A 57,671-nucleotide genomic window follows, 5' to 3' on the forward strand; every position below is an offset into this window, starting at 1 on the left:
CAGCCCCTTTATTTGGAATACATAGCAACCCGATTTCTTCCTGCCCGCTTTGCCCCGACGTAAAGCGCCCGGTCGGCATGGCGAATCAGCGCCAGGTAGTCTTCCGCGTCTTCAGGTGCTGTTGCAACACCAATCGAAGCGGTGATCTTGATTTGTAATTTCTCCTGATCAAACGATTGGGTAACCGTAAACGGCCAATTGGCAATCGATTGCCTGATGAGTTCCGCCATTTTAACAGCATCCGTTTTCGAAACATCAGGTAAAAGAATGACAAATTCCTCACCGCCGTAACGGGCAACTGTCCCCCCGTCCCCAGTTATGTTACTGATTCTATTTGCCAGTTCACACAAAATTTCATTACCACTTTGGTGCCCGTATGTATCATTCACGTTTTTAAAATGATCAATATCAAGGATGATTAAAGATAACACTTTTCGTTCCTGCTGACAAAGTTTTTCAAATTCATTTGTGAGTATATTCTCGAAAAAGCGGTAATTATACAGTTTCGTTAAAGCGCAGCGTTCACTTTGCATTTTGGCTAATTCATAATGTTTGGCATTTTCCATTGCGACTGCGAAATAAGAACAGAGAATATCAGCAATCATTAATTGGTATTTTTCATATGCCCGTTTGCGTTTCGAAGCAAGCAATAAGACTCCGATCACCTTATTATTCCGCATAATCGGTACGCATAATACGCTTTCGGCCCCATCCGGCATATAACCTTTGGAGTATTTCTCCCATTCTTTCCTGGATTTAAACAAATACGCTTTTTGGGAAGCCCAGACAAGCCCGCAAAGATCTTCATTTTTCTTTATCGCAGGTAAATCAACCGATATCACCCTTCCTGCTTCCATACCGCGGGATAATTTCAGGTGATCCTCAGCCGCTTCAAATATATAGGCAAAATCGACATGCATCATTCCATTGAATTTTTGAAAAAATAAGTCGATCACATCATTTACCCGGAGGCGTTCAGCCATCTGATGTCCGATTTCCGCCGCTTTTTGCAAATTTTCATTGATCTTTTCACTAGAATAATAAAGTTTAAAAACAATCGACAAACTTACAAACGGAATACCGACAAAAAGAATAGCTGAAGAACCTACTTGGTTATAGAGAATAAACAAAATAAAACCAATCGGGAAAGTAATCAATGTTGTGATTGTCTCAACAAAAAGACTTTTCCCAAAAAAGGATTCTTTCCTATTAAACACATAATATAAATGAATCGTAAAAATGATTTGATTGATGAAATAGTACAGAAATGCATATAGAGCCACGTGCCAAAAAGAATAATTGTTAGATGTCACCTTAGGTTGGGTCTGGCCGCCCAGCCAAAAATAAATCATGCCGCTAAAGAAAGAAACCAAAAAGAACATATTTGAATTCAGCAGCAGCCGGTACATCTGCCCCTTGTAAAGAACTCCCAGTCTAAACAAAAGAACAAGAACCGCTATTTGGGCCATGACGATTTCTGCAAATAAACCAAATTCCAAAAAGACGGCAAGTGCAACCCATTGAAGTAAAAAGATAAACATATCATTGATGACAATCGGCATCGAAGCAACAAGACAAGTTAATAGCAAAAATGCGAAAGCATCGAGCCAGCGTCCTGAAAGATGCGGTGGATATGATTGAAAAGCGTACCACATTCCGAAAGGAACAATTAGAATCCAGATCAGGAAAATAATCATTTTTACATGTGATTTTACCTCCATCATATCCACCTCCCATCAAAACTTTTAATTCAAGATAAAGTTATTTTAGCAAATACCAGAATAATTGTCACAAAGAAACTGTTATATTTTTCAAATATTTTATTAAAATTGGTTTTACCTGTGAAATAAAATAAAGGGAACCGGTTATAACCATCATACTATTTTCTTTTAGGGTTGGAATCTCTTCCAAAAGATAGGTCTGCCAATTACTTGCTGCACATTTGTTTTCTGATTTACTTTGTGCAAGTAGTTCTTCTGCCGTTGCTGCCCTTGGATAGTCGAAGCTGACAAATGTTATTTGATCTGCAATACCATCAAGTTTGGCAATCATTTTGGAATAGCTTTTATCTCGTAATGCAGCAAAGACAATATGAATATGTCGGTCAGCGTAACGTTTTGATAATTCTTGAACAAGTGCTGTGACGCCTTCATCATTATGAGCCCCATCTATGATCACCAACGGATTTTCTGATAATATTTCGAATCTCCCGGGCCAATATCCTTGCTGTAAACCGATGCGGATTGATTCTTTAGTGATGGTGAGACCTTGCCGATCTAAATATAACGATGCGGCGACAGCCAATGAAGCATTTTCTGTTTGATGCCGGCCCATCAGGCTAATTTCGAGCTTCTTAAAATGGTGTTCGCCAACTTTCAACGTAAATGCTTCGCCTTTCATAAGGGATTCATGTTCTGTAATGAAAAACTCATGGTCTAGTCGGAAAATGGGCGCATTTCTTTTTTCTGCCTGTTCTTCGATTACTTTTAATGCTCCAGGATGTTTGACAGCGGTAAAAATTGGTGTCCGCTCTTTAATGATTCCCGCTTTTTCATAGGCAATTTCTTCGTAGGTACACCCGAGAATGTTCGTATGATCAAGACCAATATTTGTAATGATCGAAGCTAATGGTTTTACCACATTTGTTGAGTCAAAACGGCCTCCTAAACCAACCTCATAAAGAACGATGTCTACATTTATCATCTCGGCAAAATAGTAGAACGCCATTGCCGTAATGACTTCAAATTCGGTCGGTCCGCCAAGCTCCGTTTTCTCCAACTCCTCTGCCAGCGGAACAATGACATTCGTCAGCTCCAAAATCTCCCTGTCGCTGATAGGCTTTCCATTTATGCTGATTCGTTCGTTAAACTGTTCAATATATGGGGAAGTAAAGGTCCCGACAGTGTAACCCGCTGTTTGAAGAATGGAACGCAGAAAGGTAACAGTCGAACCCTTTCCATTCGTGCCGCCAATATGGATGGCTTTCACTTTTATTTCCGGATGGCCTAGCTTATCCATCATCCACTCCATCCGTTTTAACCCTGGTTTAATGCCCAGTCTTAATCTTCCATGGATCCAGTCGAGGGCTTCTTGATAAGTAGTAAACATATAGACACCCCAATAGTTTCTGTTGTAAGAAAAGTGCAAGCGCCTTGGTCAGCCCCGACAGGGAAATGTTCTTCTGCAACTAAAAGTCCGCCTTTCGACTTTTAGTGCATCTTGTATTTGACCTAGAGGGGCTAGACAAAGGAAGACGAACCCGGCTAGCGGATTCGCCTCTTCTTATTATATACCTTTCAATTCTTTTAAACGAGTTTCAACCACTGCTCTTTTTTCCAGATAATCTTGTTCCTTTGCCCGTTCCTCACGAATGACATGTTCAGGTGCTTTTTTGATAAAGCCTTCATTGCTTAGTTTCTTTTGAACACGTTCCACTTCTTTATGAAGGCGTTCGTATTCTTTTTGAAGTCGGGCAATTTCTTCCTCTATATTAATCAGCCCTTCAATCGGCAGGATGATTTCCACACCTGTTACTACAGCTGTCATCGCTTTTTCCGGTGCTTCAATAAGGATACCGATTTGTAATTCCTCCGGATTACAGAAACGTTCGATATAGGCACGATTTTTCTCGATCACTTTAACAATCGTTTCATCTTTCGCTTTTACGAGCATTTTGATTTTCTTGCTTAATGGCGTATTGACTTCTGCGCGAATATTTCGTACTGAGCGGATGATTTCCATAAGCAGCTTCATTTCCTGGGCTGCTTCTTCGTCGGATAATTCGGGCTTTACTTTAGGCCATTTGGCGATGGTAATCGATTCTCCTTCATGAGGGAGGTTTTGCCAAATTTCTTCAGTGATAAATGGCATGAACGGATGTAAGAGTCGCATTGTTTGATCAAGGACATAAGCAAGAACAGAACGGGTCGTTCTCTTCGCCGCCTCCTCTTCACCATATAGCGGCAGTTTCGCCATTTCGATATACCAGTCACAGAAGTCATCCCAGATAAAGTTATACAGGGTACGGCCGACTTCACCAAATTCATAACGTTCGGAAAGCTTTGTCACATGGTCAATAGTTTCATTCAAGCGTGTTAAAATCCATTTGTCTGCCACGGATTTTTCGCCGCTGAAATCAATTTCTTCATACGTCAAGCCATTCATGTTCATCAAGGCAAACCGGGAAGCATTCCAAATTTTGTTAGCAAAATTCCATGTTGCTTCGACCTTTTCCGTACTGAAACGCAAATCCTGACCTGGAGAGGTCCCTGTTGATAAGAAATAACGTAAGGAGTCGGCGCCATATTGGTCGATGACATCCATTGGGTCAACCCCGTTGCCTAATGATTTGCTCATTTTGCGTCCTTGTTCATCACGGACAAGTCCGTGAATTAAGACATCTTTAAATGGACGCTCGCCGGTAAATTCAATCGATTGGAAGATCATTCGCGATACCCAGAAGAAGATAATATCGTAGCCTGTAACTAAAACATCTGTCGGGAAATAACGCTTGTAATCTGCCGCTTCCCTATCAGGCCAGCCCATTGTTGAGAACGGCCAAAGCGCTGAGCTGAACCATGTATCCAATACATCTTGATCCTGCTCCCAATTTTCAATATCTGCAGGCGGCTCATGATCCACATAGATTTCACCAGTTTCTTTATGATACCAGGCAGGAATCCGGTGTCCCCACCAAAGCTGACGAGAAATACACCAATCACGGATATTTTCCATCCAGTGCAAATACGTCTTTTCGAACCGATCTGGTACAAAGTTTACTTTATTTTCTTTGCTTTGAAGTTTGATTGCTTCCTCCGCAAGAGGCTTCATTTTGACAAACCATTGAGTGGAAAGATATGGTTCTACAACTGCGCCGCTACGTTCGGAGTGACCGACAGAATGGAGATGGTCTTCAATTTTAAACAGTACCCCTTGTTCCTGTAGGTCTTTAACTATTTGCTTACGGCACTCGAAGCGATCCAGCCCCTGATATTTCCCCGCCTTCTCATTCATCGTACCATCTTCATTCATCACGAGAATGCGTTCCAAGTTATGACGATTACCGACTTCAAAATCGTTCGGGTCGTGGGCAGGTGTGATTTTTACGGCACCAGAGCCAAATTCCATGTCAACATAATCATCCGCAATAATCGGAATTTCACGGCCGACAATTGGCAGGACCACAGTTTTGCCTATTAAATGTTTATAGCGCTCATCTTCAGGGTGAACCGCAACTGCTGTATCGCCAAGCATCGTTTCCGGCCGGGTTGTCGCGATTTCAATATAGCCCGATCCGTCCGAAAGCGGGTATTTCAAATGATAAAACGCCCCTTGAACATCCTTATAAATAACTTCTATATCCGATAAAGCTGTTTTCGTTGAAGGATCCCAGTTGATAATGTATTCGCCCCGGTAGATCAGACCTTTTTTATAAAGAGTAACAAATACTTCTCGGACAGCTTTAGATAAACCTTCATCAAGAGTGAACCGCTCGCGGGAGTAATCCAACCCGAGTCCCAATTTCGCCCACTGCTGGCGGATATGTGATGCATATTCTTCTTTCCACTTCCATGTTTCCTCAACAAACTTTTCTCTGCCCAAATCGTACCGGTTTTTGCCCTCACTGCGAAGCTTTGCTTCTACCTTTGCCTGAGTGGCAATCCCCGCATGGTCCATTCCCGGTAACCAGAGAACATCATACCCTTGCATCCGTTTCATCCGAGTAATAATATCCTGAAGGGTTGTATCCCAAGCATGGCCCAAATGCAGCTTTCCGGTTACATTTGGCGGCGGAATAACGATGGTGTATGGCTGTTTTCCTTGATCATCCTTCGCTTCAAAAAACTTTCCCTTTAACCACCAATCATAACGACCTTTTTCAATCTTTTGCGGATCATATTTGGTGGGCATTGTGATTTCCTTTTGTTCCAATTCATTAGCCTCCCTGATCAATTTGTCAAAATAAAAAACTCCATTCGTCATAAAAGGACGAATGGAGTGCTTCGCGGTACCACCTTTTTTCCAATCAAATATCTGATTGGCACTTCATCACATAACGGTTTTTTCTCCGTCTTCTGCTACTTCGATTGCGAAAATCTCGTTCACAGAAGAAGCTCGTGGGCGACCTTCTGATGCTCCTGTTAGGAAATCTTCCAGCAAAATGATTTCCCTCTCTTGAAACAAGGGCTGCATCATACTCTTCCCAGTCTCTGCTTTTCATTTTTAATTACATTGATATACTACCGAAAAAAGGGGATTGACGTCAATCAGGATGGCCAATTTTTTTATAATTTATACTCTATATAATTTTTAAGGGAACTTCCTCGTCTTTCAGAATATACATATAGAAAACTTGCTAAGATAGGTTGTTTATAATAGATCAACTTAGTAAAGGGGAGGTTTTCAGTGAGGGGAAGCTTCAAACGCTACAAATACCATCCCTGGGTTAGAGGTTTTAAGCAATTTTACGGCCGCTTTATGATCCCGCTTATCATTTTTCAAGGGATACGGACCATTTTATTGCCGACTGTTTTTGATGTTTTTTTGCTGGCACTTCTTGTGACTCTTGCATTGTCGATTTTTTTAGATATTATTTAGGAGCCCATATTGCAGTTTTGATTACTACTGCTATTGGGCTCCTTCTTTTGGTTGCTGCTGCTGTCGATCAATTTCTGACATCCGCATCACAACATATTCAGTATTTTTTAAATGCCAATAGCACTGCTGCAATCTCCGGACAAATTTCAGTTCATTTTTTGAGTGTTTCTTCCGGTAATATTTCTCCACTCCTTGAATCATTGGGATTGGGTAGGAAAGGTAGCTGTAAAATAATAATTTCTCGTCTGTCTTAAATGGGAAATATTTAAAATAATGGTGTACCCAATCAATTGCATCATCATTCCGTTTTGGATTGGTGTTTAAAGACCGTGACAAGTATGGCAGTAAATCATGAATGGGCGATCCGTAGCGGGCATTTTCGAAATTGATAAAATACCCGTATCCCCTGTCATCATATAAAAAATGCTCAGATGACAGCTTTCCGTGGTTAATCACCATCCGTGCCTTGTCTGTTTCTTTTGTATTCTCGTACCATTCTTCAAATTTTGCCTTTGAAAACTTAATTGCCTGTCTTGTTTCATTGTAATATAAGCAATATAATAATTCGAATGGTGACATATATGTTTTCTTTTCACATTCATCTATAAATCCTTCTAAAAATTCTTGATGTTTGTCATACTGCTGGATCGTTTTTTCATAATGTTCCAGCCGTTCCTCCTTGTTAACTGTAATTTCTTTGGTGGATAGGGTATGAAGTCTCGCCAACTCACGAAACAGTTGAAGATTTTTCTGCTCCCGTTCCTCGTTAACATTATTATTAAGCCATGGCATTAAGTAATAAAGATCGTTCCCATACAAAACGGCATATCTGCCATCCATCGTCGGATAGATTGGAACAATGCGATTATATCCGCTTTGATACAAAAGATGTACATGACGGACGAAATCCGTTCCGATAGAGGGTGCAATTTTTTTCAAGGCAAATGTTCCCTTGTTGGAATAGATTTTTTGTATATTTCCGATATTTTCCACAAAAAAAGGTTCGATTTGATAATCTTTTAATATTGGGGCAACGGCAGCTATCTGATTTAGCTCATTCATTTTTTCAACCCTCTTTTTTAGAAAACTCGCCGACTGGTAAGCCCAATAGGGCGTGCTCATGAGGCGTAGTTGCACTTATTCCTAATTTGGAAAGTAATTTTTCCTATCAGCCGAGAAAAGAAGCTGAGCAGGCCGCATGGAACCCGCTCATTTGTGTGACTATTTTTTTGCTAAAGCCGCTGGAATATATAATACTTGGCCTTCATAGACATCCTGATTAATATCCAGATTATTGACACGGAGCAGATGATGAGTTGTTACATCATAACGCTCAGCAAGACTTTCCACCGTGTCACCTTTTTGTACAATACACATTTTTAGTTTCGTTTGCGCCTGGCCCTCGTCCTTGCGGGCAAAAAATTCTGTTAAGGTCATGCTCTTTTTCTTGCCGAACAGTTTCTTCTTCAGCTTCAACCCTTCTTCCGGGGAAGAAGATGAACTTTCTTCTACGATGATATGATCTTCTTCTACATGAACATCCTCATGTATATCTGTTACGACAATTTCCTCTTCTTCAACTTTCACTTCTACATGTTTTTCTTCACTCCGGGCCTTCTGATCATTCCATGAGAAACTAGGAGCATCTTCCTCTTCTTTCTCCGTGGGCTGATAACTGAAGTTTGGATATTTCGGAAATACCGGGAGCTCATCCTCCTGCTGTTTCCTTGCTTCCGTTGTAAATAAAAAGTTGTCTTCATTTTGACTTTGGATGGCAGGTTGTTCTACGTGAATTTCCTCAAGCTCCTCTTCCTCGTCCGCACGGTAAACTGCTTCTAATTGTACATCTTCCTTTTCCTGCGCGGGTTCTGCACCATATAAACCACTGATCGTCAGTTCAGCCGAAAGCTTCAAACAACTGCGCTCTGGAAAAGAATAATCGAATGATTCCACAAGAACATCAATATCGTATATGCTTTGAATCCGATTAGTTGGAATGGTTATATCAACTGGAAATCGGTGGGAAAACTCACAATTTCCTTCCTCAAGCTCCGCTACTCTCTCGACGAATTTCTGCGAGGCATTGCTGTCCTCCCCGCTTTCATTGCTGACATTGATACGTTTATATTCACCGGATAATTCCAGCGAACCGCGTATTGTTACGTACTGATCACTTTCCTGGATCGTGATGTCAGGGTCTAGGGAAATGGATACAAGCTCTTCGACTTCCTGTCCTTTTCTAAACCATAACGTCTCTTCCAAGGAAAATCGCAGACACGATTGATTCTCTTGGGACAAAGCGACTCCTCCTTTCGTTTCCTTTACGCAAAAATCACTATGTCACTTACACTCTATGAAGCAATTTCTTTATTTATGATTAAAAAACATCCCCGGTGAATTTCAAAAGGCAATTTTCTGCAGCAAAAAAAGCACCCCGAAAATAAAAAGGTGCTTTTAGGAAGTTTCAATAGGGTTACCATCTTTCGGCAATATTTGAACCATTTCATGAATTTTTAACACCATATGGTCAAGATCTGTTAATGAAACCTTCTTCGTATTAGAAAATAGAACAATTGACGTCTTGTCATTAAAATAGGAGTGTGTCGTATAATAGCCCGGCAATACGCCATTGCTCCAGGCCCTTTGTCCATCGTAATATAATCCGAGTCCATATTTTGAAAAAGGTCCGTGTGTAAGCATTTGCTTAAGGCTATTCTCAGAAACAAGCTCCCCGCTCATTAAGGCATGGTCAAATAATGATAAATCATAAGGTGTTGTATAAATATCTCCACAGGAGTATAAGGCATAAACGTTAAAAGTTTGAGTCTCTTTCATCTGGTTATCTTTCATTACATAACCTGTGGCAGTGTACGGCGCAGGGTGCTCGGGTGTCATGAATCCCGTATTATTCATATGAACCTTGTCCAAGATATTTTGCTGAATAAATTGATGAAGCGGCTCCCTGCTTACTTTTTCCACAATATAGCCTAATACCATATAATTTGAATCTCGATAGTCCCATTTCGTTCCAGGTTGGAATTTCACCGGAAATTTGGCGATCTCCCGTACCAGCTTTAATGGAGTGGTGTCACCTTTATGCCAATTAAGGCCTTGAATCCCGGAAGTATGCGACATTAAGTTATATATCTTTATACGGCTACCGTTTGGAAAGCCTGCTATATATTTTGAAACTGGGTCTTGAATGCTTAATTTTTGCTGTTCTTGCAGCATCATCAAGCTGGTTGCCGTAAATAGTTTTGAAATCGAGCCAATCGGAAATGTCGTGGTAGGAGTATTCATCAATTCTTTTTCAATATTGGCATACCCAATACCTTGACGATACAAAATCTGGTTGTCTTGCATAACTGAAATACTGCCGCTGAAATCTTTGTATGAACGTAAATAATCTCTTATATTGAGCTGCAGTGTTTCAGACTTGTTTGGAATATAAGGCTTTCTCTTCTTAACCGGCTCTTGGGCTATTTTTTCCTCTTTTTTTGGTTTTGACGATTGATGTGCTTTATGAAAAAAGGGCAGATTACAGCCAGTTAGGCTGAAAATAACGGCTACTGCCATTATAAGAATCCCCAGTTTCTTATACTTCACATAAACACCCCTTCAAAATAATAGAATTACGGCACTAATTATAGCATGCAGACGTTACAAAAATAAAAATAATTTAATGAATAAATGATGAAAAAACACTCACAGTTTCCCATGAGTGTTTTACTATTTATTTCAATTTTGCAAAAGCATTCTCTGCCGCCTGAATCGTCTTTTCAATATCTTCATCTGTATGTTCTGTTGATAAGAATAAGCCTTCAAATTGTGATGGCGGCAAGAATATGCCTTGATTGGCCATTTCCCGGTAATAGGCGGAAAAGAACTCTAAATTCGATTGTTTTGCCTTTTCATAATTAATCACATCTTCATTGGTAAAGAAGAAGCCAATCATAGACCCTGCCCGGTTGAAAGTAATTGGAATATCATATTTTTCGGCAGCTGCTTTAAAGCCTTTTTCTAGCATGTCGCCTTTTCGGATGAATTCCTTGTAATGCTCTGGTGTTAATTGGCTTAATGTTTCATAGCCTGCCGTCATGGCCAGCGGGTTGCCGGATAATGTTCCAGCTTGATAGATAGGCCCGCTCGGTGCGATTTGCTTCATAATTTCCGCTTTGCCTCCATAAGCCCCGACTGGAAGTCCGCCGCCAATGACTTTGCCAAGGCAAGTTAAATCCGGTGTAATATGAAAATAACCTTGTGCACAGTTATAACCGACTCGGAACCCTGTCATGACTTCATCGAAAATTAATAAGGCACCATATTGGGTGGTAATTTCGCGCAAGCCTTCCAAGAAACCAGGCTTTGGAGGCACAACCCCCATATTGCCGGCGACCGGTTCGACAATGATACCGGCGATGTCGTCGCCAAATTGTTCAAAGGCATATTTTACCCCTTCAAGATCATTATATTGGACCGTCACCGTATTTTTCGCAATGCCTTCCGGTACTCCCGGGCTGTCGGGAAGACCAAGGGTCGCAACACCGGAGCCAGCTTTAATCAATAGGGAATCACCGTGTCCATGGTAACAGCCTTCGAATTTTAAAATCTTGCTGCGACCAGTATAGCCTCTTGCTAGCCTTAAAACGCTCATGGTTGCCTCTGTTCCAGAGTTAACCATTCTGACAATTTCAATTGACGGGACACGCTCTTGAACAAGCTTTGCCAGCTTGTTTTCAAGCAATGTCGGAGAGCCGAAGCTTGTTCCCATTTCCGCTTGTTTCTTTAGTGCCTCTACAACACGGTCATTGGAATGCCCCAAAATAAGCGGACCCCATGACAAGACATAGTCAATGTATTCATTGCCATCAATATCATAGATTTTCGATCCTTTCCCCCGCTCCATAAAAATTGGATTCATATCTACCGATTTGAAGGCACGGACCGGGCTATTGACGCCGCCGGGCATTAGTGTTTGGGCTTCTTTAAATGCTTCAATTGATTTAGTGTATGAACGCACCCTAGTTCCCTCTTTTCGAATTGGTTTATTGGTTTTCATTCAGCCAACGTATCGCATCTTTGGCATGATAGGTAATGATAAGATCCGCTCCGGCGCGCTTCATGCCGGTTAACAATTCCAAAACAGTCTGTTTCTCATCAATCCAGCCGTTTTGTGCCGCAGCTTTAATCATCGAATATTCACCGCTGACATTATAGACGACAACAGGTACATTAAAGTTATTTTTTATATCACGGACAATATCAAGGTATGGCATGCCAGGTTTTACGATGAGAAAGTCTGCGCCTTCAGCAACGTCAGATTCTGCTTCTCGGAATGCCTCCAAACGATTGGCCGGGTCCATTTGATAGGTTTTGCGATCGCCAAATTTCGGTGCGCCCTCTGCTGCTTCGCGAAATGGTCCGTAGAATGCAGAAGCATATTTAACAGCATAGGACATAATAGGTACATCTAAGAACCCAGCTTTATCCAACCCGGCACGAATCGCGGCCACAAACCCGTCCATCATGTTGGATGGGGCAATAATATCCGCTCCTGCTTCTGCCTGGCTTACCGCCGTTTGAACAAGCAGATCAAGCGATTCATCATTTAGAATTTTTTCACCGCTGATAACCCCGCAATGGCCGTGACTCGTATATTCACATAGACAAGTATCTGCTACAACAATGATTTCCGGAAATTTTTCTTTAATAAAGCGGGTAGCTTCCTGCACAATACCATGATGATGATAAGCTTGTGTGCCGCATTCATCCTTTTCTGCCGGTATACCGAATAACAATACGGATTTAATTCCGTGTGCCACGATCTCTTCCATTTCTGCTTGAAGATGATCCATCGAGACTTGGAACACTCCTAGCATGGATGGTACCTCATTGCGGATATTTTCTCCCTCATAAATAAACAGCGGGTAAATAAAATCTTCCGCTCGTAAATGGTTTTCTCTTACAAGTGCCCGCATATTGGCACTTGAACGCAGACGGCGGTGGCGTTTAAATTGCAAATCCATTGTAATCCCCCCATTTTTGATAAAAAAGTTTCGGTTACTCTGGAAAATAGATATTTTCTCGCGGATAACCTCGTTTTCATCTCGAATCACTTATGTTTCTCCAAATAATCAGCCATGCTCTTCATCATTCCCGCGACAGTATACTCTTTAGGATATACGTGAACCGGCAAATCATATTCCAGCAATCTCTGCATCGTTACCGGACCAATACAGCCGATTATACAGTCCGCCAGCTGATCCCTTAGCTCATACTCCTTTACTACTTCCATAAAATGGTCAACTGTAGAGGAACTTGTAAACAGCAGAATATCGAGCTGACGTCCTTGCAGGACATTGGCAAGTTTTTTCCGGCTTTCATCAGGCAGATAGTTTTCATAAATAATTGCTTCATCCACCACGGCACCTGTTTCAGTCAATTCTTGCTTAATACAATCCCTGGCCAGATTTCCTTTTGGGAGGAGGACTCGTTCCCCGCGATGAATATAAGCCGAAAATTCCTTGGTAAACACTTCTGCCACGAAAGCGGAAGGGACAAAATCAACTTCAAGTCCTCTTTTTCTTAACGCTTCTTCCGTCTTGCTGCCAATCGCTGCGATTTTTGGTACCTTCATTTCTTTTTTTACAAAAGAAAAAAAGATCTCAACAGCTGTCCCGCTTGTAAAAATAACCCAGTCATAGATATCGAGCATCGGAAAATGCACGCCATCGCGGATGGGCCGAAACGCAATAAGCGGTATTTCGACTGGTATTCCCCCATATTTTTCAACTAACAAGGAAAAAGATTTCGCCTGCTTTTCCCCTCGGGGAACAAGTACTTTTTTATACTGAAACGGAAAGGAATCTAGCATTGTCCCTCAAGCTCCCGGATCACGCGTTCGATCATTTGCTTTGCTCCCCGTTCAATTAACAGGTTGGCCGCCATGATGCCAAGTTCTTCGGGATTTTGTCCTCTAAGCTCTTCCTTGTAAACCTCCTGTCCTTCAGGAGTTGCCACTAGCACATTTAACACGATTTCATCGTTATCTTCCACACGAGCAAAGCCGGCAATTGGCACTTGGCAGCTGCCCTCCATTTTGGCAAGAAACGCACGTTCTGCCAGAACCGCACGTTCTGTTTTCTTGCAAGTGAGTTTTTCTAACAAGTCGAGAAGTTCTTGATCGTCTTCACGACATTCAATTGATAGTGCTCCTTGCCCGACTGCGGGAATACAGGTATCAACATCCAAAAACTCCGTCACAACCTCTCGGGTCCATCCTAAACGAGCAAGACCGGCTGCCGCTAGAATAATCGCGTCATATTCACCAGTCTCTAATTTCGCCAGTCTTGTATCGACATTGCCGCGGATCCATTTAATTTCTAAATCCGGGCGTTGGATGAGGAGCTGAGCGCTACGGCGAAGACTGCTTGTGCCGATGATCGCGCCTGGTGTTAAATCAGCCAGCTTTACACCCCCGCGGGAAATAAGCGCGTCACGATGATCTTCCCGGACCGGGATACAGCCAATGGTAAGTCCTTTCGGCAATACTGCCGGCATATCTTTCATACTATGTACGGCCATATCAATCTCTTTATTTAGCATAGCCTGTTCGATTTCTTTCACGAATAACCCTTTGCCGCCGACCTTTGCCAGAGTCACATCTAAAACTTGATCGCCTTTCGTGACGATTTCCTTTATTTCAAACTTAAAACGGGGATCCAATTTTTCAAGCTGATCAATGACCCAATTAGTTTGTGTTAACGCCAGCTTGCTGCGTCTGGAACCTACAATAATCTTTCGCATGATGCGCCTCCTAGGAATACCATAAGTGAAAGGATGATAATCTTCCAAATAAGAAGAAGTTAATTAAAACAATTAAAAACGAAGCAACATTCCATAATGCCAGTTTCTTTCCATACTGATTTTTAACGGATCGTAAATATAAATAAATGCTGTAGGCTATAAGCAATAAAAAGGACCCTATGATTTTTATATCATACCAGGGCATCCCCGGAAGTTTCAAAAACGCCCACTGCAACCCTAGTATCAAACCTAATAACAGCATCGGTACACCGATAATCGCAAATAGGTAAGACAATCGCTCCAGTTTTTCCAAATCTGCAATTCGAATCAGCCGTTTGCCCCATTGTTTTCTTTTCAGTAAATTATATTGAATCAAATATAACAGCGAAAACACAAACGATAATGAAAAGGCACCGTAAGAAAGTATCGCCATTGTAATATGAATAAGCAATAATTCCGAGACAAGCTGCTTAGCCATTACATGGGAATGATATTGCATCGGAGCAAAGGTGTGAATCGCCATTACCGTAAAGCCAAGAATATTGGTGAAAAAGACGATAAAATCAACCCGCAATAAATAATTAATCCCAATGGATAATGTGATTAATACCCATGCATAAAAATAGAGTCCCTCGAAAATTGTTAGTACAGGGAATCTGCCCGTTTTCACCATATAGAGAATCAGGAAAGCCGTTTGTGAAATCCATACAAATGCAAGTAACCAGAAGGCAATCTGGTTTGCCTTCCGGTTATGGTGAATAAAGTCGAAAAAATATAACAGCACACTGGAGGCATACAAAACAACCGTTAATTCGTGAAGTCTTGTAAAAAAAAGACTAGACATCAGATTAGGCTCCTAGACTTGAAAGGAAGCCCGCATGTCCGGAACTGGCTGTGTATTCTTCTCGGCAGTTGATACCTGCTGTTCCTTGTCAGGCTCTTCAAGATTAAATATTTTCTTAAATAAAGCCATCGCTTCATCGGCATTGGGCCTCGCAGCCAATTCTTTCGCTTGTAAAATCGGATCTTTTAACAGCTGATTAACAATGCTCTTCGTATGTTTATTTAATACTTTTCTATCATGTTCCGAAAGATTAGGAAGCTTGCGGACGAGACTTGCCATTGTCTCTGCCTGGATCGCGAGCGCCTTCTCCCTGAGAGCGGAAATAACAGGAACCACGCCAAGCATTCCGATCCATTGTTTGAATTCAATGATTTCTTGTTCAATCATCAGCATGATTGTTTCAGCGCACTTTTGACGTTCCTTTAAATTTGCCTCGACAATTCCTTCAAGATCGTCAATATCATACAAAAACACATTTTCAAGCTCGGCGATTCTGGGGTCAAGGTCACGCGGAACGGCGATGTCAACTAAGAATAACGGCTTTCCTTTCCGCATTTTCTCTACTTTTGCAATCATGTCTTTTGGAATTACTATGTCCTTTGCACCTGTTGAGCTGATAAGAATATCAGCATCAATCAATGATTGCTCAAGCTCCTCTATTGATTTTGCCTCTCCATTAAAACGCTGGGCAAGTATTTGTGCTTTTTCAAATGTCCGGTTAATGACTGTTACTTTTTTCACGCCATTGCCATGTAAATTCTGTGCAGCCAGTTCTCCCATTTTTCCGGCCCCAAAAATTAACACATGTTTATTAGCTAAGGAGCCAAAAATTTTCTTCGCCAATTCCACAGCTGCATAACTGACAGATACAGCATTTGCGCCAATCTCCGTTTCTGCATGGGCCCGTTTTGCCAGCGTAATCGCTTGCTTAAACAAATGATTAAAGATGGATCCGGTTGTTTTCTGTTCTTGGGCCAGCATAAAACTTGTCCGCACCTGGCCAAGTATTTGCGTTTCCCCCAAAACCATGGAATTAAGCCCGCATGTGACAGTAAATAAATGTTCTATTGCACCATCATCTTCAAAAATAGATAAATACGGAGAAAAGTCCTCCTGCTCCAGCTTAAACCATTCGGCAAGAAATTGTTTTATATAATAGCGACCTGTATGCAATTGATCTACGACCGCGTAAATTTCCGTACGATTACATGTAGATAAGATGACATTTTCCAAGATGCTTTTCTTAGCTGCCAATGTTTTAATGGCACAATCAAGTTCCGTCTCATTAAATGTCAGCCGCTCACGGATTTCTACAGGGGCAGTTTTATAGTTAAGACCGACCATTAAAATATGCATGATTAAAAAGACACCCCCCATACATAACTAGTACAATTATATCACGAAATTTTGTGCTAACAGCCGAAAATTGTGAACATAAAATGAAACTATATGCTATCATAAAAAAATAATTCTTTATTGTCCCATAAAGTACAGTATCAAAAAAATGGAATAGATTCAAGAGAACCTTACTGGAAGGTGTTATTCATGAAAAACCAACGTATTTTCCCCGGAATCATTCTAATCGGATTTGGATCCTACATTTTCTTACAGCAATCGGGAATCATCATTTTTCAGTCATTTTTCACCTGGCCTACGTTGCTGATCATTGTTGGACTGGCTTTTCTAGGTCAAGCTTATATGGCAGGCGATTATGAAGCCATCCTGCCGGGGGTCATCATGTCAGGATTTGGCGTCCATTTTCTTGTTGTCGGTCATATAGCGATCTGGCCTAAAAATACGATTGGGATGTTAATTTTCATCATTTCCATCGGATTTTTTCTTCGTTCTCAAAAAACGAAGAAAGGAATATCCCAAGCATTCTTGTTTCTTATTTTAGCAGTGCTTTTGCTGTTTTATGAAAAATTTTACAGATACTTTGGATTTTTAAAACTTGGAGTGACACAAATCTTCCAATATTGGCCTGCGCTCTTCATTTTAATTGGTATTTATTTTCTCTTAAAAAAGAAAAAATAACCGCCTGGAAGCGAGGGTCCAGGCGGCTCGTTATTTCCCTATAAAATGTTCCAGTATGGCCCATGCTTTGTCTTTCCCCTCACCTGTTTCCGATGAAAAAATGATCATTTGGTCATTTGGGTCCAGTTCCAGCGTTTCTTTCACCACTTTTAAATGTTTCTGCCATTTACCTTTTGGAATTTTGTCCGCTTTTGTTGCTACCACCAAACAAGGAATTTCATAATGTTTTAGAAAATCATACATCATACAATCGTCCTTTGACGGCGGATGTCTTAAGTCAACAATCAGCACACATGCCCGCAATTGCTTTCGGGTTGTAAAATAGGTTTCAATCATTTTTCCCCAGGAAGCACGCTCTGATTTGGAAACTTTCGCATAACCATAACCGGGAACATCGACAAAATAAAGCATTTCGTTAATTAGGAAAAAGTTCAATGTTTGGGTTTTTCCTGGTTTAGAGGAAATTCTCGCCAGACCCTTTCTGTTAAGCATCTTATTAATAAATGAAGATTTCCCGACATTGGAACGGCCTGCCAGAGCAAATTCTGGCAGGTCCGTTTCCGGATATTGTTCCGGTCTTACCGCACTTATTACAATCTCAGAGCTTATTACTTTCATCTAGCTCCCCCCTCTAATAGTGCATGCTTTAAGACTTCGTCCACATGGGATACTGGTACAAATTCCAATTCATTGCGGACACTTTCCGGAATGTCATCAATATCCTTTTCATTTTCCTTTGGCAGAATCACTTTGGTCAGTCCGGCACGATGGGCGCTTAATGTTTTTTCCTTTAAGCCGCCAATTGGCAGGACACGACCGCGGAGAGTGATTTCTCCTGTCATCCCGACTTCACGTCGGATCGGTTTACCAGTCAGAGCTGAAACAAGAGCAGTGGCAATGGTAATTCCAGCAGATGGGCCGTCCTTTGGAACTGCTCCTTCAGGCACATGGATATGGATATCATATTTTTCATGAAAGTCTTCTTCAATACCAAGTTCCTTTGTTTTGGAACGGACATAGCTGAAAGCTGCCTGAGCCGATTCCTTCATGACATCGCCAAGCTTTCCTGTCAAAACAAGCTTTCCTTTGCCAGGTGCAATGGATACTTCAATTTGCAGTGTATCACCCCCAACGGTTGTATACGCCAGACCGGTTGCAACACCTACCTGGTCTTCCGCTTCTGCTTGCCCATAATGGAACCGCGGTTTTCCTAAAAATTCTTCGAGATTTTTCTCAGTAACAATAACGCGTTTCTTTTCTCCTGATACGACGATCTTTGCTGTTTTACGGCAAATTGTCGCCATTTGCCGTTCCAGGTTGCGGACTCCTGCTTCCCTTGTATAATAGCGGATGACTTTTAAAATGGCATCGTCTCGGACTTGAAGCGTGCTTTTGGTTAGCCCGTTTTCTTTAATTTGCTTGGGCAGCAAGTGATCTCTGGCGATATGAAGCTTTTCAAGCTCAGTATATCCTGCAATTGTGATCACTTCCATCCGGTCCAAAAGCGGGCCGGGAATGGTTGCAAGATCATTGGCTGTCGCAATAAACATAACTTTTGATAAATCATATGTTTCTTCAATATAGTGGTCACTGAAATTGCTGTTTTGTTCTGGATCCAGCACCTCTAATAAGGCAGCTGATGGATCGCCGCGGAAATCGCTTGACATTTTATCAATTTCATCAAGTAAAAACACCGGATTAATCGTTCCTGCCTTTTTCATTCCTTGAATAATCCGGCCCGGCATCGCTCCGACATAGGTTCTGCGGTGGCCTCGGATTTCTGATTCATCCCGTACACCACCGAGCGAAATCCGAACAAAATGGCGGTTTAGCGAAGTTGCAATAGATCTGGCAAGACTTGTTTTCCCCACCCCCGGTGGTCCGGCAAGGCATAGAATCGGCCCTTTTAGTGAATTTGTCAGCTTTTGGACGGCCAAATATTCCAAGACTCGCTCTTTCACTTTTTCAAGTCCGTAATGCTCTTGGTTTAAAATCTTTTCAGCGCGCTGAATATTAATATCGTCCTTCGTCTTTTTCGACCATGGAAGGGATACAAGCCATTCAATATAATTGCGAATCACAGCACTCTCTGCTGAGCTTGACGGAACCTTTTCATAACGGTCCAATTCTTTCATAGCGGTTTGATAAACATGTTCCGGCATTCCCGCTTCTTCGATTTTCTTCGTTAGCTCGGCAATTTCACCGGTCTTTCCTTCCTTATCACCAAGTTCCTTTTGAATAGCTTTCATTTGCTCGCGCAAATAATATTCCTTTTGCGTCTTTTCCATTGAGCGCTTAACCCGCTGGCCAATTTTTTTCTCGAGATTAAGCACTTCTTTCTCATTATGAATAATACTGATAACCCGATCCATTCTTTGCTTTATGTCAATGGTTTCAAGGATTTCCTGTTTATCCTTCAGCTTAATCGGCAAATGGGAGGCGATAATATCTGCCATTCTCCCAGGTTCCTCAATATCCGTAACAGTTGCAAATGTTTCCGCCGAGATTTTTTTTGATAGCTTTATGTATTGTTCAAAATAATCCAGCATTGTCCGCATCAATGCTTCATCTTCAACGTCTTTTTTCGTGCTGTCCTCATAAATTCTAACGTTGACTGAAAAATATTCTTCCTCTTCTAGGAAGGTCACGATTTCAGCTCTATTTAAACCTTCCACTAATACACGGATGGTTCCATTAGGAAGCTTTAACATTTGCTTAACTTTTGTCAAGGTTCCAACCTTGTATAAATCATCCTTCGCAGGTTCATCAATCGAGACATCCTTTTGCGTCGTGAGAAAGATTAAATGGTCATCTACCATTGCCCTTTCAAGTGCCTCAACAGAACGTTCCCGGCCGACATCCAAATGAAGGACCATTGTCGGATAAACCAGCAAGCCCCTCAGCGGTAGTAGTGGGACGGTCATTTCATTATTTTGGGCCATATTCTGCACCTCCATATGTTAAAACAATACTTTAGTAATAAAATGAATTATCTTTGTTACAAATTCTATCTTATTTAGTTTTAAGTGTCTATTTTATCATCCCCAATCAAGTAAATTTACTTCGCATAAAAAAATAATGGCAAATAAAAACTCCGGTTTGTCTTGGCTTTACAAACCGAAGTTTCTCATTTTAAATAGATTCTTTTTTCGTCAATTCAATGGAAGCAGGCATTGCATTGTTTTTACGAAAGCTGTTCACAAGGGCGATATCGAATACTTCATGGAGGTTCTTGACCGGAATAATCGTAATGCCGTCAATCTCATTCAAAATGGTTTGCATATTTTCTTCCGGAATGATCACCGTTTTGACCCCGGCTTTTTTCGCAGCTTTGACTTTTGGATAAACTCCTCCGATTGGCTTCACGTTCCCGTGAATACTTATTTCTCCTGTCATGGCGACCGTATTGTCAATCGGAATTTTATAAATGGCTGAATAAATTCCTGTTGCCATCGCGATTCCTGCCGATGGGCCATCAATCGGGACACCGCCGGGAAAATTTACATGGATATCATATTCATTCGCCGGTACTCCCATAGATCGTAAAACAGTGATTACATTTTCTATCGAACCGCGAGCCATGCTTTTGCGGCGGATCGATTTCCCTTGTCCGCCAATACTTTCCTCTTCAACAATCCCCGTAATATTGATCGTGCCCTTATCCTTTGCCGGAATTACTGTTACTTCAATTTCCAGAAGAGCACCTGAATTCGGACCGTAAACAGCAAGTCCATTCACAAGTCCTACTTCAGCTTGCGGATGGATTGTTCTTTCCATTCTTGGTGCCATTTGGCTGGAATGAATGACCCACTCAATATCTTCATCCCGGATGTAGTCTCGATCCTCTTGAATGGCAAGCCCTGTGGCAATTTGAATCATATTGACCGTTTCTCGGCCATTTCTGGCGTATGAGGCCAATGTTTTAATCCCGGTTTCATTTATTTGCATTTTCACTTTTTCAGCCGCTTTTTTGGCAACAGTTTCAATCTCTTCCTGAGTTAAGTCGCGAAAGAATACCTCCAGACAACGGGACCGGATCGCCGGTGGAATTTCGCTTGGAGTTCTCGTAGTTGCGCCAATCAGACGAAAATCCGCCGGAAGGCCATTTTTAAAGATATCATGGATATGGGTCGGGATTTGCGTGTTTTCTTCATGATAATAGGCACTTTCTAGAAAAACTTTACGATCTTCCAACACTTTTAGCAGTTTATTCATCTGAATTGGGTGCAATTCACCAATTTCATCAATAAACAATACACCGCCATGGGCATTGGTAACAGCACCCTGTTTCGGTTGCGGGATTCCGGCTTGCCCCATCGCTCCAGCCCCCTGATATATAGGGTCATGTACAGACCCTATCAGCGGGTCGGCAATTCCTCGTTCATCGAAACGTGCAGTTGTTGCATCTAACTCGATAAAAACAGAGTCTCTTTTAAATGGTGATTTTGGGTTCTTTTTCGCTTCCTCCAAAACCAGGCGGGCTGCTGCGGTTTTTCCTACCCCCGGTGGGCCATAAATGATGACATGTTGCGGATTTGGACCGCAAAGAGCAGCTTTTAATGATCTTATTCCATCTTCCTGACCGACAATATCTTCAAAACTTGAAGGACGTACTTTCTCCGATAATGGTTCTGTTAATGAAATCGATCTCATCTTCCTAAGCTGTTCCATTTCTTTCCGGGACTCCCGGTCAATCGATACCCTTTGAGTACGTTGATTCTTTAACAAATTCCAAAAATACAGCCCAATAATAACCCCAAAAAATAACTGTATAAATAAAGCGATCCCCGTCCAACTCATCTTTTTTCCTCCTGCACCAAATTACTCAATTGATATTAGTCAGTATTTCCTTCGGAGTTTGGTAATAAACCATAAATTAGCAAGAAACTGCTAAGGCAGGGAGGAAATTTCTTACTTTTTAAGAAAAGCGATGCTGATGCTGTCGAAGCATTTCTTGTGGAGCTGGACAATTCTCGAAGTCAAAATTTATACTTTCTTTACTTCACACAAAAAAGAACCCGGTCTTATAGCCGGATTCTCCTTTGCTTAGGCTGACTTTTCTTCAGCAACAACCGTACCGTCTTCTAAAACTAATTTCGGTGCAGTGTTTTTCATGACTGTATCTTTAGTAATAATGCACTTCGAAATATCATCACGTGATGGAAGGTCAAACATGACATCCAGCATAATGCCTTCAATAATCGAACGGAGTCCGCGGGCTCCTGTCTTGCGTTCAATTGCTTTTGCAGCGATTTCCTTTAATGCATCCTCTTCAAATTCCAGTTCTACGCCGTCCATTTCAAGCATTTTTTGATATTGCTTAACAAGCGCATTTTTTGGCTTGGTTAGAATTTCAATTAATGCTGCTTCATCTAATTGCTCAAGGCTGGCGATTACTGGAAGACGGCCGATAAATTCCGGAATTAGGCCAAATCGGAGCAAATCTTCAGGCAATACTTTGGAAAGCAATTCTTTGCTGCTGATTTCCTGCTGTTTTGGATCAGCACCAAAACCAATCACTTTTTGACCTAAGCGGCGTTTGATAATCGGCTCAATTCCGTCAAACGCACCGCCGCAAATAAATAAGATATTGGTTGTATCAATTTGAATAAATTCTTGATGTGGATGCTTTCTCCCTCCTTGAGGCGGAACGCTTGCCACTGTGCCTTCAAGAATCTTTAATAATGCCTGCTGTACGCCTTCGCCGGAAACATCTCTTGTTATGGAAGGATTTTCTGATTTACGGGCAATTTTATCAATTTCATCGATATAAATGATACCTTTTTCAGCCTTTTCAACATCATAATCGGCAGCTTGGATTAATTTTAATAAGATATTTTCAACATCTTCACCGACATATCCAGCTTCCGTCAGCGATGTTGCATCGGCAATAGCAAAAGGTACATTCAAAATGCGTGCTAATGTTTGCGCGAGCAATGTTTTACCGCTTCCTGTTGGTCCAATCATACATATATTACTTTTTGACAGTTCCACATCATCAATTTTGCTATTTGAATTAATCCGTTTATAGTGATTATAAACGGCAACTGACAACGCTTTCTTGGCTTGATCCTGTCCAATGACATATTCATCAAGGATTTCACAAATTTCCCTTGGCTTCGGAACATCTTTAAATTCTACTTCTTCTTCTGTTCCGAGCTCTTCTTCGACGATTTCTGTACAAAGTTCAATACATTCATCACATATATATACACCAGGTCCGGCCACTAACTTACGGACTTGGTCTTGAGTTTTGCCGCAAAACGAGCACTTTAATTGGCCTTTTTCATCGTTAAATTTAAACAAACCCTTCACCCCTTGATACAATTCTGTATTTGTAAACTGCAGGTTTGACTAATCAATCACAATGGTATTCATTCATCAATCAATTGTATGTATTTTGCATTGTAACATAATTAGTCAATGGACTGAAACCAAAAAGCTTTGCAAAAGATGCATTTTCAAAGATGTTCGAAATTTCGTCAAAGAAAAGATAAGATATGTACATTTTTCATCTTAGCCATAATTTCCAAAAATAAAATCTTTCTTTTCTTGAAATTATTGTATTCGCCGTTATCGGCAATTTTTCCTGCCTGTTGTTAAAAATGTTCCCTGTATTTATTATAATATGTTACTCAAAATTATGTATTAAAAAGCGCAAGCGCCTTGGTCAGCCCCGACGGGCAAATGTTCTTCGGCACTAAAAGTCTGGTTTTTGGACTTTTAGTTCCGAAGGTTATTTGACCCCGAGGGGCTAGGCACTGGAGCTAGAGTATAAAGGAAGGCACGACTTTAAAATCGTGCCCCTGCTGATTGTTCATTACTTCTTGTTCTCAACAAGAAAGTCAACTGCTTTTCTAAGTTCGAGATCACCTTTGATGCCTTGAACACCGCCAAGTGCGCGCTTAATGGCGTCAGCTGTCATATTGTACATGTTTGCCATTTTCTCAAGTTCAGCATTGATCTCTTCGTCTGTTACTTCTAGATTTTCCACTTTCGCAATCGCTTCTAGTGTTAAGTTCACTTTTACACGTTGTTCTGCTTCTTCTTTCATTTGTTCGCGAAGAGCTTTTTCATCCTGACCTGAGAATTGATAATAAAGATCAAGATTCATACCTTGCATTTGTAGACGCTGCCCAAATTCTTGAATCATCCGGTCAATTTCGTTTTCAATCATGACAGGAGGGATGTCGACCTCAGCATTTTCTGCAGCTTTTTCCACTACAGAATCACGTACATGATGTTCTGCTTCATGCTTTTTGTTTTCTTCTAAACGCGTTTTGATTTTTTCTTTCAAAGCATCTAAAGTTTCCACTTCATCATCGACGTCTTTTGCAAATTCATCATCTAATGCAGGAATTTCTTTTGCTTTGATTTCATGTACAGTTACTTTGAATACGGCCGGTTTTCCTGCCAGATCAGCTGCATGATATTCTTCAGGGAACGTTACTTCTACATCTTTTGATTCACCAGCTTTAACACCAATCAACTGCTCCTCGAACCCAGGAATGAAAGTATTTGATCCCAGTTCTAATGTATAGTTTTCAGCCTTGCCGCCTTCAAAAGCTTCACCATCAACAAAGCCTTCAAAATCGATTACAACAGTATCGCCGTTTTCTGCTGTTCCTTCTTCTTTTACAACTAGTTCGGCATGGCGATTTTGCAATGCTTCAAGTTCTTTGTGCACATCTTCATCCGTTACAGTTGTATCAAATTCTTCGATCTCAAGGCCTTTGTATTCGCCTAATTTCACTTCAGGCTTAACAGTAACAGTAGCCTTGAAGATCAGGTCCTTGCCTTTTTCTAATTGTTCAATGTCGATTTCAGGACGATCAACAGGCTCAATTCCAGTTTCTTCAATTGCATTTCCATATGCTTCAGGAAGAAGAATATCTAATGCATCTTGATAAAGTGATTCAACACCAAAGCGTTTTTCAAATAGTGAGCGAGGCACTTTTCCTTTACGGAAGCCTGGTACGTTAACTTTCTTCACGACCTTTTGGAATGCTGCATCCAGTCCTTTGTTTACCTTGTCAGCACTTACTTCAACAGTAAGGACGCCACGGTTCCCTTCTAATTTTTCCCATTTTGCTGTCATTCGTTTTCCCTCCAACATCTATTCTCATTTCATTCGATACGAATTTAGCGTGGAAAGATGGTCTTGTCCACTACCATTTTCCATTATTTTTAATGTAAAAAATAGAGATTTTTACACAATGCAACCACTACATTATACCATAGGATATTTTTCTTTCAACAGTCCATCTTATATATTAGGATAGGAAATTTTCTCAATTTGCTCAATTTGTTCTTTTGCCAGTTCAAATTCTTTTATTGAAACATGATATTCGGCTGTTATTTTGCCTGGTTCTTGTAAATAACCAAAATACTCCTCGGCCTGTGCATGAAAAGCGGCAGCCCATACTTTCGAGCTGTCTGGTTCAAGGTTAAAAGGATAACTGATAAAAAAAATTCGATCAACCAAACTGATGACATTTTCAACAAGTACTGGATTGCTGTTTCCGAGATGATTTTCTAAACAATCTTTAATTTCTTTCATTTTCGGCTGCAGTCTGACATCCGGCAGCTGGGCAGGTATGACTCTTGCTTCAAGGGAAAATTTCCTGACCGTCAGTTCATGGTCAAACTCCTGTTCTCTTAATAGACTGAGCAAAATGGTTTTGAGAAACGGATGGCCGGTTTCATCTTGTAAATAAGCTTCAATTTCCGGTACATAGGGTCGGATATTTTGATCTGCTATACTAGAAATTAGCAGCATTTGTTCGTTTAGATTATGTATAGAAAACTGATTCAAAAATTTAGGTTTCTCGCACTTTTCATCAACTGCCTCCTGTCTAAGGCTCTCAGCCATCCTTCGGCTAAACTGCAGCAACGTCCGAAAATGTTCATATTTTTCGGGTGGAATTTCTTTCTCTTCTAAAAGCGCCTCAATCGTTGAAACGATTTCCTCGTATTCGTGAAGTTGGATTAGTACAGTTAAGTACAAATCAACCAACTGAAAGTAGTCACCTATTCCTTTTAGAAGCAATTCTTTTGTAAGCACCTTTGCTTTTTTGAAGGAGGAAGCTTCAAAATAGGCAAGCGCTAGCCCGATCAACACGTCTTCGTTTTCAGGATCAAACTCTCTTGCTTCTTCCAACAGCACAATCGCCTCGGTAAAGTTGCGGTTATGAAGGTTTTCCAAGCCTTTGTCTGTTAGGCGTTGTTCAATTCCGGGAAAGAAGACCACATTGTCCCTTCTCTTTACACGGTCCCGCTTTTTCATACAATAACCGTCCTTTGACTGTTCATTAGAGAATCATTAGCATACATTATAGACAAAAAAATCTCACCTTAACAGGTGAGAGTATATTCTGGTATGTAGTATGGCGTCCCAGGAGGGATTCGAACCCCCGACACACGGCTTAGAAGGCCGTTGCTCTATCCAGCTGAGCTACTGGGACATATTTAATTATCAAAGACAAGATTCATTATAGTATCTCTATATTTAAATGTCAATAGATTTTTTTATAATTTTCAAAGGGGAGAAAATATCTCCCCCATTATTTTTTTAGAACAAATTCTCTTGCCAAACTGCAGATTTCCCGGCCGCTTAAATCATAAACAGTCATGTTCACTGTATCTTCCAGCAGTTCAAGAATGACATAGGTTTTTTCCAGTCGTTCCCTCGGCATGCGAATGCTGCCCGGATTTAAATATAATCTCCCATCGATTACTTCAGCACCCAATACATGAGAATGGCCGAAGCAGACGATATCCGCATCCACTTCCTCAGCTTTATAGGCTAAATTCATAAGCGACATTTTGACTGAAAACTTGTGTCCGTGTGTGATAAAAAACTTCCTGCCAGCCATTTCAGTCGTTGTCTCCAACGGGTATCCGCCAAAATCACAATTGCCCATGACCGTTAAATATCCCGTCATTGATTTATGTTCAGGCATTAATTGCGAATCACCGCAATGAATCATTAAATCAACTTCGTTCAAATGCCGTTCTCTGATCACCTCAAGCTCTTTCGTTAAGCCATGGCTGTCACTGATTATCAGCACTTTGCTCATGATTCATCAACTCTTTCCAGATGCGAATCAAGCAGCGTATCCAATTTCTTTAAAGCATTGGCCCGGTGGCTGATTCTATTCTTTTCATCTGCAGAAAGTTCCGCCATCGCCGCCCCCTTTTCAGGCACATAAAACACCGGATCATAGCCAAATCCATGTGTTCCTCTTGGTTCTTCCAATATCCGGCCTTCACAGGTGCCTGCCACCGTAAACGTTTCTTCGCCGGGAACCGCGACAGCCAAGGCACAGTAAAATCTTGCCGTTCTTTTATCCTCCGGCACGCCTTTTAATTCGGATAACAGCTTATTTGTATTTTTCTCATCATTCTTTGGCTCGCCGGCATATCGGGCAGAATAAATTCCCGGACGTCCGTCCAAAACATCCACCATCAAGCCGGAATCGTCGCCAATCACCATTTTATTCAATGCTTTAGAAATCGTTTCTGCCTTTATAATTGCATTTTCCTCAAAAGTAGTGCCCGTTTCCTCGACATCCGGAATTTCCGGAAAATGGAGCAACGTCCGGACCGCCATTCCCCTTTTGGCAAAAATAGCCTCAAATTCCCTTGCCTTTCCGGGATTTTTTGTCGCAATGATCACTTCTTTCATTTCAGCTCTCCTCTTGATTTTCTCCTGGCCTCTATCTTTTTAACAATCTCTTCGCCAAGCACTGTTTTTTGCTGTTCAAACAATTTTCTTAGCCCTTCTTGGGCAGCATGCAAGAGGCCTTGAAGCTCTTCGTAGGAAAAGGTTGATTCCTCTCCTGTCCCTTGCAATTCTACGAACTCACTGCTTCCTGTCATGACTACATTCATATCAACATGGGCCTTGGAGTCCTCTTGATAGTTTAGATCCAACACAGTTTTGCCATCTTGTAAAATTCCAACACTTACAGCCGCTAGATAATCTGTAATCGGAAACTTAGGTAACGACTTTTTCTCTGATAATGCATTCAGTGCCAACGTCATCGCTACAAACGCTCCTGTAATCGAGGCCGTTCTTGTTCCGCCGTCAGCTTGGATTACATCACAGTCAATCCAAACAGTACGCTCGCCAATCGCATTCAAATCTACGACCGCCCTTAGCGCCCTGCCGATCAACCGCTGAATTTCCATTGTCCGGCCGGAAACCTTCCCCTTAGTAGATTCCCGAATATTCCTTGTTTCCGTTGCCCTTGGCAGCATGGCATATTCAGCCGTTATCCAGCCCTTGCCTTCTCCCCTCATAAACGGCGGCACCCGGTCATCAATACTTGCCGTGCAAATAACTTTCGTATTTCCCACCGTAATAAGCACAGACCCCTCTGGATGCATTAAATAATTTGTTTCAATATGTACCGGCCTTAATTGTAATGGCTCTCTCCCATCAATACGCACAAAACTTCCTCCTAGTCTTTCTAATCTGCAAACAAAGAACAAAAAGCGAAAGCGCCTCAGTCAGCCCCGATATAGGGAGACTTGCCACTTGCAAGCAAAGCGCAGCAAGTGGCTTAGTCTCCCTTAATGCGTACAGAAAGCGATAGCTTTCTGTAGCCAGGCAAATGTTCTTTTGCACTAAAAGTCTGGTCTCTAGACTTTTAGTGCATGGTTTTTATCACGAGGGGCTAGGCGCTGGAGCTGGATTCAAATAACTTCGAAAGTTATCCACACTCCGTTTAATTTATAGTTTCCTTTCAATAAGAAAGAGGCGGCCTTAAGCCAACCTCTTTGATTGTCATTATATAGTATATCAAAAATATATTTTTAGAAACTACCTGTATTTACTTTTTCCGGGCGAGTTACCGGCTCGGTTAGCTTTTTACCTTGATCAATCTTTAAATCTGCTTTTCCATCAACCTGAACCGCTACTTTCTGCACACCCTGCTGTTCTGTTAAAGACAGCACGAGTTCATTTAGCAATGCTTGGGAAATAACATTTTTATTAAAGCTACCATAAATATTTTTATTAAAGTTTAGTGTTACCTGGCCGTTGTCCACCTTTGGTGTACCAAGCAATTTGGCATCCGGCATAAACTCCGAGACTAAATTGGATTTCGGGCTCGGCCCCTTGATTAATTCGTTAACAGCAGCTGTAATCGGATCCTTTTCAGTATTGCTGACCCTCCGAGTAACAGGAACATAGTAATAGCCGCCCTCTTGCCCACCGACAAAATAAACCGTTACCGGCCTTGTATTGGTAATATCCGCAACATCATTTGTATCGATATTAATACCGGCTGCTCTCGTTAAGTTATCACTGATAGGCGTTCCTTTCACAGGCATTTCTGTCAGCTCATGTCCGTTCATCTTGAGCTTTACTGAATTAATGTCTTTAAATTGTGTGAGAGTCCAGGTTATAGATTGGAGAATTCGTTGCTCATCATCAGGCTGATAGTTTTTAAACTCATTAGAAAAATCAACAGTAGCGACCTTGTTATCTTTATCAATATTTACCGTCATTTGGGTATCTTCAGGCAGCACCTCTCTAAAACCATTTGGCAGCATATTGGTAACCGGTCCACCCTTAACTAAATATTGAAGTGCTTCCTTCGCAATGGAATTTATCTTCGGTAAATTCAATGTTTGAGGAACCACATAGCCATTTTTATCAATCAAATAGAGTTCTGTCTTTACTGTGTCAGCTGCATTGTTCTTTTTTGCAGTTGGATCCTTGCTGGCTTTTTGATCTACAACCGTCACTGTTTTGGGCGGGTCTATTTTCTGTTTCGTTTCCGATCCGAACAAGCCGCACCCAGATAGCACAACTGTTGATGTGAGCACAGTTACACTCAGGATTTTCGCTTTATTTCTAGACATATTTTTCCCCCTTCAGACAGTTTGTACTAATATGTATACGAGCCTTGGAGAAAATTAGACCATTTTTTAGAGAATTTTTTGCAAAAGAAAAGAAGAACCCCTATCTGGGAGCTCTTCACTTTAGTTTTATTTTTTTTACATGAGGAATGGGAGTTCCCAGCCATTGGGAAGCAATTTTCGCAAATATTCCTCTAGATCCCGTTGTAAAAAATTCATGTTCAGGTTCTGTGTCCGCGGTTGCCAGCAGTCCATTATATTGAAGAATGGCACTGATTTCCCTGGCTGTTTCATCCCCTGAACTAATAACATGGACAGGGTCTCCCATGACATTTTTGATTAACGGTTCTAATAACGGATAATGGGTACAGCCCAAAATAAGCGTATCTAGATTTTGTGCTAGTAACGGCTTGAGTGCTTCGTTCACAATTTTTTCAGCAATAGGGCCTGTGTATTCACCGCTTTCAACAAGCGGAACAAATTTAGGGCACGCAAGACTTGCAACAAACAGCCTGGAATTTAACGATTTCAATGCTTTTTCATAGGCCCCGCTTTTAATGGTTCCTTCTGTACCAATAATCCCAACCCTGTAATTCCTTGTCCGTTTGATGGCTGCTCTGGCCCCTGGATTGATGACGCCAAGGACAGGGATTTTTAATTCGCCGCGAATCTCATCAAGAGCCGCTGCTGTTGCCGTATTGCAGGCAATCACCAGCATTTTAATATTCTTGTCTAACAGAAAACGGGTCAATTCCCAGGTGAATCTTTTCACCTCTCTGGTCGATCTTGGACCATAGGGGCAGCGAGCTGTATCTCCTAAGTAGATGACTTTCTCATTTGGTAGTTGCCTCATAACCTCTTTGGCAACTGTCAATCCGCCAACCCCGGAATCGATAACACCAATTGCTTGATTCAAACTACTCGCCTCATTTTTGTCGCATTTCTTGATGCATTTTCTCTAAATTGTTTTGAAGATGTTGAATTTCTTCTGCCGTAAAGTCTTTTAGAATAACTTCTACATAAGCCTGACGTTTCTTGATCACTTCATCGATAATTCTCTTTCCTTCTTCAAGCAAATGAATTCTGACGACACGACGGTCCTCAGTATCCTTTACCCGTTCTACAAGCTTATTTTTTTCCATCCGGTCAACAAGATCAGTTGTTGTACTGCAAGCCAAATACATTTTATTCGAAAGTTCACCGATTGTCATATCTCCGTCTTCAAATAGCCATTGCAAGGCAACAAATTGCGGCGGGGTTATTTTATAATCATTCAACAATTCCCTGCCTTTTTGCTTAATAATTCCGGAAATATAACGTAGATCTTTTTCAATTTTGGCGACAACTTCCTGATTTACTTTTTGGGAGTCTTCGAGTTTCATTTGTATATTTCCCCTCAAATTTTACTAATAAATGATTCAATTAGTCTTAGCTTGTCCTTATTGTCCTTCTTTTTCGGAAAAATTTCAAGCCGAAACACCTTCAATCATGTCCTTAGATGACAGGAAATATTAGCTATAAACCTTGATAAACACAAACCCTCACCACTTTTTTGGGGTGAGGGCTTGTGTTAGCCATTCCTTGAATATAAACCTGCCTCCAAAATGGAAACCGGCCATTGTTAAAGTTCTAGCTCTCCCATGCGAAGGAGCTCTACAACTGCCTGAGATCGCCCTTTTACGCCAAGCTTTTGCATGGCATTGGAAATATGATTCCGAACCGTTTTCTCGCTTATAAAGAGTTCCCCAGCGATTTCCTTCGTTGTCTTATCTTGTACTAACAGTTCGAATACTTCTCTTTCACGTTTGGTGAGTAGCGGTTTATGATTATAATCGTTCTCCTTCAAGTATTCTAACCCTCCTTGCCTTCGCCAGTAATGAACCGTGGGGTGGGTATATATTTAGTCACCATATCATATGTGAGCGTAAGCCTTGAAGTGCTTGGATTTCCAAGAAGAGAACGAAATTTTGGAAAAAATATACGGTTGTCCTATAAAATCTGGATCTGGACAATTTTCGAAATCTATTTTATAAATTCTTATATTATAAGAAAAAACCTTCTTTTCAATTCTTGAAAAGAAGGTTTTTCCAGCTTAAATTTGGTCGCTGCCAAAGAAGTTTTTAAATGACTGGATAGTTGCATCACGGTTAACTGCAGCAATGGAAGTGGTAAGTGGAATTCCTTTTGGACATGCTTGTACACAGTTTTGTGAATTTCCGCAACCTTGAATGCCTCCGTCTTCCATAAATGCATTTAAACGTTCGGCTTTATTCATCGCACCTGTTGGGTGTGCATTGAATAATCGGACTTGTCCGAAGACAAACGGTCCCATAAAGTTCGTCTTGCTGTTAACGTTCGGGCATGCTTCTAAGCAGACACCGCAAGTCATACATTTAGATAATTCATATGCCCATTGGCGTTTTGTTTCTGCCATACGTGGACCAGGACCTAAATCATACGTTCCATCGATCGGAATCCATGCTTTAACCTTTTTCAAAGAATCAAACATTCTACTCCGGTCAATTTGAAGGTCACGAATAACCGGGAATGTTTTCATCGGAGCCAAGCGGATTGGCTGCTCCAGTTTGTCAACAAGGGCCGAACAAGCTTGGCGTGGCTTGCCGTTAATGACCATTGAACAAGCACCGCAAACTTCCTCTAAACAGTTCATGTCCCATGTAATTGGAGCGGTTTTATTCCCTTTAGTGGTTACTGGATTTCTCCGGATCTCCATCAGTGCTGAAATGACGTTCATATTCGGGCGGTATGGAACCTCGAATTCTTCCTCATAAGGGGCAGAGTCTGGACTATCCTGACGAGTTATAATAAATTTTACGGTTTTTGTTTCAGCCATTTTTTTCCTACTCCCCTTCCTTAGTGTTTTTTTGTATAGTCGCGTTCACGCGGCGGAATCAAAGAAATATCGACATCTTCATAATGGAATGCCGGGGCAGATTTCTCATCAACAAATTTAGCCATTGTAGTCTTTAACCACTCTTCGTCATTCCGTTTAGGGAATTCTGGTTTATAATGGGCACCGCGGCTTTCATTCCGATTATAAGCACCAAGTGTAATAACACGTGCCAATTGAAGCATATTCTTTAATTGACGGGTGAAGGATGCACCTTGGTTGCTCCATTTTGCTGTATCGTTAATGTTGATGTTTTCATAACGTTCCAGCAGTTCTTGAATTTTCTCATCCGTTTTTAACAGACGATCATTGTAACGAACAACGGTAACATTATCTGTCATCCATTCTCCAAGTTCTTTGTGAAGAACGTACGCATTTTCTGTTCCATCCATTGACATAATCTTATTCCACTTTTCTTCCTGCTCTTTCCGATAACGATCAAATACAGTAGAAGAAATAGCATCTGAGCTCTTTTCAAGTCCTTCAATATATTTGACAGCATTAGGACCGGCAACCATACCGCCATAAATGGCAGATAATAATGAGTTGGCACCTAAACGGTTTGCTCCGTGCTGTGAATAATCACATTCACCAGCAGCGAACAGACCTGGAATATTTGTCATTTGGTCATAGTCAACCCATAGACCACCCATTGAATAGTGAACTGCTGGGAAAATCTTCATTGGCACTTTGTGCGGATCGTCGCCAACAAATTTTTCATAAATCTCGATAATTCCACCCAGTTTTACATCCAATTCATGCGGATCTTTATGGGAAAGATCAAGGTAAACCATATTCTCCCCATTTATCCCAAGTTTCAGGTCCACACAAACATGGAAAATTTCCCTTGTCGCAATATCACGCGGTACAAGGTTTCCATAAGCAGGATATTTCTCTTCTAAGAAATACCAAGGCTTTCCGTCCTTGTATGTCCAAATCCGGCCGCCTTCACCACGAGCAGATTCACTCATGAGACGAAGTTTATCGTCACCAGGAATAGCAGTAGGGTGAATCTGAATCATTTCACCATTTGCATAGTAAACCCCTTGCTGATAAACGATCGATGCTGCCGAACCTGTGTTAATCATAGAGTTTGTCGATTTCCCGAAGATGATTCCAGGGCCGCCTGTACACATGATGACGGCATCTGCCACAAATGACTTGATTTCCATCGTTTTCAAATCTTGGGCCACAATTCCGCGGCAAACCCCTTCATCATCAATGACTACGCCTAAAAATTCCCATCCTTCATATTTTGTAACTAAACCAGCAACTTCATGCCGGCGTACTTGCTCATCTAATGCATAAAGTAATTGCTGGCCAGTTGTCGCTCCAGCGAACGCTGTACGATGGTGCTGTGTTCCACCAAAGCGCCGGAAGTCCAATAACCCCTCTGGAGTACGGTTGAACATAACTCCCATACGGTCAAATAAGTGAATAATACCAGGTGCTGCTTCGCACATTGCTTTTACTGGAGGCTGGTTTGCCAAAAAGTCACCGCCGTAAATTGTATCGTCAAAGTGAATCCACGGGGAGTCCCCTTCACCTTTTGTATTGACTGCTCCATTAATACCACCTTGGGCACAAACAGAGTGAGACCGTTTAACTGGCACTAATGAAAACAGGTCTACATGGGTTTCATGTTCGGCAATTTTAACGGTTGACATTAAGCCAGCCAATCCGCCGCCGACTACAATCACCTTTCCTTTACTCATCTTGACTCACTCCCTTAATCTAAAAATGTTCCGTTCCATAATTTTCAATAATAATTCCGTACTTTAAAATAACTTCATACCGATCAAACAAATGCAAACAAGGTTTGAATTCCTACGATTGAAAGAACTACAAAAATGATCATAGTTACATACGTAGAAATAACTTGTGAACGGGGTGATACGGTAATTCCCCAGCTAACCATGAACGACCATAATCCGTTTGAAAAGTGGAAAATAGCACAAACAACCCCTACCGCGTAAAAACCAAACATAAATGGCGATGATAGAATGTCATGCATCATTTGGTAATTAAGCGCTGTGCCAAATGCCATAGCAATTCGAGTCTCCCAAACATGCCATGCAACGAAAATAAGGGTGATTACACCCGTGATCCGCTGAAGCAAATACATCCAGTTTCTAAAGAAGCCGAATCTGCCGACATTGGCTGTACCAGTAAAGGCAATATAAAGCCCATAGATCGCATGATATAATAACGGTAAGAAAATTAAGATCCATTCAAGAATGTGCAGAAACGGCAGACTCTCCATGAAATTTGCTGCACGGTTAAAAGACGAAGAACCTCCTGTTGCAAAATGATTGACTACAAGGTGAATACACAAAAATAAGCCAATCGGAATGACCCCTAGCAGAGAATGCAATCTTCGATTAAAAAACTCGCGATTTCCTGCCATTGATTTACCCCCTTTTAATTTTTAACATGATGTTAAGTTATTCCCTTTTTGAATAAACCACAACTTAGCATCAATGTGACAATTATGTGACATGTTCATTTTACTCCTCACATTATAGAGCGTCAAGAAACCGAATACACAAATCTTAAAGAAATGGGAAAGTGATTAAAATATATTGATATTATAATTGAAGTTCTGTTCCAAGTAATTCATTTGAAAGCGTTTACTTGCAGATAATCTTTAATCTAACATAAATTACCAAAATCTTACGGGTGAGATTTTTTCATTTTAGTAAAAGATAATTATGATGGAAAACAAGATAATGTATTGTAAAATAATAAATGGCCATTTTGAAATGATACAAAAAACTGTTCTGATTCCTCACCCACTTCGTATATAATAGAATGATAGAAAGAGGGGAAACGTGTGAAAGAAAGTGCTGCTTTAGAACAGTCGTTCCATTCCGGCGAGCCAAGAACTATATCTATTTTTGGTTATGAATTAATCAGGGATATTCTGATTCCTGATATTTTAGGGAAAGACACTTATGAAATTTTATATTGGGCTGGCAAAAATCTTGCCCGAAAATTCCCTTTGACTGATTATGAGCAATTGATTGACTTTTTTGCGAAGGCAACATGGGGAGAGCTTATAATTCGTAAAGAATCGAGAAACGAGTTGGAATTTGAATTAATCAGCCCGCTGATTGCACCACGGGTAAAATCTAAAGCCGAACATTATTTTCAACTCGAAGCCGGTTTCCTTGCCCAGCAAATCGAACAGCAGAAACAAGTAAGCGCAGCTGAAGCCTTTGAACATCCAGTGAAAAAATCCAACAAAGTTCAATTTACAGTGAAATGGGAATAAGAAAAGGTAAGGCCGCTGAAGCTAGACAATAATAAATAGGTGTTAGGCACCGGGTGCCTGACACCTATTTGTTTTTTAGTAGCTTTCTTTTGATAATTCGAAGGCTTCGTGTAGAAGTTCTGCTGCTTTCAGCATATTTTTTTCTTCCACAACGGCCGAGACTTTGATTTCAGAAGTGCTGACCATTTTGACTGGGATGTTGTTTTCGGCAAGGACAGCAAACATTTTGGCAGCGACACCGGGGTTTGAAATCATTCCGGAGCCAACAATGGATACTTTTGCTAATTTATTTTCCGCATCCAATTGTTCGTATCCCAGCTCTGCTTTATTATTTTCCAGAACATTTACTGTTTCCATCCAATCTTCTGTGCGAATCGAGAATGATAAATTGGCTGTGCCTGATTCCGTTGTATTTTGAATAATGATATCTACATTAATATGATTTTGCGCCAAAGTAGTAAAAATCGTTGACAGACTTGTTAAAGAATTTGACAGACCTAATACCGTTACTTTTGTGATCTCATCTTCAAATGCGACGCCGCGCACGATTAAATTTTGTTCCATTCGAGCTTCCCCCTCAATAATCGTACCTCTAACTTTCTCCATGCTTGACCGAACCTCAAGCCGAACTTGATAATTCTTGGCAAACTCTACCGCTCTTGGATGAAGCACACCTGCTCCAAGGTTTGCAAGTTCAAGCATTTCATCATAGGAAACTGATAATAATTTACGGGCATTTTTCACATATCGCGGATCTGTTGTAAAAACTCCAGTAACATCTGTGTAAATATCACATTTATCTGCTTTTAAAGCGGCCGCTAACGCAACGGCTGTTGTATCGGAGCCTCCGCGACCAAGTGTTGTAATTTCGCCGTCCTCGGTAATTCCTTGGAATCCTGCGACAATGACTATTTTCCCAGCCTGAAGCTGCTCTTTGATTGCCTCTGTCTTGATTTTGGCAATCCTCGCATTGCTGTGGACAGGCTCTGTCACAATTCCCGCCTGCCAGCCCGTGAAGGATACAGCATCAAAGCCTTTTTCAATTAATGCCATAGACAATAGCGCAATGGTCACTTGCTCGCCAGTTGTTAGAAGCATATCCATTTCCCGTTTATTTGGCTGAGGAGAAACCTTCTTTGCCATACTGACAAGCTGATCTGTTGTCTTCCCCATGGCGGACACAACCACAACTACTTGATTTCCTTTTTCTGCCTCGGCTTTTACCGTTTCTGCAACATGTAAGATTCGCTCAATGCTACCGACAGAAGTTCCCCCAAATTTTTGAACAATTAACCCCATATTTTCTCCTTCTTTCAATCATTCGATTAACTTATCTTTCCCTGAATACAAAAAAAGCAATAGGAGACCATCCCATTGCTTTTTAAACACAAAAAAATATCTTGTGTGTATACAATGAAAGATAGCTCTCCAAGACGTTACGTCTTGACAGTCCGGTATTTATTCAACACAGGACCAGCGAAGAAAGCCATGAGTCTTTCTCCACTTCGGCGGACATCCCCTTTCAAAATTCCTCATCGAAACTCATCCTTCTCTGAATCCCTACTCTTGAAGCCCGCGCCTCTACCTTCACTTTAACACGTAAAAGTGATAGTATATGAAATTTTTCTTAATTATAGCATAGCATGTTTTTTATGACAATGACTGCGATTGGAGTTTTTTCATTAATTCTTTGGCAGCCGGTTCTGGAATACCTATTGACGTAAATTCCTCCAATTTTGCTTCTTTCATTTTCTTTACCGAACCAAACTCCTTCAGCAATAATTTTTTCCGTTTCTCGCCTATTCCCGGAATATCATCAAGTACGGATTGGAAGGCGCTTTTGCTGCGGGTTTGACGGTGGAACGTAATGGCAAATCGATGAACCTCATCTTGAATTCGCTGCAATAAGTAAAATTCCTGACTGTTCCGCCCCAAGGGAACAATTTCTAAAGGGTCGCCGAACAGAAGCTGTGATGTTCGGTGTTTGTCATCCTTCACCAGTCCGGCAAGAGGAATATCCAAACCCAATTCATTTTCCAAAACATCCCTCACAGCTTCGACATGGCCTTTTCCGCCATCAATAATAATCAAATCTGCAAGTGGTAGCCCCTCCTTCAATACCCTTGAGTACCGCCTCCTTGTTACTTCCCTCATTGATTCATAATCATCCGGGCCTGTAACCGATTTAATTTTATACTTCCGGTATTCTCTTTTGTCCGGCTTACCATCCGTAAATACGACCATCGCCGATACCGGGTCTGTCCCTTGAATATTGGAATTATCGAAAGCCTCAATGCGATGCGGCGTATAGATCCCCAAAAACTTTCCTAAATTTTCAACAGCCTTTATCGTTCTTTCTTCATCTTTTTCAATAAGCGAAAATTTTTCATTCAAGGCAATTTTCGCATTTTTAATCGCCATTTTGACGAGGTCCTTTTTTTGCCCCTTCTTTGGCTGCAGCACTTTTACTTCAAGCAACTCTTCTGCCATCCGAAGATCGATTTCATCCTGAATGATTATCTCCTTCGGCTTAAAATGATTGGCCTTTTGATAAAATTGCCCAAGAAATGTCAGCATTTCTTCCTCGGGTTCGTTGTAAATAGGAAACATTGAAACATCCCGCTCGATCAGCTTCCCTTGACGGACAAAAAAGACTTGCACGCACATCCAGCCTTTGTCGACAGCATAGCCGAACACATCACGGTCAGTGAAATCGGTCATCGTGATTTTTTGTTTTTCCATGATCGTTTCAATATGAGCAATTTTGTCGCGGTACTCCTTTGCCCGCTCAAAATCAAGTTCCTCAGCGGCGGCTGTCATTTTTTCAGTTAGCTCCTGTTTTATTTCTTTATAACCGCCATTTAAGAAACGGGTGATTTCATCTGTCATCTGTTTATACTGTACTTCTGACACATCATTTACACAAGGTGCCAGGCACTGGCCAAGATGGTAATATAAACAGACACGGTCCGGCAAGGTGGAACATTTTCTAAGCGGATAAATCCGGTCAAGCAGTTTCTTTGTTTCATTTGCTGCCCCTACATTCGGATATGGTCCAAAGTATTTTCCTTTATCTTTTTTAACTTTTCTTGTAATGATTAGTCTCGGATGTCGTTCTGCTGTCAGCTTAATAAACGGATAGCTTTTATCGTCTTTCAGCATGACATTGTACTTTGGATCGTATTTCTTGATTAAATTTAATTCAAGAAGGAGTGCTTCAATATTGGATGAAGTAACAATATATTCAAAGTCTTCAATTTCATTGACAAGTCTTAATGTTTTCCCATCATGTGATCCAGTAAAATAGGAGCGGACACGGTTCTTAAGCACCTTTGCCTTACCGACATAAATGACGGTGCCTTGCCGGTCTTTCATTAAATAGCAGCCAGGCTGATCCGGCAGCAGCGTAAGCTTTTGCTTTATTATTTCATTCATGAGCGGCCGCTCTCCTCTCCATCATTCTTTCTTTAAATTGTAAAACAACCAGTTTGGTAAAAAAAGTGTAAAAAAAAACCTAGCCGCTTTTTTCCGGCTAAGGTTTTATCTTTCCAAATTTAGAAATGCTTTTGCAGTACGCTTACCAAAGCATCTTTTGGCTGGAAGCCGACCATTTTATCTACCACTTCGCCATCTTTAAAGACTAGCAAGGTAGGAATGCTCATGACTCCGAAATTAGCAGCAGTCTGCTGGTTTTCATCAACATTAAGCTTTGTAATTTTTATTTTATCGCCTATTTCGGCATCAACCTCTTCGAGAACTGGAGCAATCATTTTGCATGGTCCGCACCATGGAGCCCAGAAATCAACAAGCACAAGGCCGGAACTTGTTTCAGCCGAAAAGTTTTGGTCGGTTACGTTTGAAATTGCCATTCTTTATAGACCTCCTAAAATAACTTTCAATACTACGGAAAGTATAACATTGTTTGGAAAAACACGCTAATAATATGTTTCGCCATTTAATGTTCCCAATATCCTATTGGATATTCCGACATGTAAAAGCGAGCGGTGATCCGCTCGCTTTATAAAAGATAAGATAAAGTATAATTTCTACTTCGAAAATTGTCCAGCTCCAGACGCCAGCGGCTTGAGGTCACAAGCCGCTAGGCGGGCGCCTTGCGCTTTTCTAATTATGAATGAACTTTCAGCTTTTTAAACTCTTCCGTTAACATCGGTACTACTTCAAACAAGTCGCCTACAATCCCGTAATCTGCCACTTTGAAGATGTTCGCTTCCGGATCTTTGTTAATGGCAACGATTACTTTTGAGTTGGACATACCGGCAAGATGCTGAATTGCACCGGAGATACCGCAGGCAATATAAAGATCAGGTGTAACAACTTTACCAGTCTGCCCTATTTGCATGGAGTAATCGCAATATTCGGCATCACATGCACCGCGTGATGCACCTACTGCACCCCCTAAAACATCCGCAAGCTCTTTTAGCGGTTTAAAGCCATCTGCACTTTTCACGCCGCGCCCGCCGGAAACGATGACTTTCGCTTCACTTAGGTCAACACCTTCTGCAGCTTTGCGCACTACTTCTTTAATAATGGTACGAAGATCTTTAATATCAACAGAAAGAGAAGCAACCTCACCATTTCTGGACTCGTCTTTTTCCAATGGGGCAATATTATTTGGTCGGACCGTCGCAAAAATGATACCGTCTGTAACAATTTTCTTTTCAAAGGCTTTACCGGAATAGATCGGTCTTGTAAACACAACGTTTCCACCGGCCACTTCTACTGCCGTTGCGTCTGAAATTAAACCGGAGGATAATTTTCCGGCAATTCTTGGAGACAAGTCTTTGCCAAGAGCAGTATGACCTATAATAATTCCTTCCGGTTTTTCCTGGTCAATGACTGCAAGCAGTGCTTGTGAATAACCGTCAGATGTATATTGTTTCAATTTTTCGTCTTCTACGATCACAACCCGATCTGCACCATATTTAATTAATTCAGATCCTAAAGCGCTTACAGCATCCCCGATTAAAACCCCTACTACTTCGCCGCCTTCTGCAACTGTTTTGGCTGCACTAATCGCTTCAAAAGATACATTACGTAAGGATCCTTCACGAACTTCACCTAATACTAATACTTTTCTGGACATGTTAGATTTACCTCCTGCATGCAATTTTTATAAATCAGATTTCCTTAGACTACTTTTGCTTCCGTATGAAGCAAGTAAACAAGCTCTTTCACCTGATCTGTTAGCTCACCGGATAAGACTTTGCCTGCTTCTTTTTTCGGTGGCAGAAAAATTTCAATCGTTTTGGTTTTTGCTTCCACATCATCTTCTTCAAGATCCAAATCATCCAATTCCAATTCTTCAAGCGGCTTCTTCTTCGCTTTCATAATTCCCGGTAAAGAGGGATAACGCGGCTCGTTTAAGCCTTGCTGTGCTGTTACTAATAACGGAAGACTTGTTTCGATGATTTCAGAATCTCCCTCAACATCGCGGGTAACGGTTACCTTCGTGCCATCGATGTCCAGTTTTGTAATGGTTGTTACATAAGGGATGTTTAACAGTTCAGCTACACGAGGGCCAACTTGTCCAGTTCCGCCGTCAATGGCAACGTTGCCGCCTAAAATTAAATCAACCTCTTTTTCTTTTAAATATTCGGCAATAACTTTGGCAGTGGTATATTGGTCACTATTCTCAATATCATCTTCAGTATTAATAAGGACAGCTTTATCAGCTCCCATTGCAAGGGCAGTACGCAATTGTTTTTCAGCTTCTTCATTGCCTACAGAAATAACCGTTACTTCACCGCCGTGAGCATCGCGTACCTGAATTGCTTCTTCAATTGCATATTCATCATAAGGATTGATGATAAATTCGGCTCCATCTTCATTGATTTTTCCGCCGCTTAAGACGATCTTTTCTTCCGTATCAAAGGTTCTTTTCATTAATACATAAATGTTCATCGAAATCATTCCCTCCTGATAAATTCAAACATTTTACAAGTTTGAAAGATTAAGAAAATTATCCACAAAAAAAATATTTTTAAACTTCTTTGATGGAGAAGTTTATTCCCCTTTAAATTGAGGCTCCCGTTTCTCAATAAATGCCTTAATGCCTTCTTTCGCATCACGGGAGGTGAAGACTTCGCCAAACAGCTCCGCTTCTCTCTTCATTCCTTCATAAAACTCATGGGTTTTTGAATAGTTTAAGAGCTGAATAACGGCTTGAACCGATACAGGGCTCTTTTTGGCAATTTTTCGAGCGAGTTTATATGCTTGGTCCAATACATCTTCTTCGGGATACGCATGGTTTGCCAAACCATATTGGGCTGCTTGGGCACCTGTAATTGGTTCGGATGTGAACATCATTTCAGCGGCTCTGGCAGTACCGATATATTTCGGCAGGCGCTGTGTTCCGGCAAATCCCGGTATTAGGCCAAGCTGCAGCTCTGGAAGCCCCAGTTTGGCTGTTTCACTAACCAAGCGGATATGGCAGGCCATTGCCAGTTCTAACCCGCCACCAAGGGCTGCACCATGAATCGCAGCGATAATCGGTTTCGGAAATTTTTCCATCCTGTCAAACAAATTCTGCCCAGTTGTTCCAAGATTGGTAAATCCCGCGGATGAATCAACTGTAGTAAATTCTTTAATATCGGCTCCTGCCGAGAAAAATCTACCTTCACCATGAATCACAATAACCCGGATCTCGCGGTCTGGTTCAATTTCATCCAAAACGTCCGACAATTCCTTTAATAAACCTTGTGAAAGGGCATTTGCCGGCGGCCTTGAGATCGTAATGGTGGCAATTGCTTCATCTTTAGACCATTTTAAATAGTCCATCATTCTCCCTCCTCTTTCTTTACCCAAAGTACTTTTAGCTGCCAAACCCTTTAATAAACATACGATGGATTTGTGGAGCCAGGGCTTTAAGATCATACTTTTCTTCATTCATCACCCAAGATGTAACGGTTTCATCAATCGTACCGAATATCATTTGCCGGGCAAGACGAACATCGAGATCCTTTGAAAACTCTCCAGTCTCTTTACCTTCTATTAAAATTTTGTCAATCACCTGCAAATATCCCTTCAAAACATTGTTAATCTTTAACCGCAATTCCTTAATGGACTGCCGTAATTCCAATTGGGTGACAATTGCAAGATGATGATCTTCAGATAATAAACTTAGATGAGTTTCAATTAACACTAATAACTTCTCTGTTGCAGTCAATTTTCCCTCTATGTTTTTTTCTATTTTTTCTACGAAAACTCCCATTTTTTCTTCAAAGAGAGAGATGAGAATGTCTTCTTTGTTTTTAAAATAAAGATAAATGGTGCCGTCAGCCACACCGGCTTGTTTGGCAATTTTGGAAACTTGGGCCTGATGATAGCCATTTTCAGCAATGACAACCACCGCCGCATCAATGATTTGCATATACTTCGGCTTTGCCTTTTTCAATGTGATCCCCCCCTTTGAAGAAAAGTATATACCGATATTATGAATGAATCATCATTCATATTTTTATAATAATTTTCATCTTCTTTTCTGTCAAGAAATACGAAAAAAGTTTTTAAACTATTTTAACATATTCTTTGCGAAATAAAACACTCGTTTTATTTCGCAAAGAATCCTAAATAAATGACTCCAATCAGTACGAAAACAACACATAATCCGATAAGTACTTTGGCTAATGTTTCCACGTTTCTAAAGTCTCCCTTGCCTTGACACTGCTCTTAGAATTTTATTTAAATTCCACGACCGTTACGCCGGTGCCTCCCTCGCTCGCTTCGCCAAAACGAATATTCTTAACCTGACGGTGATTCCTTAAGTATTCTTGAACTCCCTGCCTTAAAGCTCCTGTACCTTTTCCATGAATGATGGACACACGGGGATAATTTGCCAGGAGAGCATCATCAATATACTTTTCGACCTTTAATAATGCATCTTCATACCGCTCTCCACGTAGATCTAGTTCCATCTTCACATGGGAGTCCCTGCCTTTGACAATCGCCATCGGCCTTGTTTCCGCTTGTTTTGGAGTGCTCAAATACTCCATATCTTTTTCTTTAACTTTCATTTTTAGAATACCGATTTGGACCTGCCATTCATTATCGGAAACTTTCTCAACCAGAATGCCTCTTTGATCAAAAGTAAGAACTTTCACTTCATCCCCTGGCATAAATGTATGTGTTTTTGTTTTCTTTCCATTTTGTTTCTCTGTTTTCTTTATTTCCGGTGCCGCTTCTTCAAGGCGACGCTTTGCTTCAATTAATTCATGCTCTTTGATCTCGGCATGTTTTTCTGTTCTCATTTTGCGGAGGTCACGGATCACTTTATCCGCTTCTTTTTTCGCCTCATCGACAAGGGATTCCGCTTGTTCTCTCGCTTTTTCCAACATGACATCCTTTTTCTCGTAAAACTCCATCATTTGCTTTTGCAAATCCCGATGAAGCTTTTCCGCCTGTTTTAAAAGCTCACGTGCTTCATGCATTTCTGTTTCCGCCTGCCGCTTGCTTTCTTCCAGTGAGGCGATCATTTTATCAATTTGATTTGTATCCTCGCTGACATGGGAACGCGCGGCCTCAATTACACTTTCGTTTAATCCGAGACGTTTTGAAATTTCAAACGCATTACTTCGACCCGGCACCCCCAAGAGCAGTTTATAAGTCGGACTAAGTGTCTCGACGTCAAACTCTACGCTGGCATTTAATACACCCTCGCGATTATACCCGTAGGCTTTTAATTCGGGATAATGAGTGGTGGCAACCACCCTCGCGCCTCTTCGATGAACCTCATCCAAAATCGAAATGGCCAAAGCTGCTCCTTCCTGCGGATCAGTTCCGGCTCCTAGTTCATCAAACAAGACAAGACTGTTTCCATCTACCCGATTTAAAATATCTACAATATTCACCATATGGGAGGAAAACGTACTTAAGCTCTGCTCGATCGACTGCTCATCACCGATATCGGCATAAACAGCATCGAAAACAGCAAGCTCGGAACCATCCTGGGCTGGAATCTGCAATCCTGCCTGGGCCATTAATGTACATAATCCCAATGTTTTTAATGTGACCGTTTTTCCTCCAGTGTTTGGACCTGTGATCACAATCGCCGTATAGTCTTTTCCAAGAATAATGTCGTTTGCCACTACATCGTTAAGCGGGATTAACGGATGCCTTGCTTTATATAAAACGATTCTGCCCTCATGATTTATCGAAGGCTTCGACCCTTTTATTTCCTTGCCGTATCTGGCTTTCGCAAAAATAAAATCCAAATTCGCCATTACTTGAACGATTGTTTGCAGTTCTCCTTCATGTTCTGCCGTTTTCGCGGACAATTCTGTAAGGATCCGTTCAATTTCTACTTGTTCTTTGATTCTTATATCTTGAAGCTGATTATTCAGCTGCACAATCACCTGAGGCTCAATAAACAGTGTTTGACCAGAAGCACTTTGATCATGAATAATTCCGCCATAATGTCCTCTATACTCCTGCTTAACAGGAATTACAAAACGGTCATTACGGATGGTGATAAGACTATCGGACAACATTTTTTGTGCGCTTGATGAGCGAATCATGCTTTCTAATTTTTCACGGATCCGCGCTTCATTTGCACAAAGCTGAATCCTCAATGAACGCAGAAGCTCGCTTGCTCCATCCAGCACCTCACCGCTTTCGTCAATTGCTTGCTTAATGTCCTGTTCCAAATTTGTTAACGGAACAATTTGGGCAACTTGTTCAAGTAAAATCGGAATCTCTGTCCGTTCCTCGGCGATTTCCTCAATAAACCGTTTCATCTGCCGACTTGCATGAATGATGCTTGCAATTTGCACTAGTTCATGAGGACTTAAAACCCCGCCAATCACCGAACGTTTAATATGTGGCCTAATATCATGAATTCCCGATAACGGAACATGCCCTTTAATGCGAATAACCGTTGCCGCTTCATCGGTTTCCTCTTGAAGCCTGACGACTTCAGCAAAATCGCGTGAAGGCACCAAATTGTTTATTTTTTCTTGACCAAGTGTTGAAGCAACATGGACTAAAAGCTGCTCGCGTACTTTCGTAAATTCTAATACTTTTAAAACTCTATCATGCATGGAGATCATCCTTCTTATGTTCGATTATGCAAAAATTGAAGTAAATCATCCTGATCAAGGGCGTTTAAAACAGATGATTTTTTTATCCAGCCCTTTCTTGCCACGGCGACACCGATTTCCATATGTTTCAATGTATCCACCTTATGGGCATCTGTGTTGATTAAAATTTTGACCCCTGCTTCTTGTGCTTTTCGCAAATATTCCGCATTCAAGTCTAGCCGGTTGGGGTTCGCGTTTAATTCAAGGGCCGTATTTGTTTCTTTTGCCAGTTGAATCAACAGGTCAATATCCACATCATATCCTTCTCGCTGGCCAATTTTCCTGCCGGTTGGATGGGCAATTAAATCGACTTGGGCATTTTTCAAAGCCGTTTTTAACCGCTCCATAATGGTTTCTCTTGGCTGGGAAAAAGCGGAGTGGATCGAGGCAATGACAAAATCCATTTCCCCTAATAATTCGTCATCATAATCAAGCGTACCATCTGGCAAAATGTCCATTTCTACCCCGGACAAAATCAGAAAATCATCATATTTTTCATTTAGTTTCTTGATTTCTTCCCGTTGTTTCAGGAGCCGTTCGGGTGTAAGTCCGTTTGCCACCTTCAAATATTGCGAATGGTCCGTGATTGCCATATATTGATACCCACGCGCCCGGCAAGCTTCAGCCATTTCTTCAATTGAGTGGGCCCCGTCACTCCAGGTGGAATGCATATGGAGGTCGCCTTTAATATCTGATAGTTTTATTAACTCTTCATCAGATGAAAAAGTATCCACTTCTTTGCCGTCTTCTCTGATTTCAGGCGGAATAAACGGCAGACCAAAATGATTGAAAAATTCCTCCTCTGTGTTGAACGTCAACACTTCTCCCGTCTCAATGTTCTCCACACCATATTCACTGATTTTTTCCCCGCGTTCTTTCGCAAGCTGCCTCATGCGGACATTATGTTCCTTTGAACCTGTAAAATGATGCAAAGTCGTGATAAATTCCTCCGGTTTGACCAGCCGAAAATCGACAGAAATATCATAATCAAACGCAAATATGATCGAAACCTTCGTATCACCGGCACCGATTACCTCTTTGATATCCGGCCATTTAAGCAGGTGTTTTTTCACGACTCCTGGTTTGCCGGTGGCGATGATAAAATCAAGATCTTTAATCGTCTCACGCATTCTTCTTAAACTTCCTGCTCGGGAAAAGCGTTTAATTTCTTTCATTTCGGCAAGCCTTGTTTCGATCATTTCAGCAATTGGCAGCATATAAGCAACAGGTAACCGCTCCGGCCGTGTGCCGACCTCACGAATCGCACTTAAAATTTTTTCCTCGGTTTTTTTGCCGAATCCGGGAAGATTTTGAACTTGCCCTGCCTCACATGCCGCTTTCAAACTTGAAATATCGGTAATCCCCAGCTCTTGATAGAGCTTGGCAATTTTTTTGCCGCCGAGACCCGGAAGTTGCAATAAAGGAATTAATCCGGCGGGAACCTCTTGTTTCAGTTCTTTGAGCGCAGTAGAGTCTCCTTTGTTTATATATTCATTGATCACAGCGGCTGTCCCTTTGCCAATCCCTGGAATCGATGTGAAGTCTTCAATTTCCGAAAGCATTCGTTCATCTGCTTCCAAGCTGTGAGCAGCCTTGCGAAATGCGGAAACCTTAAATGAGTTTTCCCCTTTTAGTTCCATATAGGTCGAAATCATTTCCAAGTGCCGAACAATCTCTTTTTTCGTGATTTCCATAAAGTTCCCCTGCCTTGTTCGTTATTATTTACCTATTATTGGGGTATTAATAGAAAAACTTCTCTGCTACAGAGAAGTTGATGAGAGCCTTTGTTCCATCCACCAGCTCTTGATTTGCCCGGAAAGAACCGGGGTATCGTTCACGATTGCTTTCGCTATGCTTGAATGGTCCAATGCCGTTTGGAAAGATTCTATTGGTAAAAGAGCAACAATGTATAATAAAATAAAGATAACCAAATAGACTTCCAGGAAACCTAATATGCCTCCGGCCCAAATATTTAACATTCGTAAGATGGGCAGTTGGGCAATAAAGTCCAGCATAGAGCCAATAATCTGCAGCAATATTTTTACAGCCAAAAAGATGATGACAAAGGCAATTGCCCGATAAAAAGCGGTTTCCATATTAGGAGATTGGGTTAATATTTTTAACATCGTGTTATCGCCAAACTTAGGATAAGGGATCCATAACGTTAATTTCTCAGCAAGCTGGGTGTAGTATAAATAAGCTACAATATAGGCAATAAAAAAGCCAGTTATATGGATGAGCTGCAGAATAAATCCTCTTCTCAGACCAACAAAAAAACCAATAATCAAAAATAAAATAATGACTAAATCAAGCATGTTTAACTATTCCTTTTCTTGTTCTATTTGCAGCCGTTCCAGATGTTCCTTCATTTTGAGATAATCATTGACTGCATTCACCGCTGTTAATACAGCGAGTTTGTTAACATCTAATCCCGGATTCCTGGAACTGATTTGGCGCATTTTATCATCAACGAGCATCGCGACATGCCGAATATGGCTTGGGCTTTCTGTACCTAGAATCACATATTGTTGTCCGTATATATCAACGGTTATTCTATTTTTCTCCCTATTTGACAATGTGAATGCCCCTTTCAAAGAATCCTACACTATATCATAACATGAAGTGCAGTGAGTGGAAAAGTTAAACCAATGATGAAAAAATTTTTTGAAGAAATGTGGTGCTATTATTTTGGGTAATGTTGTTTTGGTTTGTGATAAAGATACGATCATGGAAATGAAAAGTTATTATGGAAAGTATGTTTTAACAAAAACCCCGCCATACAGTGTGTTTGCTGCCAAAACGCCATCCTGCATGATTACTGCCTATCAATCGGGGAAAGTAATGTTTCAGGGAAATAACTGCGAGGCAGAGGCTGGTAAATGGGGGAGTGCAAATCTCGCTAAAAAGCCGTCAACCTCCAACCCCAGAAAAGGCGGACTTCCAGCTAACATTAGCACGCTGTCTGTCATTGGTTCGGATGAAGTAGGTACGGGAGACTTCTTCGGCCCGATTACCGTGGTCGCGGCCTTCGTGAAAAAGGAGCAGATTCCCCTTCTGAAAGAACTTGGCGTACGCGATTCGAAAGATTTGGGGGATGAAAAAATTACTGAGATCGCCAAAGTGATTAAGGATGTGGTTCCCTTTAGCTTAATGACCTTAAGAAACGAGAAATATAATCAAGTGCAGCAGCAAGGGATGTCACAAGGAAAAATGAAGGCCCTCCTTCATAATCAGGCGATCTGCAAGGTGCTTGAAAAAATCGCCCCGGAAAAACCTGATGCGATTCTCATTGACCAATTCGTTCAAGAAAGTACCTATTATCAGCATATAAAAGGGCAAAAAAACATTGCAAGAGAAAAGGTCTATTTCAGCACCACAGCAGAAGGAATCCATTTAGCCGTTGCCGCAGCCAGCATACTTGCGCGCTATGCATTTATTCACTATATGGATAAGCTCAGTGAAGAAGCAGGCTTTCCGCTTCCAAAAGGTGCCGGCTCCCTTGTTGACGAAGCAGCAGCAAAGCTAATTATGACAAAAGGACGTTCCTGTCTCCCTTCTTTTGTAAAGATGCATTTTGCTAATACAGATAAAGCATTGGCGATTGCCGATAAAAAGAGGAACTGAACGAAAATCAGTTCCTCTTTTATTGCCTACTATCCCCTTAGTACAGCTCCTGCTTTTTCTTCCAATGCAGCCAGCACTTTTTCATGAACCTTCGTTACCTCTTCATCCGTCAACGTCCGCTCCGTATCCACATATTTCAGTGAGAACGCAATGGATTTCTTGCCTTCCTCCATCTTGTCGCCTTCATATAGGTCAAAAACATGAGCCTCTTTCAAAAACGGTGCCCCCTCTGTTACAATAATTTCTTTCAAGGTGCCTGACACCGTTTCTTTGTTTACGACAAGAGCAATGTCTCTTGTGATGGACGGGAAGCGTGGGATCGGTTCGTAGAAAAGAGGTTCTGCGTTTTCAGCCAGCAAGGCCTTTAAGGATAGTTCGAATACATACGTATCTTTTATGTCAAGATCTTTTTGGACATTTGGATGCACTTGACCGGCAAAACCAATTTTCGTGCCATTCAAACGAATTTCAGCTGTACGGCCTGGATGCATACCCTCTACTTGTGCCTGAACAAATTCAATTCGGTCGTTAAGTCCAAGTTTTTCGAACATTCCTTCCAAAATTCCTTTTAATACAAAGAAATCTACCGGCTTTTTCTCGCCCTGCCATGAGTGGTTGTGCCATAGACCCGTAATAGCTGCGGCCACATGCTCTTCTTCATCTGGCAGTACTTCCTTGCCATTGGATAAAAAGACATTGCCTGTTTCATAGACTGCCAAACTGTCATTTTGACGGGCGCTGTTGTATTTAACTACTTCCAATAGCTGCGGAATGATACTTAAGCGCAGAACACTACGGTCTTCACTCATCGGCATTGCCAGGCGGATCGCCTCGCGGGTTTCAAGGGCAAATTGCGCCGCTTTTTCTTCACTTGTCAACGAATAAGTAAAGGTCTGATATAAGCCTGCCCCTTCTAAAAAGTTGCGGACATCCCGGCGTTTCTTTTGGTATGCAGATAATTTTCCTGATGCCGTACCAACTGGCAAGGTTTTTGGGATATTGTCATAGCCATATAGGCGGGCAACCTCTTCAATTAAATCTTCTTCAATTTTAATATCACCGCGGCGTGTCGGAGCTGTTACGGTAATCGTATCTCCTTCAATGGCTGCTTCAAATTGCAAACGGTCAAAAATATCTTTTACCTGGCTCATCTCTAGACCGGTACCAAGTACGCGGTTGATTTTTTCCAGAGTAATGGAAACAACTGCCGGTTCAACTTTGAGGGTGTTAACCATTACTGTTCCTTCTAATACTTCACCGCCGGCGAATTTTGCCATTAAATAGGCGGCCCTTTCCCCGGCTAGCTGAACGCGGTTCGGATCCACCCCTTTTTCAAAACGTGCGCTGGCTTCGCTCCTTAACCCGTGGTCTTTTGAAGCCTTTCTAACCGTTTGTCCGTTAAAATAGGCTGCTTCTAACAATACGGTTGTCGTATCGGATGTCACTTCGGAATTGGCGCCGCCCATCACCCCAGCAAGAGCCACAGGCTCTGTTCCATTGGTTATAACAAGATGATCAGAAGTCAAGGTCCTCTCCATATCATCAAGGGTCACCAATTTCTCTCCGTCATGTGCCCGGCGGACCAAGATTTCTTTAGAGCCAAGACGGTCATAGTCAAAAGCATGCAAAGGCTGACCATATTCCAAAAGAATATAGTTCGTAATATCGACCACATTATTATGCGGACGGATTCCAGCATTCATTAACCGGGCCTGTAGCCATAGCGGCGAAGGGCCGATTTTGACATTTTTAATGATTTTGGCGGCATATAGCGGATTATCCTCATGTGCTTCTACCGTTACTTTTACATAATCCGCTGCCTTTTCGGCAGTTGGCTCGAGATTTGATTCCGGAAGCAAGACGTCTCTGCCAAGAATCGCGGCAACTTCATAAGCTACGCCAAGCATACTTAAACAATCAGCACGGTTTGGTGTCAGGCTGAGTTCAAGCACTTGATCATCCCTGCCCAATAAGGCTATGGCGTCAGCCCCCACTTCCGCCTCTTGAGGAAACACAAAGATCCCTTCTGAATATTCCTTTGGTACGATTTTCCCTTCAATGCCCAGTTCTTGCAAAGAACAAATCATGCCGTTTGATTCTTCGCCGCGAAGCTTCGCCTTTTTAATTTTAAAATTGCCCGGCAAAACAGCCCCGACCTTGGCTACAGCAACTTTCTGCCCTTTGGCGACATTTGGCGCACCGCAAATTATTTGAACCGGTTCCCCTTCACCGAGATCGACAAGGCATTTACTTAATTTATCAGCATTTGGATGCTGTTCACGTTCAAGCACATGCCCAACGACAACCCCTTTAATGCCTTTATTTAAAATCTCTACACCTTCTACTTCAATTCCGCTTTTCGTTATTTTTTCAGCCAGCTCGTCTGCTGTAACTCCTGTTAAATCGACATACTCCTGAAGCCATTTATATGAAACGAACATTCGTCTTCCTCCTCCTACTCATGTTTGGCAAATTGCATTAAGAACCGGATATCATCAGTATAAAAATGCCGGATATCATCAATGCCGTACTTCAGCATTGCAATCCGCTCCGGCCCCATGCCAAATGCAAATCCAGTGTATTTCTTCGAATCATAGCCGGCCATTTCCAGTACATTCGGATGAACCATACCTGCGCCCAAAATTTCAATCCAGCCAGTTTGCTTACAAACACTGCAGCCATGACCGCCGCATATTTTACAAGAAATATCCATTTCCACTGACGGTTCCGTGAATGGGAAAAAGCTTGGTCTTAAGCGGATTTCCCGGTCTTCGCCAAACATCTTTTTCGCAAATATTTCTAATGTTCCTTTTAAATCGCTCATGCGAATATTCTCGCCGACGACCAAACCTTCAATTTGCATAAATTGGTGGGAATGGGTCGCATCATCATTGTCACGCCGGTATACTTTTCCAGGGCAGATAATTTTAATCGGGCCTTTTCCCTGGTGCTTTTCCATCGTCCGTGCCTGTACCGGTGATGTATGGGTTCTGAGCAGGATTTCTTCTGTAATATAGAAGGAGTCCTGCATATCGCGGGCCGGGTGTCCTTTTGGCAAGTTTAATGCTTCAAAGTTATAGTAGTCTTGCTCTACTTCCGGACCTTCGGCGATCTCATAGCCCATGCCAATAAATAAATCTTCAATTTCCTCAATAATTCTTGTTAATGGATGATGATTACCAGCCTTGACCGGTCTGCCCGGCAATGTGACATCAATTGTCTCTGAAGCTAATTTTGCTTGTACCGCAGCTGCTTCCAATTCTGCTTGTTTTGTTTCGAGACGGGAGGCAATTGCTTCTCGTACTTCATTAGCAAGCGCCCCCATAATCGGCCGTTCTTCCGCCGAAAGCTTGCCCATTCCTCTCAGTACTTCGGTAATCGGACCTTTTTTGCCCAAATAGGCGACACGAATGTCGTTCAATTCTTTTAAGCTTGAAGACTGTTCAATTTTCTGAATAGCTTCAGCCTGCAATTCCTTTAATCTTTCTTGCATGTCGAATCCTCCTTATATTGTTTAGTGGTGTCAGGCACCAAATAAAAAAACCCCATCCCCAAAAGGGACGAGGTTATCATCGCGGTACCACCCTTATAAACACGTATGTATTGTGTTCACTTCATTGGAATAACGGCTCTTTAGCCGGTACATCTTTACAGTTCGTTCTGAACCGGTCCCGATGCCAACTCAGGAGGTGAACTTCTCTTGACCTTTCCATAAAGGTGCTTTCAGTCACGGCACCTTCTCCCTAAATGTCTCTTGCCAAGATACTTTTCTCCGTCATTGTTTTTATCTTCATCTACATTGTTCATTATTATATAACAAATTTTCTAATTTTCAAACCTGTTTGCACCTATTTTTTCAAATAGTATAAAAGAATTCCCGTGGCAACTGCGACATTGAGCGATTCACTTTTACCGTAGATCGGTATATAAAGATTCGCTGCAGTATTCGTAAGCAGCTCTTGATTGACACCATTTCCTTCATTTCCGACAATCAGTGCAAAAGAATCGCCAGGGGTAATTTCTGTGTAGAGCGAGGCATTCTCAAGTGCCGTTCCATATACGGGGATCATCTTCTCTTTCAATTTTGCTATCCATTCCTTAAGATCGCCTCTAATAATCGGCAGATGGAAGTGGCTTCCTTGGGCAGATCTTAGTACTTTTGAATTGTATAGATCTACACTGCCGCGGCCGACAATTACGGCATCGATTCCTGCCGCATCAGCTGTCCGGATCATTGTACCGAGATTTCCCGGGTCCTGAACCGCATCGATGAGAAGAAAGGTTTTCGCTTCATGTAAGCCTGTATCTGATTCCGTTTGCCGGCAAACGGCATAAATTCCTTGTGGTGCTTCTGTTTCCGATAAAGAATTCGAGATTTCTTCGGTCACTAATGTGACAGGTGTTGAACCGGCATCCAACCGCGAAGGTACTCCTGTTTTTTCGGAAACGATGATTTCTAACACCTGATCTTGTTGCTTGAGCGCTTCCTCCACTAAATGAAAGCCTTCAACTAAAAATGTTTCCGAGCGGTCGCGTTCTTTTTTGGTTAACAGTTTTTTCCACTGTTTTACTTTTGGATTTTGTAAAGATTGAACATATTTCAATGGCTTTTCCCCTTTTAAAAATACTGGCTATTTCATTATAACGAAAATACATAATAAAACCAAAAATTGAACAGAATATGGACGAAAGGAGCGGACAAATATGAATTTAAATTTACGCAATGCAATTATTCACAATGTCTCTAATAACACACAAGATCAGCTGGAAGATACAATTGTTGATGCGATTCAAAGCGGAGAGGAAAAAATGCTTCCCGGCTTGGGCGTCTTATTTGAAGTGATTTGGAAAAATTCATCAGAACAAGAGAAAAAAGAAATGCTCCAAACATTGGAAAGCGGGTTGAAGCATTAACATCTTTAGAAAAGCGGCCGATCGCCGCTTTTTTTATGCTTTATTTACGGTATTTAAACACTTATTTGCGAATTCAGCTATTTTATTTGCGATTTTTAAACATTTATTTGCGCATTCGGCCATTTTATTTGCGATTATTAAACATTTATTTGCGAATCTAAAAATCCCCGGCAAACAAACCGAGGATTATTCATACGTGATTTTATCTACCGTTTCGCGATCTAATCGTTTAATAACTTCCACAATAAGTTTAACCGCATTTTCAAAGTCATCTCGGTGGAGCATAGCGGCATGAGAATGGATATAGCGTGTTGCAATGGTGATGGCAAGTGCCGGAACTCCATTATGGGTTAAAGAAATGGAACCGGCATCCGTGCCGCCGCCAGGGATGGAATCAAATTGATAAGGGATGCCCAGCTCATCTGCCGTATCGGTTACCAAATCGCGCAGTCCTTTATGAGAAACAAGGGAGGCATCATAGACGACAATTTGCGGTCCTTTGCCCATTTTGCTCATTGCTTCTTTTTCGCTTATTCCAGGCGTATCGCCGGCAATCCCTACATCAACTGCAAAACCGATATCAGGCTCAATTTTATAAGTGGCTGTTTTGGCACCGCGCAAGCCAACTTCTTCTTGGACATTTCCTACACCATAAACAACATTAGGATGATCGACATCCTTTAATTGCTTTAACACTTCAACCGCAATGGCACAGCCGATCCGGTTATCCCATGCTTTTGCCAAGAGCATTTTTTCATTTTTCATCACAGTAAATTCAAAATAGGGAACGACCATATCGCCAGGGCGGATGCCCCATTCCTGTGCCTCCTCACGGCTTGAAGCACCGATATCGATAAACATATCTTTTATTTCAACCGGTTTTTTGCGTGCTTCAGGTGATAAAACATGCGGTGGCTTTGAGCCGATAATTCCTGTTACATCCCCTTTTCTCGTCACTATGGTTACCCGTTGGGCAAGCATGACCTGATTCCACCAGCCGCCGACAGGCTGAAAGCGGAGAAAACCTTTATCATCAATTTGCGTTACCATGAACCCAACTTCATCCAAGTGACCTGCCACCATGATTTTCGGGCCGCCCTCTTTGCCGGTCTTCTTAGCAATTAAACTGCCAAGTCCATCGGTAGTAATTTCATCTGCATATGGTGCTATGTATTTTTTCATGACTTCGCGTACTTCACGCTCATTGCCGGGAATTCCTCTCGCATCCGTCAATTCCTTCAGCATTGTCAGTGTCTCATCTAGCTTAGCCATTACCCAAACCCCCCTAGTATGTAGTACAACTTTATTATACCGAACTCAACGGACTTTTAACAATTTTCAAGCTAATAGTTATTCTCCTGCCGCTCGAAATTGACTTTATTCTTCGCTATATAGGCCTCCTCCATTTCCTTATCGGTAATTCCTAATAGCGAGGCCAGCTGTAAATAATCGGCAAATAATTTCATGTATTCCTCTACACTTTTGCTGTTCCTAAATGTGCCAATCTGCTCGTATACCTTTAAAAATTGCTCTGCAGCACTGAGTTCTGGCTGTTGCTTGGTGATTTCCATATCGAGTTCTGAAAAACCGCATTCAATTCCGAGGGATAAAATAAAATGGATCCCATCAACAAATTCTTCAAGTATGACTTCTTTTGGTGAAGCCGGCTTTATACTCCAAAATTTGAAGCAGCGTGTTTCATTTGCCAGCTCACCCAATTCCACCAATAAGGCAAGCACCTTTCTCGTAAATAAATCCTCATTCTCAAGCTGATGCTTTTCTTCAATATGCCGATCTAATGCACGTTGCATTTGAAATAGTTTCTGCAATTTCATTTCTTTCACTCTCCTTTGTTATAGAAAACGCCATCCTCAATTAGAGAATGGCGCTATATATAAAGTTACTTATTCAATTGAGCTTTTGCAGCATTTGCCAGTTCAGTGAATGCACCTGCATCGCTGACAGCAAGATCAGCAAGCATTTTGCGGTTTACTTCGATACCGGCAAGCTTCAGACCATGCATTAAACGGCTGTAAGAAAGACCGTTCATGCGAGCTGCTGCATTGATACGAGTAATCCAAAGTTTGCGGAAATCGCGTTTTTTCTGACGACGGTCACGAAATGCATATTGCAATGATTTCATAACCTGTTGGTTAGCAACTTTGTATAATCTATGTTTTGAACCGTAATAACCTTTTGCTAATTTAAGAATTTTTTTACGACGTCTGCGCGTAACTGTACCGCCTTTTACACGTGGCATGTTATTTCCCTCCTATAAAAATCATTCAAATTATTTCATGTCAGATAATAGATGACGAATACGTTTGAAATCGCCTTTTGAAACAAGCGCTGATTTGCGAAGTTTACGTTTTGCTTTTGTAGATTTATTCGCAAATAAATGGCTTGTATAAGCGTGATCACGCTTTAATTGACCAGTTCCAGTTCTTTTGAAACGCTTTGCAGCGCCACGGTGAGTTTTCATTTTTGGCATTGAGATATCCTCCTTATTACTTTTCGTTTTTAGGTGCTAAAACGAGGAACATACTCCGACCATCCATTTTAGGCTGTGCCTCAATGGCCGCTACTTCCTTACAGCTTTCAGCAAAACGGTCTAACACTTTCTGACCGATTTCTTTATGGGTAATCGCCCGGCCCTTGAATCGGATAGTGGCTTTTACCTTGTCGCCTTTTTCCAAGAACTTA

The 57,671-nt window shown here is 41.4% G+C and carries 52 protein-coding genes, 1 tRNA gene, 1 riboswitch and 2 other annotated features (1 of these 56 running past the window's edge); of the genes, 5 read left to right on the forward strand and 48 right to left on the reverse strand.

The features are described from left to right. Window positions 1-8: 8 nt before the first annotated feature. From BFU02S_RS01915 to BFU02S_RS01925, 3 genes are all read right to left on the reverse strand, one after another. Window positions 9-1,721 (reverse strand): sensor domain-containing diguanylate cyclase, encoded by a 1,713-nt coding sequence (locus BFU02S_RS01915; protein ID WP_084360958.1) that lies wholly within the window; start codon window positions 1,719-1,721, stop codon window positions 9-11. A gap of 67 nt (window positions 1,722-1,788) precedes the next feature. Next, window positions 1,789-3,108 carry a bifunctional folylpolyglutamate synthase/dihydrofolate synthase gene (locus tag BFU02S_RS01920; RefSeq protein WP_066365837.1) on the reverse strand — a complete coding sequence of 440 codons (1,320 nt, stop codon included), beginning with the start codon at window positions 3,106-3,108 and terminating at the stop codon, window positions 1,789-1,791. 177 nt (window positions 3,109-3,285) lie between these two features. Beyond that, window positions 3,286-5,931: a valine--tRNA ligase gene (locus tag BFU02S_RS01925; RefSeq protein WP_066365991.1), complete on the reverse strand. Its 2,646-nt coding sequence runs from the start codon at window positions 5,929-5,931 to the stop codon at window positions 3,286-3,288. A 50-nt stretch (window positions 5,932-5,981) separates the two neighbouring features. Further along, window positions 5,982-6,219, reverse strand: a binding site (T-box leader). 186 nt (window positions 6,220-6,405) lie between these two features. Here BFU02S_RS01925 and BFU02S_RS01930 point away from each other — a divergent pair. Then, complete coding sequence (locus tag BFU02S_RS01930) at window positions 6,406-6,597, forward strand: YszA family small membrane protein (protein ID WP_066365839.1); 192 nt, start codon at window positions 6,406-6,408, stop codon at window positions 6,595-6,597. A 30-nt stretch (window positions 6,598-6,627) separates the two neighbouring features. Here BFU02S_RS01930 and ysxE read toward each other — a convergent pair whose 3' ends face one another. The 9 genes from ysxE to hemA all read right to left on the reverse strand — a co-directional run bounded on the left by ysxE (window position 6,628) and on the right by hemA (window position 16,603). Next, window positions 6,628-7,659 (reverse strand): spore coat protein YsxE, encoded by a 1,032-nt coding sequence (gene ysxE / locus BFU02S_RS01935; RefSeq protein WP_066365840.1) that lies wholly within the window; start codon window positions 7,657-7,659, stop codon window positions 6,628-6,630. A gap of 159 nt (window positions 7,660-7,818) precedes the next feature. Then, window positions 7,819-8,895, reverse strand: coding sequence for a stage VI sporulation protein D (gene spoVID / locus BFU02S_RS01940; RefSeq protein ID WP_066365842.1), 1,077 nt, complete (start codon window positions 8,893-8,895; stop codon window positions 7,819-7,821). Window positions 8,896-9,051: 156 nt separating this feature from the next. After that, window positions 9,052-10,203, reverse strand: coding sequence for a serine hydrolase domain-containing protein (locus BFU02S_RS01945; protein ID WP_157075835.1), 1,152 nt, complete (start codon window positions 10,201-10,203; stop codon window positions 9,052-9,054). 127 nt (window positions 10,204-10,330) lie between these two features. Continuing rightward, on the reverse strand, window positions 10,331-11,617 hold the full coding sequence (gene hemL, locus BFU02S_RS01950) for a glutamate-1-semialdehyde 2,1-aminomutase (protein ID WP_066365853.1): 1,287 nt from the start codon (window positions 11,615-11,617) through the stop codon (window positions 10,331-10,333). Window positions 11,618-11,642: 25 nt separating this feature from the next. Further along, window positions 11,643-12,623 carry a porphobilinogen synthase gene (gene hemB, locus BFU02S_RS01955; protein ID WP_066365993.1) on the reverse strand — a complete coding sequence of 327 codons (981 nt, stop codon included), beginning with the start codon at window positions 12,621-12,623 and terminating at the stop codon, window positions 11,643-11,645. Between the two features lie 86 nt (window positions 12,624-12,709). Next, window positions 12,710-13,471: a uroporphyrinogen-III synthase gene (locus tag BFU02S_RS01960; RefSeq protein ID WP_066365855.1), complete on the reverse strand. Its 762-nt coding sequence runs from the start codon at window positions 13,469-13,471 to the stop codon at window positions 12,710-12,712. After that, entirely contained in the window at window positions 13,465-14,403 is a 939-nt protein-coding gene (gene hemC / locus BFU02S_RS01965; protein WP_066365858.1) for a hydroxymethylbilane synthase, read from the reverse strand. The genes BFU02S_RS01960 and hemC overlap by 7 nt, the downstream gene beginning before the upstream one ends. 10 nt (window positions 14,404-14,413) lie before the next feature. Continuing rightward, a complete protein-coding gene (locus BFU02S_RS01970; protein ID WP_066365860.1) occupies window positions 14,414-15,247 on the reverse strand; it encodes a cytochrome C assembly family protein in 834 nt (277 codons plus the stop codon). A 12-nt stretch (window positions 15,248-15,259) separates the two neighbouring features. Further along, the gene (gene hemA, locus BFU02S_RS01975) at window positions 15,260-16,603 is read right to left on the reverse strand and encodes a glutamyl-tRNA reductase (protein WP_066365863.1); all 1,344 of its coding nucleotides are present in this window, start codon (window positions 16,601-16,603) and stop codon (window positions 15,260-15,262) included. 189 nt (window positions 16,604-16,792) lie between these two features. On the opposite strand from hemA, the gene BFU02S_RS01980 reads away from it, so the two are divergent. After that, window positions 16,793-17,281: a LiaI-LiaF-like domain-containing protein gene (locus BFU02S_RS01980; RefSeq protein WP_066365865.1), complete on the forward strand. Its 489-nt coding sequence runs from the start codon at window positions 16,793-16,795 to the stop codon at window positions 17,279-17,281. A 30-nt stretch (window positions 17,282-17,311) separates the two neighbouring features. On the opposite strand, the gene yihA is transcribed toward BFU02S_RS01980, so the two are convergent. The 17 genes from yihA to BFU02S_RS02065 form a co-directional block, all read right to left on the reverse strand. Then, entirely contained in the window at window positions 17,312-17,899 is a 588-nt protein-coding gene (gene yihA / locus BFU02S_RS01985) for a ribosome biogenesis GTP-binding protein YihA/YsxC (RefSeq protein WP_066365867.1), read from the reverse strand. Beyond that, on the reverse strand, window positions 17,896-20,223 hold the full coding sequence (gene lon, locus BFU02S_RS01990; RefSeq protein WP_066365875.1) for an endopeptidase La: 2,328 nt from the start codon (window positions 20,221-20,223) through the stop codon (window positions 17,896-17,898). Before lon ends, yihA begins: the two co-directional genes overlap by 4 nt. Window positions 20,224-20,413: 190 nt before the next feature. After that, entirely contained in the window at window positions 20,414-22,081 is a 1,668-nt protein-coding gene (lonB, locus tag BFU02S_RS01995; RefSeq protein WP_066365877.1) for an ATP-dependent protease LonB, read from the reverse strand. Window positions 22,082-22,327: 246 nt separating this feature from the next. Continuing rightward, window positions 22,328-23,587: an ATP-dependent protease ATP-binding subunit ClpX gene (gene clpX, locus BFU02S_RS02000; RefSeq protein WP_066365879.1), complete on the reverse strand. Its 1,260-nt coding sequence runs from the start codon at window positions 23,585-23,587 to the stop codon at window positions 22,328-22,330. Window positions 23,588-24,101: 514 nt separating this feature from the next. Then, on the reverse strand, window positions 24,102-25,379 hold the full coding sequence (gene tig, locus BFU02S_RS02005; protein ID WP_066365881.1) for a trigger factor: 1,278 nt from the start codon (window positions 25,377-25,379) through the stop codon (window positions 24,102-24,104). 168 nt (window positions 25,380-25,547) lie between these two features. Beyond that, complete coding sequence (locus BFU02S_RS02010) at window positions 25,548-26,567, reverse strand: tetratricopeptide repeat protein (RefSeq protein ID WP_066365884.1); 1,020 nt, start codon at window positions 26,565-26,567, stop codon at window positions 25,548-25,550. A gap of 101 nt (window positions 26,568-26,668) precedes the next feature. Next, window positions 26,669-26,745, reverse strand: a tRNA-Arg gene (locus BFU02S_RS02015). Between the two features lie 99 nt (window positions 26,746-26,844). Continuing rightward, window positions 26,845-27,360 (reverse strand): metallophosphoesterase family protein, encoded by a 516-nt coding sequence (locus tag BFU02S_RS02020; RefSeq protein WP_066365887.1) that lies wholly within the window; start codon window positions 27,358-27,360, stop codon window positions 26,845-26,847. Next, window positions 27,357-27,968 carry an XTP/dITP diphosphatase gene (locus BFU02S_RS02025; RefSeq protein ID WP_066365891.1) on the reverse strand — a complete coding sequence of 204 codons (612 nt, stop codon included), beginning with the start codon at window positions 27,966-27,968 and terminating at the stop codon, window positions 27,357-27,359. Before BFU02S_RS02025 ends, BFU02S_RS02020 begins: the two co-directional genes overlap by 4 nt. Continuing rightward, window positions 27,965-28,735, reverse strand: coding sequence for a ribonuclease PH (gene rph, locus BFU02S_RS02030; protein WP_066365893.1), 771 nt, complete (start codon window positions 28,733-28,735; stop codon window positions 27,965-27,967). Before rph ends, BFU02S_RS02025 begins: the two co-directional genes overlap by 4 nt. 366 nt (window positions 28,736-29,101) lie before the next feature. After that, window positions 29,102-30,154, reverse strand: a complete 1,053-nt coding sequence (locus tag BFU02S_RS02035; RefSeq protein WP_066365895.1) for a GerMN domain-containing protein — start codon at window positions 30,152-30,154, stop codon at window positions 29,102-29,104. A gap of 115 nt (window positions 30,155-30,269) precedes the next feature. Further along, window positions 30,270-31,067: a glutamate racemase gene (gene racE / locus BFU02S_RS02040; RefSeq protein ID WP_066365897.1), complete on the reverse strand. Its 798-nt coding sequence runs from the start codon at window positions 31,065-31,067 to the stop codon at window positions 30,270-30,272. A gap of 10 nt (window positions 31,068-31,077) precedes the next feature. Continuing rightward, entirely contained in the window at window positions 31,078-31,533 is a 456-nt protein-coding gene (locus BFU02S_RS02045) for a MarR family winged helix-turn-helix transcriptional regulator (RefSeq protein ID WP_066365899.1), read from the reverse strand. A gap of 239 nt (window positions 31,534-31,772) precedes the next feature. After that, window positions 31,773-31,997, reverse strand: coding sequence for a spore germination transcription factor GerE (gene gerE / locus BFU02S_RS02050; RefSeq protein ID WP_007087335.1), 225 nt, complete (start codon window positions 31,995-31,997; stop codon window positions 31,773-31,775). Window positions 31,998-32,243: 246 nt separating this feature from the next. Continuing rightward, the gene (gene sdhB, locus BFU02S_RS02055; RefSeq protein WP_066365901.1) at window positions 32,244-33,005 is read right to left on the reverse strand and encodes a succinate dehydrogenase iron-sulfur subunit; all 762 of its coding nucleotides are present in this window, start codon (window positions 33,003-33,005) and stop codon (window positions 32,244-32,246) included. Between the two features lie 20 nt (window positions 33,006-33,025). After that, window positions 33,026-34,777 (reverse strand): succinate dehydrogenase flavoprotein subunit, encoded by a 1,752-nt coding sequence (gene sdhA, locus BFU02S_RS02060; protein WP_066365904.1) that lies wholly within the window; start codon window positions 34,775-34,777, stop codon window positions 33,026-33,028. Window positions 34,778-34,860: 83 nt separating this feature from the next. Continuing rightward, window positions 34,861-35,469 (reverse strand): succinate dehydrogenase cytochrome b558 subunit, encoded by a 609-nt coding sequence (locus tag BFU02S_RS02065; RefSeq protein WP_066365907.1) that lies wholly within the window; start codon window positions 35,467-35,469, stop codon window positions 34,861-34,863. A 426-nt stretch (window positions 35,470-35,895) separates the two neighbouring features. Between BFU02S_RS02065 and BFU02S_RS02070 the strand changes: the two genes are divergently transcribed. Further along, the gene (locus BFU02S_RS02070; RefSeq protein WP_066365910.1) at window positions 35,896-36,336 is read left to right on the forward strand and encodes a YslB family protein; all 441 of its coding nucleotides are present in this window, start codon (window positions 35,896-35,898) and stop codon (window positions 36,334-36,336) included. A gap of 75 nt (window positions 36,337-36,411) precedes the next feature. Here BFU02S_RS02070 and BFU02S_RS02075 read toward each other — a convergent pair whose 3' ends face one another. The 11 genes from BFU02S_RS02075 to zapA all read right to left on the reverse strand — a co-directional run bounded on the left by BFU02S_RS02075 (window position 36,412) and on the right by zapA (window position 49,006). Further along, a complete protein-coding gene (locus tag BFU02S_RS02075) occupies window positions 36,412-37,635 on the reverse strand; it encodes an aspartate kinase (RefSeq protein ID WP_066365915.1) in 1,224 nt (407 codons plus the stop codon). A 114-nt stretch (window positions 37,636-37,749) separates the two neighbouring features. Next, a riboswitch (Lysine riboswitch) is annotated at window positions 37,750-37,928 on the reverse strand. A 58-nt stretch (window positions 37,929-37,986) separates the two neighbouring features. Further along, window positions 37,987-39,771: an excinuclease ABC subunit UvrC gene (gene uvrC, locus BFU02S_RS02080; RefSeq protein ID WP_066365917.1), complete on the reverse strand. Its 1,785-nt coding sequence runs from the start codon at window positions 39,769-39,771 to the stop codon at window positions 37,987-37,989. 119 nt (window positions 39,772-39,890) lie between these two features. Then, window positions 39,891-40,205: a thioredoxin gene (trxA, locus tag BFU02S_RS02085; RefSeq protein WP_066365918.1), complete on the reverse strand. Its 315-nt coding sequence runs from the start codon at window positions 40,203-40,205 to the stop codon at window positions 39,891-39,893. Between the two features lie 257 nt (window positions 40,206-40,462). Then, window positions 40,463-41,440 carry an electron transfer flavoprotein subunit alpha/FixB family protein gene (locus tag BFU02S_RS02090; protein ID WP_066365921.1) on the reverse strand — a complete coding sequence of 326 codons (978 nt, stop codon included), beginning with the start codon at window positions 41,438-41,440 and terminating at the stop codon, window positions 40,463-40,465. A gap of 44 nt (window positions 41,441-41,484) precedes the next feature. Beyond that, the gene (locus BFU02S_RS02095) at window positions 41,485-42,258 is read right to left on the reverse strand and encodes an electron transfer flavoprotein subunit beta/FixA family protein (protein WP_066365924.1); all 774 of its coding nucleotides are present in this window, start codon (window positions 42,256-42,258) and stop codon (window positions 41,485-41,487) included. 102 nt (window positions 42,259-42,360) lie between these two features. Beyond that, window positions 42,361-43,134, reverse strand: a complete 774-nt coding sequence (locus tag BFU02S_RS02100; protein ID WP_066365931.1) for an enoyl-CoA hydratase — start codon at window positions 43,132-43,134, stop codon at window positions 42,361-42,363. Window positions 43,135-43,168: 34 nt separating this feature from the next. Beyond that, a complete protein-coding gene (gene fadR / locus BFU02S_RS02105) occupies window positions 43,169-43,750 on the reverse strand; it encodes a fatty acid metabolism transcriptional regulator FadR (RefSeq protein ID WP_066365935.1) in 582 nt (193 codons plus the stop codon). 283 nt (window positions 43,751-44,033) lie between these two features. Next, entirely contained in the window at window positions 44,034-46,391 is a 2,358-nt protein-coding gene (locus BFU02S_RS02110; RefSeq protein ID WP_066365938.1) for an endonuclease MutS2, read from the reverse strand. Between the two features lie 14 nt (window positions 46,392-46,405). Next, window positions 46,406-48,124, reverse strand: a complete 1,719-nt coding sequence (polX, locus tag BFU02S_RS02115) for a DNA polymerase/3'-5' exonuclease PolX (RefSeq protein WP_066365941.1) — start codon at window positions 48,122-48,124, stop codon at window positions 46,406-46,408. A gap of 66 nt (window positions 48,125-48,190) precedes the next feature. Further along, complete coding sequence (locus BFU02S_RS02120) at window positions 48,191-48,745, reverse strand: CvpA family protein (protein ID WP_066365944.1); 555 nt, start codon at window positions 48,743-48,745, stop codon at window positions 48,191-48,193. A 6-nt stretch (window positions 48,746-48,751) separates the two neighbouring features. After that, window positions 48,752-49,006 (reverse strand): cell division protein ZapA, encoded by a 255-nt coding sequence (gene zapA, locus BFU02S_RS02125; protein WP_066365946.1) that lies wholly within the window; start codon window positions 49,004-49,006, stop codon window positions 48,752-48,754. A gap of 112 nt (window positions 49,007-49,118) precedes the next feature. Here zapA and rnhC point away from each other — a divergent pair, with 112 nt between their 5' ends. Continuing rightward, entirely contained in the window at window positions 49,119-50,054 is a 936-nt protein-coding gene (rnhC, locus tag BFU02S_RS02130) for a ribonuclease HIII (RefSeq protein ID WP_066365947.1), read from the forward strand. 29 nt (window positions 50,055-50,083) lie between these two features. Here the strand turns inward: rnhC and pheT are convergent, their stop codons facing one another. From pheT to BFU02S_RS02145, 3 genes are all read right to left on the reverse strand, one after another. Further along, complete coding sequence (gene pheT / locus BFU02S_RS02135) at window positions 50,084-52,495, reverse strand: phenylalanine--tRNA ligase subunit beta (protein ID WP_066365949.1); 2,412 nt, start codon at window positions 52,493-52,495, stop codon at window positions 50,084-50,086. Between the two features lie 14 nt (window positions 52,496-52,509). After that, window positions 52,510-53,547 (reverse strand): phenylalanine--tRNA ligase subunit alpha, encoded by a 1,038-nt coding sequence (gene pheS, locus BFU02S_RS02140; RefSeq protein WP_066365951.1) that lies wholly within the window; start codon window positions 53,545-53,547, stop codon window positions 52,510-52,512. Between the two features lie 60 nt (window positions 53,548-53,607). After that, window positions 53,608-53,842: a binding site (T-box leader), on the reverse strand. Window positions 53,843-53,902: 60 nt separating this feature from the next. After that, window positions 53,903-54,658 carry a TrmH family RNA methyltransferase gene (locus BFU02S_RS02145; RefSeq protein ID WP_066365953.1) on the reverse strand — a complete coding sequence of 252 codons (756 nt, stop codon included), beginning with the start codon at window positions 54,656-54,658 and terminating at the stop codon, window positions 53,903-53,905. Between the two features lie 100 nt (window positions 54,659-54,758). Here BFU02S_RS02145 and sspI point away from each other — a divergent pair, with 100 nt between their 5' ends. Next, complete coding sequence (gene sspI / locus BFU02S_RS02150) at window positions 54,759-54,968, forward strand: small acid-soluble spore protein SspI (RefSeq protein WP_066365954.1); 210 nt, start codon at window positions 54,759-54,761, stop codon at window positions 54,966-54,968. Window positions 54,969-55,154: 186 nt separating this feature from the next. Here sspI and BFU02S_RS02155 read toward each other — a convergent pair whose 3' ends face one another. The 5 genes from BFU02S_RS02155 to infC all read right to left on the reverse strand — a co-directional run. After that, window positions 55,155-56,240, reverse strand: a complete 1,086-nt coding sequence (locus tag BFU02S_RS02155; protein WP_066365955.1) for a M42 family metallopeptidase — start codon at window positions 56,238-56,240, stop codon at window positions 55,155-55,157. 71 nt (window positions 56,241-56,311) lie between these two features. Further along, on the reverse strand, window positions 56,312-56,803 hold the full coding sequence (locus BFU02S_RS02160; protein WP_066365956.1) for a dUTP diphosphatase: 492 nt from the start codon (window positions 56,801-56,803) through the stop codon (window positions 56,312-56,314). A 65-nt stretch (window positions 56,804-56,868) separates the two neighbouring features. Beyond that, window positions 56,869-57,228 (reverse strand): 50S ribosomal protein L20, encoded by a 360-nt coding sequence (gene rplT / locus BFU02S_RS02165; protein WP_066365958.1) that lies wholly within the window; start codon window positions 57,226-57,228, stop codon window positions 56,869-56,871. A 30-nt stretch (window positions 57,229-57,258) separates the two neighbouring features. Further along, window positions 57,259-57,459, reverse strand: coding sequence for a 50S ribosomal protein L35 (rpmI, locus tag BFU02S_RS02170; protein WP_066365964.1), 201 nt, complete (start codon window positions 57,457-57,459; stop codon window positions 57,259-57,261). A 16-nt stretch (window positions 57,460-57,475) separates the two neighbouring features. Next, a protein-coding gene (infC, locus tag BFU02S_RS02175; RefSeq protein ID WP_066365966.1) for a translation initiation factor IF-3 crosses the window boundary here: on the reverse strand, window positions 57,476-57,671 show its 3' portion. Its footprint extends 308 nt past the window's final position; 196 of the gene's 504 nt are visible here — the last part of the coding sequence; its start codon lies beyond the right edge, outside the window; the stop codon is at window positions 57,476-57,478.

Origin of the sequence: Neobacillus fumarioli NBRC 102428 (assembly GCF_001591485.1) — a bacterium.
GTDB lineage: Bacteria > Bacillota > Bacilli > Bacillales > Cytobacillaceae > Neobacillus > Neobacillus fumarioli.

Bases quoted from the DNA above. Each gene is read 5' to 3' on its own strand.
- BFU02S_RS01980 (WP_066365865.1), top strand. From the start codon at position 16,793: ATGAAAAACCAACGTATTTTCCCCGGAATCATTCTAATCGGATTTGGA.
- BFU02S_RS01915 (WP_084360958.1), bottom strand. From the start codon at position 1,721: ATGGAGGTAAAATCACATGTAAAAATGATTATTTTCCTGATCTGGATT.
- BFU02S_RS02155 (WP_066365955.1), bottom strand. From the start codon at position 56,240: ATGGCTAAGCTAGATGAGACACTGACAATGCTGAAGGAATTGACGGAT.
- polX (WP_066365941.1), bottom strand. From the start codon at position 48,124: ATGGAAATCACGAAAAAAGAGATTGTTCGGCACTTGGAAATGATTTCG.
- BFU02S_RS02100 (WP_066365931.1), bottom strand. From the start codon at position 43,134: ATGGACTATTTAAAATGGTCTAAAGATGAAGCAATTGCCACCATTACG.
- BFU02S_RS01920 (WP_066365837.1), bottom strand. From the start codon at position 3,108: ATGTTTACTACTTATCAAGAAGCCCTCGACTGGATCCATGGAAGATTA.
- lon (WP_066365875.1), bottom strand. From the start codon at position 20,223: ATGGCCCAAAATAATGAAATGACCGTCCCACTACTACCGCTGAGGGGC.
- BFU02S_RS02025 (WP_066365891.1), bottom strand. From the start codon at position 27,968: ATGAAAGAAGTGATCATTGCGACAAAAAATCCCGGAAAGGCAAGGGAA.
- hemC (WP_066365858.1), bottom strand. From the start codon at position 14,403: ATGCGAAAGATTATTGTAGGTTCCAGACGCAGCAAGCTGGCGTTAACA.
- BFU02S_RS02020 (WP_066365887.1), bottom strand. From the start codon at position 27,360: ATGAGCAAAGTGCTGATAATCAGTGACAGCCATGGCTTAACGAAAGAG.
- trxA (WP_066365918.1), bottom strand. From the start codon at position 40,205: ATGGCAATTTCAAACGTAACCGACCAAAACTTTTCGGCTGAAACAAGT.
- BFU02S_RS02075 (WP_066365915.1), bottom strand. From the start codon at position 37,635: ATGGGGTTAATTGTTCAAAAATTTGGGGGAACTTCTGTCGGTAGCATT.
- tig (WP_066365881.1), bottom strand. From the start codon at position 25,379: ATGACAGCAAAATGGGAAAAATTAGAAGGGAACCGTGGCGTCCTTACT.
- BFU02S_RS02045 (WP_066365899.1), bottom strand. From the start codon at position 31,533: ATGAAACTCGAAGACTCCCAAAAAGTAAATCAGGAAGTTGTCGCCAAA.
- hemA (WP_066365863.1), bottom strand. From the start codon at position 16,603: ATGCATATTTTAATGGTCGGTCTTAACTATAAAACTGCCCCTGTAGAA.
- pheT (WP_066365949.1), bottom strand. From the start codon at position 52,495: ATGTTCGTTTCATATAAATGGCTTCAGGAGTATGTCGATTTAACAGGA.
- uvrC (WP_066365917.1), bottom strand. From the start codon at position 39,771: ATGAATGAAATAATAAAGCAAAAGCTTACGCTGCTGCCGGATCAGCCT.
- sdhA (WP_066365904.1), bottom strand. From the start codon at position 34,777: ATGAGTAAAGGAAAGGTGATTGTAGTCGGCGGCGGATTGGCTGGCTTA.
- sspI (WP_066365954.1), top strand. From the start codon at position 54,759: ATGAATTTAAATTTACGCAATGCAATTATTCACAATGTCTCTAATAAC.
- BFU02S_RS02120 (WP_066365944.1), bottom strand. From the start codon at position 48,745: ATGCTTGATTTAGTCATTATTTTATTTTTGATTATTGGTTTTTTTGTT.
- ysxE (WP_066365840.1), bottom strand. From the start codon at position 7,659: ATGAATGAGCTAAATCAGATAGCTGCCGTTGCCCCAATATTAAAAGAT.
- BFU02S_RS02095 (WP_066365924.1), bottom strand. From the start codon at position 42,258: ATGAACATTTATGTATTAATGAAAAGAACCTTTGATACGGAAGAAAAG.
- BFU02S_RS02110 (WP_066365938.1), bottom strand. From the start codon at position 46,391: ATGCATGATAGAGTTTTAAAAGTATTAGAATTTACGAAAGTACGCGAG.
- BFU02S_RS01970 (WP_066365860.1), bottom strand. From the start codon at position 15,247: ATGTCTAGTCTTTTTTTTACAAGACTTCACGAATTAACGGTTGTTTTG.
- lonB (WP_066365877.1), bottom strand. From the start codon at position 22,081: ATGAGTTGGACGGGGATCGCTTTATTTATACAGTTATTTTTTGGGGTT.
- pheS (WP_066365951.1), bottom strand. From the start codon at position 53,547: ATGCAAGAAAGATTAAAGGAATTGCAGGCTGAAGCTATTCAGAAAATT.
- BFU02S_RS02090 (WP_066365921.1), bottom strand. From the start codon at position 41,440: ATGTCCAGAAAAGTATTAGTATTAGGTGAAGTTCGTGAAGGATCCTTA.
- BFU02S_RS01960 (WP_066365855.1), bottom strand. From the start codon at position 13,471: ATGCTAGATTCCTTTCCGTTTCAGTATAAAAAAGTACTTGTTCCCCGA.
- BFU02S_RS02010 (WP_066365884.1), bottom strand. From the start codon at position 26,567: ATGAAAAAGCGGGACCGTGTAAAGAGAAGGGACAATGTGGTCTTCTTT.
- BFU02S_RS02065 (WP_066365907.1), bottom strand. From the start codon at position 35,469: ATGGCAGGAAATCGCGAGTTTTTTAATCGAAGATTGCATTCTCTGCTA.
- BFU02S_RS02160 (WP_066365956.1), bottom strand. From the start codon at position 56,803: ATGAAATTGCAGAAACTATTTCAAATGCAACGTGCATTAGATCGGCAT.
- rpmI (WP_066365964.1), bottom strand. From the start codon at position 57,459: ATGCCAAAAATGAAAACTCACCGTGGCGCTGCAAAGCGTTTCAAAAGA.
- hemB (WP_066365993.1), bottom strand. From the start codon at position 12,623: ATGGATTTGCAATTTAAACGCCACCGCCGTCTGCGTTCAAGTGCCAAT.
- sdhB (WP_066365901.1), bottom strand. From the start codon at position 33,005: ATGGCTGAAACAAAAACCGTAAAATTTATTATAACTCGTCAGGATAGT.
- yihA (WP_066365867.1), bottom strand. From the start codon at position 17,899: ATGAAAGTAATAAGCTCTGAGATTGTAATAAGTGCGGTAAGACCGGAA.
- rplT (WP_066365958.1), bottom strand. From the start codon at position 57,228: ATGCCACGTGTAAAAGGCGGTACAGTTACGCGCAGACGTCGTAAAAAA.
- BFU02S_RS02035 (WP_066365895.1), bottom strand. From the start codon at position 30,154: ATGTCTAGAAATAAAGCGAAAATCCTGAGTGTAACTGTGCTCACATCA.